Here is a 57,671-nt window from a genome sequence, read left to right as displayed (position 1 = left end):
GGTCATTGCCCAACGGACCGTTAAGCACGCGACGCAGCAGCGATTCCGACCCTGCCGACAAGGACCATATGAAGCCGATCGTTGGCATGACGCGATTGGCGGGAGGCAGTGTACTGCCGGTGCGTGCCGTCGGCTTGAGGTGCAGCATCACCAGCATCGCGGCCCATAGCGCTGGCGGTATGAGGCAGATGATGATGACAAGCCACAACGGATCCGCGTCCATGATGAGCGCGTATCCGAAGAAGGTAACAGCGGTCAGACCCACCGTCGCTGCAGTCAATGACGTCATCCATTCGAAGTCGGCGTAGCGCGAGGTGTGGGGGACCCGCACGAAGATGGCGAACAATAGTGCCGCAGCTGAGCCGATCTCCACGGTCAGCACCCATTCCACATTGTGGTTGTCGGTGGGCAGCGACGAGGCAATCGACATGAATGCGAGCGGAATCGCACACATGGCGTACAACGTAGTGGCCCGCAGTGGAATCGGACTCAGTGGAATCGGTTGCAGTGGGGCCGGTTGCAGTGGGGCCGGTCGTATGGCCGGCTGCGTCACGGATTGTTCCGCTGAGAATCCAGAAAGATTTGGCGGAGTCGATGAAGCGGCATTGGACGGGATGGTCTGCGTATTCGGTTGCGAGTCCGTGACCGTTGCTGTCTGATTGGATGGCAGATGCGACGCTATTGCACGCAGGGCGAACGCCAGCGCGGTCACCAGAAGAATCAGTACGCCGGTGCACACTCCATTGGGAATCGTGCGCGCTACCGGAGGGATGCCGCTGACCAGCGGGGCGTCAATGGACAGCGCGGCCAATCCCGCCCAAGTCAAACCTTCGGCAGTGACGCGAAGCCGATTGGTCAGCGCCATGCCGACGGCCAACGCAATGGCACCGACCACACCGATGGAGACCGCGCGGCCGATGTCGCCGAGCAGACCATAGGCGAACGAGGCGAACGCCAGCACCGCGATGGTCACCAATGCCACGCCGAGCACCAGCAGCAGCATCTGTACGTTGGAGTGCTGCGGCTCGGATTGGGTTGGCGCAGGCGGAATCGATGCGGGTGGGGTGGCCGCAGTGCCGCTTGGCCATACGGCCTGTTGCGCAGTGGGCTGTGGGAATGATGCTTGCGGGAATGGACCCTGCGGGGACGATGCTTGCGGGAACGGTGTTTGTGCAAACGGGCCCTGCTGCGGCGGTAGGCTCGCAGGCGTGAACTGCGATGGCTGCGGTGGGTAGGCCTGAGAGTACTGCGGAGCCATCGGCTGCGGCTGGGGGTACTGCGGCTGGGGGTACTGCGGATCATGGCTCGACTGTGCATTTGCGGCGGGATAACCGGGGAGCGCGGCAGTCGGCTGTGGCGTGGTCGGCTGTTGGGTCATGTGCTGCGGTTGGAATGGGGAGTATTGCGGCGTAGGCTGCATGGGCTGCGAATACGATCCGCCTTGCTGCGGTACCGGTTGCCGCTGCGGTATTTGCTGACTGTGCTGCGATCGCGATGGCTGCGATTGCTGAGGCTGCGATTGCGATAGTTGCGATTGCGATAGTTGCGATTGCGATGGCTGCCATTGCGGAGGCTGTTGGCTATGCTGCCATTGCGATGGTTGCTGCCATGGTTGTGTCGGCTGCTGGGCCACCTGTTGCCGCACAGGTTGTGCCGCCTGCTGGACTGGCTGCTGCGGCAGTACCGTCTGTTGTTGCGGCACCTGCTGCTGTGCCGGTTGCCGTACGCCTTGCTGCGGTTGCGGCACTTGTTGCTGAGGTGTCGGTTGCGGCTGCGTTATCGGCTGTTGAGCTGACTGCGCAGTTGGCTGCACTGGTACCGCCTGCTGTGGTTGTGATTGGTTGTTCCATTGTTTGGTCGGCTGCGTCATCGTGCCCTCCTGCCCCTTCAACATCATTCTCCCACGTGCGATCCGCAAAGCCAAGGTGTCGGATGATACACAATCCAAAGATGATTCCTGTGCAATCGCACAGTGAGACGGAGAGCTGCAGCGTTACGGCTTGTCGGTTCACGTGAATATCGTTGACCCCATGACTTCCAATACCCTTCGTATGTCTACTCTGTTCCTGCGCACACTGCGCGAAGACCCGGCCGACGCGGACGTCGATTCCGCCAAGCTCCTGCAGCGCGCCGGCTACATCCGCAAGGCCGCCCCCGGCATCTGGACCTGGCTGCCTCTGGGCCTGCGGGTCCTCAACAAGATCGAGGCCATCATCCGTGAGGAGATCAACGGCATCGGCGCCCAGGAGGTGCATTTCCCGGCTTTGCTGCCGCGCGAGCCTTATGAGGCGACCCATCGCTGGGAGGAATACGGCGACAACATCTTCCGTCTGAAGGACCGTCATCAGGCCGACTATCTGCTTGCCCCCACCCATGAGGAAATGTTCACCCTCCTGGTCAAGGACATGTACTCCTCATACAAGGACCTGCCGGTCACGCTGTACCAGATCCAGACCAAGTACCGCGACGAGTTCCGTCCGCGCGCCGGCCTCATCCGTGGCCGCGAGTTCATCATGAAGGACGCCTACTCCTTCACCATCGACGAGGAAGGCATGCGCAAGGCCTACTACGACGAGCGTGGTGCCTACGAGCGCATCTTCCAGCGCCTTGACCTCAAGTACGTGCCGGTGTTCGCCATGTCCGGCCCGATGGGCGGCTCCGCTTCCGAGGAGTTCCTCGCCCCGATGGCCATCGGCGAGGATACCTTCGCCCTGGCGCCTTCCGGCAAGGCGTGGAACGTCGAGGCGCTGCACACGCCGGAATTGCCTGAGATCGATGCGTCCGACACCCCGGCTGCCGAAAAGCGCCCCACTCCGGACGCCAAGACCATCGAGAAGATGATCGAACGCGCCAACGCCGATCATCCGCGCGCCGATGGCCGCGAATGGCAGGCATCCGACATCCTCAAGAACGTGGCGATCACCGTGAAGCACGCTGAGGACGAGGACCACGACGAGCCGTGGCGTGAGGTTGTGGTGGTCGGCGTGCCTGGTGATCGCACCGTGGACATGAAGCGTCTGGAGGCTCAGTTCGCTCCCTCTGAAATCGAGGAGGCCACCGAGGAGGATCTGAAGGCCCATCCGGAACTGGTGATCGGCTACATCGGACCTATGGTGCTCGGCCCGCAGGCCGAGGCCGCCGGTGTCAAGAACCCGGCCCGCTACTTCGTGGACGCCCACGTGGTCAAGGGCTCCGCATGGTTCACCGGTGCCGACGAGGATGAGGTCGATTACTACAACCTCGTCTACGGCCGTGATTTCGAGGCCGACGGCGTGGTCGAGGCCGTGGAGGTCCGTCACGGCGATATGAGCCCTGATGGTTCCGGCCCGTTGAGCTTCGAGCGTGGCGTGGAGATCGGCCAGGTGTTCCAGCTGGGACTCAAGTACTCCAAGGCTCTTGATCTGAAGGTCCTTGACCAGAACGGCAAGGCAGTGCCGGTGTGGATGGGATGCTACGGCATAGGTGTCTCCCGCGTGCTCGCCTGCATCGCCGAAACGCATCACGATGAGGCTGGCTTGGCATGGCCGTCCGTGATCGCCCCCGCCCAAGTGCATGTGGTGGCCACAGGCAAGGACGACAAGGCCTTCGAAGGCGCCGAGCGCCTGATCGAGGAGCTTGAGGCCAACGGCGTCGAGGTCATCTACGATGACCGCAAGAAGGTCTCCCCGGGCGTGAAGTTCAAGGACGCCGAGCTGATCGGCGTGCCGACCATCGCCGTGGTGGGCCGTGACTTCGTCAACGACGGCACCATCGAGATCCGTGACCGCGACGGCGGGAACAAGGTCGCCGTGCCTGCTGATGAGGCCGTGAAGACGCTGCTCGAGCGGCTGTAAGGCCGCAGGCCCGCGAGGCCGGGTAGAGCCCATGCTGATAGGCCCATACTGAACGGTGTAAAACGCCATCCTGCCGACGCAGGGTGGCGTTTTACATGCTCTGAGGGCGTCGACCAGCAACGATTCTGCCATTGGATTCGGCCGGCCGTTGGATTTCCGCCACAATGGGCGCGAACTTGGCAGAATCGTTGCTGGTCGGGTAGTCGAGTGCCGTCTCGGTGGCAGAATCATTGCTGGTCGGGTTGTCGAGTGTCGTCCCGGAGGCAGAATCGTTGCGGATATCCCCTCGGATGTGCATGACGGTGGATAGCCGAAAGTTATCCACAGCACCTCCAACCCGGTCATAGTATCCACATTTGCCGGCCGGGCTTGCACGGGTGGATCATGCTCCTTCACAGTGGAAACTACCGCCTGCTGCCTGCTCGCAATGATGCGAACGACGGTCAGGCGGTCCATGACAACAGCGTCAAGTGAAAGGACTAATCATGGCAAACCAGCAGGCATCTGTTACGATGACAGGATTTGTGGCCAGCGACCTGGTCAAAGGAGGGAATGACAATTTCGTGGTGCTGTCTTTCCGCATGGGAAGCACCCGTAGCCGGTTGAATCCCAATACCCGGCAGTGGGAGGATTTCGGCACGGCGTGGATCACTGTCAAGGCATTCCGTTCCCTGGCCCTCAATGGGTTGCAGTCGATTCGCCGCGGTGATCGGATCATTGTGGTCGGTGTGCTGAATACCGAACAATGGACCAACGAACAGGGTGAGGTACGCAGCCGGACGGTTCTTGAAGCCAGCAATATCGGGCATGATCTGACTTTCGGCACTACGAATCTTGCGAAATCGCAACGGGCGAACGGCAATGGCAATGGCACTGCCGGGGCAGCAGCAGGTTCCGGGGATGCTGCCAGCGGCAATGCGCCCGCTGATGGTGCCGAAGGCCGCGATGCCGGCAGCGGGGTGGCGCTGCCGCAACGTCCGGTGCCGCCGGTCGAATTCGATAATGTCGTTTCCCGGCAGGCGCCGTCCGATTCGGGAACGATGCCTTCCGGTGTGGCGGTCGAACAGCCTCAGACGGCAGTGCAAGAGTCGTATGGCGATGATTTTGCCGATGAGCCGGACATGTAGCCGCGCATGTGAGCGGATATGTGACTGTCGTGATATGCAAAAGGCCTACAGCCGTATGCGTATCACGACTGTAGGCCGAAGCAGGTGTGTTATGAGGTGAGGATTGTTCTGAGGATTATCTGGTGGGTTGCGTCACCAGATACGCACGCGGTCGGCGGGGTCAAACCACATGGCGTCGTCCTTGGTCACGCTGAATGCGTCGTAGAAGAAATCCACGTTGCGGGCGATGCCGTTGGTGCGGAACTCGGCCGGCGAGTGCGGGTCGATCTGCAGGTACTGTTCGGCCAGCTCGTCGCGGTTCTTGGTGCGCCAGATGGAGGCGTAGCTCAGGAAGAAGCGCTGCAGGCCGGTGAAGCCGTCCATGTCGGGCGCGGTATCCAGCAGCGCCTTGATGGCGGCGGGGGAGCCGTCCTCGGCCTTGCCCTCGGCTTTGCCCAGCGCGAATGCATAGGCCTTGAGCGCGATGTTCACACCGCCCAGGTCGCCGATGTTCTCGCCGATGGTCAGCGCGCCGTTGACATGCGGGGCCTTGTCGGGCTCGTCGGCGTACTTCTCCGCCAGCTGCAGCGGTACGAAGCTGTTGTACTGATCGATCAGAGCCTTGGTCCGGGCCTCGAAGTTCCTGCGGTCCTCGTCGGTCCACCAGTTGTTGAGCTTGCCGTCGCCGTCGTACTGCGAGCCCTGGTCGTCGAAGCCGTGTCCGATCTCATGGCCAATCACCGCGCCGATGCCGCCGTAGTTCGCGGCGTCCTCGGCGTCCGGGTCGAAGAACGGGGGCTGGAGGATGGCAGCCGGGAAGACGATCACATTCATCGTCGGCTCATAATAGGCGTTCACGGTCTGCGGATTCATCAGCCACTCGTCCTTGTCGACCGGCTTGCCGACCTTGGCCAGCTGGTATCCGGTCTCGTACAGGGCTGCGGCCTTCATGTTGTCGGCGAGCAGGGCGTCGACGTGCACGTCCAGCGCCGTGTAGTCGCGCCAGTGGTTCGTGTATCCGATCTTCGGCGTGAACTTGGTGAGCTTCTCCAACGCCTTCGCCTTGGTGTCATCGCCCAGCCAATCCGAGTTGGCAATCGAGACGCGGTAGGCGTCGATCAGGTTCGCAACCAGCTGCTCCATGCGGCGCTTCGCGCTTTCCGGGAAGTGGCGGCGTACATATTCGCGGCCCACGTCTTCGCCGCAGATGCCGTTGACAAGGCTCACGCCACGCTTCCAACGGTCGCGCTGCTTCTTCTGGCCGGAGAGCACCTTGCCGAAGAAGTCGAAGTTCGTAGCATCGAATGTGCGGGACAGGTATGCGGCGTTGCCGACGATCAGGTGCACTCGCGCCCACAGCTTGAGGTCGTCCAGGTCGGCGTCGTTCCAGAATGCGTCGAGTCCGGTGAGGAAGCTCGGCTCATGCACGATGACTCGCGCGAACACCGAACGGAAGTCGATGGGCTGTACGGCGGCGGCCGGCGTGGCGTCGTATCCCGCCTGCCAGGCGTCGATCCATGCGTCCATGTCGAAATGGCTCAGCGCTGCCTTGAGATCGGCGTAATCGGTGGGATTGTAGGTCTTCACCGAATCGCGCGTGGCCACGTTGTCCCAATGATTCGCCGCGATACGCGTCTCCACGTCAAGCAGACGTCGGGCCATGTCGAGGGCCGCCTTGCTTGGCGTGACGGCGGAAGTCTGCGTGCTGCCATCTTCGGAATCACTGTCGTCGATGCCGCGCGGCAGCTCGTCGTCCTGATTCGGGTTGTCTTCGGCGGCGGGCGCATAACCGGCGTTCACCAGCTGGATGGCGACCATCGTCACGTAAGCCTCACGCACCGGGGCGTAATGGTCCTCGCGATAGTACGCCTCATCCGGCAGCAGGATGCCGGCCTGTTCGATGTGCGCGATGTTGTATTCCGGCGCGCCGGGGTCGCCGTACACGGCGAGGCCGAACAGGTCCGGGCCGTCGACCGCGCTGAGACGGCCGAGCACGCGAGTCAGCTCGGCCTTGTCGGCGGCGTTGTCGATCGCATCAAGGTCGGCCTTGAGTGGCGTGATGCCGGCCGCCTCGATCGCCTTGGTGTTGAGGAACGAGTGGTACAGTGCGCGCGACTTGGTGGCGGGGCGCTCCGATGCGGACGTGGTGTCCGGATTGGTATTGTCGCCGTCATCCTCGAGGATTTCGCGTACCTGGTTCTCGGCGTCTTCGGCGAGCTTGTCGAAGGAGCCGTAGCGGGAGCGGTCGTCGGGCAGACGGTAGGTGTCGATCCATGGGCCGTTTACGTAGCGGAACAGGTCGTCGGTCGGCTTGATGACGGATGAGAACGATGCCGGGTCGATGCCCGACTTCAATGATGCTTGATTTTGTGCCATGCTCCCAGCCTAATCATCGTGGGGGAGAAGCGCCGGCAATGGACTTGGCCGAGAGCTGATTCGTGTGGTTGCGTGCTGTGGGCGTGGATGGCGGGACGAGGTTTCTTCGGATGTGGATTTGCTGTATGCGTCCGCATGGTTGTAAGGCGCGTAGCTGCTAGACACATAACCATGCAATGCGCAACGTTATGCCCATGGCATGAATTAGACAGTATGCCTAACATAGGTATCGGAATCTGAACTATGGGATGCGAAAGGAGCCATCATGAGCGATCCGAACACTCCGAACGGCGATAACCAGAATCCTCAGCAACCGCAGTATGGCGCATATGACAGCAATCACGGCGGCCAGTATCCGCCGCAGCAAGGTGCGCCGCAGGGGCAGCAGAACAACCAGCAGTATCCGCAGGGCGGCCCGTACCAGCAGCCGTATTACGGCCCGTACGCCACCAATCCGAATGGCAATCCCTACGCCTCCTCCCAGCCGTACGGACAGTACGGTCAGAATGGGCAAGGCCAATACAACCAATACAGTCAGGCAGGCCAGCCGGGTCAGGCCGGTCAGCCCGGTGCCGGTGCCAACGGCAATCCCTTCGGCGCGCAGCCCGGCTGGTACGCCGGCGACTTCAATCCCTTCCGGCTGTTCGAGGAATGGTTGCCGCAGAAGGCCAAGACCACTGTCCGCGTGATCTACGGCGTGGTGGGTGTAGCGGCCATCGCGCTGGGTGTGGCGTTGCTGTTGGTGCCGAACAAGACGCTGGCATTGGCTGCGCTGCTGCTCGGCGTCTATTTTGTGATCTCCGGCGTGGTGCGCATCGTCAGCGCCCTGGTCACCCCGATGCTGCCGGGTGGCTGGAGGGTGCTTGATGTGCTCATCGGCATACTGCTCACGTTCGGTGGCGTGGTCGTGGTGCGCAACTACGGCCTGACCGGTCAGACCCTGGCGCTGCTGATCACGCTGATGGTCGGTTTCGGCTGGATCATGGAAGGCGTGATGGCGCTTGTGGAATCCTGGCGCATCCCACGCTCCGGTTGGGCGGTCGCCTACGCCATCATCTCCATCATCGCCGGTTTCGTGGTGCTTATGAGCCCGCTGAGCTCCACCGTATTCATGGTGATCTTCGGCGGTTGCGCCATGGTGGTCATGGGCGTCACCGCCCTGATTCGCGCATTCACCTTCGGCAAGCCGCGGCAGTAGCGGTGTTTTCCTGACGCGCCGACGGGTCCGCGAAGCGTCCCTGGGGAGTCCATTCCCCGGGGACGCTTTGCGATGTGCGTCCGTATCGGACATGTCTACAGGGTTGTTCGGCAATCCGGGATTCCCGATTCCCGACTCCTGATTCCTGATGATTGGGAATTGCGAATGTGATTACCGGAAAAACGTGGATGGCGTGTGGGCGGACATCGGTAACTGTTGTAATCGCAACGGCTCCTGGCGATTGACGCCGGGGCGGGTTAGTATTGAGAACGACTTTCAGTAAGAAGCCTATAGGTAGAAAGAACCTCATGATCGAATTGAAGACCCCTCGTGAAATCGAGGAGATGAAGCCCGCAGGCCGTTTCGTCGGCGGCATTTTGAAGGAGCTGCAGGAGACCACCAAGGTGGGCACCAACCTGCTTGAGATCGACGAGTTCGTCCACAAGAAGATCGTGGACCGCAAGGGCGCCGAATCCTGCTATGTGGATTATGCGCCGGACTTCGGCACCGGCCCGTTCGCCCACTACATCTGCACGTCCGTCAATGACGCCGTACTGCACGGCATTCCGTACGACTACAGCCTGAAGGACGGCGACCTCGTCTCGCTCGACCTCGCCATCTCCGTGGACGGCTGGGTGGCTGACTCCGCCGTGAGCTTCGTGGTCGGCAACGACCCCGACCCCGAGGATCTGCGGCTCATCAAGTGCACGCAGGAGGCGCTCGCCGCCGCCATCGACGTGGCCAGGCCCGGCAACCGTCTGGGTGACATCTCCAACACCATCGGCGACATCGCACGTGAGTACGGGTACCCGATCAACCTCGAGTTCGGCGGCCACGGCGTGGGCCACATCATGCACGGCGATCCGCATGTGCCCAACGACGGCAAGGCCCACCACGGCTACAAGCTGCGCGACGGCCTGGTCATCGCCATCGAACCGTGGTTCCTCAAGACCACGGACGAGATCTTCCAGGACCCGAAGGACGGCTGGACCCTGCGCTCCGAGGATGGCTCCCGTGGTGCCCATTCCGAGCACACCATCGCCATCACCGAAAACGGCCCGATCATCCTGACCGACCGCACCAACCTGTGACCATTCGGCGGCACTTGGCTTTTGCCAGGTGCCGCCGCGTTGTGAGACAGCAACTTGCGCTGAAACATGCATGCCATATAGTGAGCCATACTTTTGAGCCGAATGGCGAGTTCCATCGGCATCGGCCCGTGCGTAAGGGGAGACAGGTATGGCAACAGCCCAGCTGAATGTGGATGACAGCAAGTACACGCTGCCAGTGGTCAAGGCGACCGCAGGCGCGGATGGCATCGTGGTGTCCAATCTGCGCAACGATGGCTGGGTGACGTTGGATCCCGGATTCCTCACCACTGCGCAATGCGAGTCGAAGATCACCTATATCGACGGGAAGCATTCGATTCTGCGCTATCGCGGATATCCCATCGAGCAATTGTGCAATCAGTCCGACTTCCTCGAGGTCGCATGGCTGCTGAGACATGGCGAGCTGCCCACCAAGGAGCAGTACGAGAAGTTCGTCTCCGCCATCAACCATCGCACGATGGTGGGCGAGGACTTCCGCACGTTCATGGGCTCCTTCCCGCGCACCGCGCACCCGATGAGTGTGCTCGCCTCCGCCATCAACGCGCTGGCCACGTTCTACCCGGACACCACCGACATCACCGACTCCGACCAGCTGGATGAGGCCGCGGTCATCATCATGGCCAAGGTGCGCACGATTGTGTCCTACATCTTCCGCCGCCGCCGCGATGAGCCGATGCTCTATCCGGATTACGCGCGCGGTTATGTGGACGATTTCCTGCGCATGTGCTTCGCCGTGCCGTACGAGCCGTTCGAATCCGATCCGCTGTATGTGCACGCGCTCGGCCGTTTGTTGATCATCCACGCCGACCATGAGCAGAACTGCTCGACGTCCGTGGTGCGCATCGCCGGTTCGGCGCACGCCAATCTATACTCTGCCGTGGCAGCAGGCGTCAACGCGCTGTCCGGGCCGCTGCACGGTGGCGCGAACGAGGCCGTGCTCCGCCAATTGAAGGCCATCCGCGACTCGGGCAAGTCCGTGGCCGAATTCGTCGCCGAAGCCAAGGCGAACGGGCAGAAGATCTCCGGACTGGGACATCGTGTCTATAAGTCCTATGATCCGCGTGCCGCAATCGCCAAGCAGTATCTGGAAAAGATCATGGAGCGCGAGGACACCTCCAAGCTGCCGGCTGACGAACGTGCGTTGTTCGATGTGGCCGTGGAGTTGGAGCGCATCGCGTTGAGCGATGAGTATTTCGTCTCGCGCAACCTGTATCCGAACGTGGACTTCTATACGGGTTTGATCTATCGTGCCATCGGCTTCGACCCGGCCATGTTCACCACGCTGTTCGCGCTTGGGCGCATTCCGGGATGGATCGCCCAATACCGTGAGATGCTCGCCGACCCGAACACCAAGATCGGTCGCCCGCGTCAGGTCTACACCGGTGCCGTGGAACGCGACTACGTGCCGATGGATGAGCGGTAGTGAATGCTTGTTGAAGCTCCCCGTAATGGGGAGTTTTTCGTTTTCAACCGTTGTACAGGCTGTATTTGATTTCTCGAATGCTGTTTATAAAGCAACATAATTAATATACTATGCTAAACATGTCTGTCAAACTTCAGTTTGCACGTCTGTAACGGTATTTATATATAGTGATATTTGAATCAAAGGAGATAAATATCAAATAGGAAAAGGGGTGGGTGATGATTAAAAAAAGAGTAATTGCTTCCGCAATTATTGCTGTATTTCTGGTATTGCCTGTATCTGGTAATGCTACCTCCGAAATAACATATGATTCAAAACAGTATACAGTTTCTGCTCCAATCCCGAATGAAATAAGAAAGAAGCTCGTTAGTCCATCTATAGATTCATACTCACCAATTCCGCAAGATACAAGAATTGTTGTTGATCGTATACGCTCTATTGATGATAATAGACAGATAAATGGAGTTGAATATCTTCCTGATGAAAAAAGCGTCAGGATTTACGCTGCTGGTGATGTGTCATATTATGAATCATTGATAAGAGGCAGCGATTCCAGTATACCGATAGTACTCATTAAATCAGCATATTATCCCAGTGAACTACATGATGCAATTCAGGATATCCTCTATAGGACATCGAATTTTAATGATCATTTAACATCAATTGCTCCGAAGACTGATGGCTCTGGAATCGTTGTTGCTGTCGATGTACCGGATTCTCAATCCGTAGCGTCTATTGATATGCAAGCACAAAGTATTACAAGCATACCAGTAGAGCTGAATTATGCCGAAAAGATGGAGTCTGCTATTCGTGTCGGTGACACGATTCCTTATTCTACTGGCACAATTGATGAGCAGTGATTTGGGAACTGCTTGTACTACCGCGTTCTGGGGTACAAATGCCCATGGTGAGCAGGTTATTACTGCTAATCACTGTGATACCATGCGATCGTGGAAGATGGGCTCATATGACAGTTCTGCTTTATTGGGTGCCGGCAAAGCAAGTAATTATACCGAGTCTGATGTTGACGGAATTAAAATGACAAGTTCTCTTCAAAGGAGTCCCACTATGTATTGGGGGGGGGAATTATTTGGAGAATAATGTGGTGGCTTTACATGGTATTGCAAGAGAGCCGATAGTTGGTGATTATGTTGTATACAATGGTAGTTTTTCTGGAACAGTCGCGAACAATATAGTTACTGCTGTTAATCTCACTATCAATTATGGCAACGGCAAGGTATATGGTGGTTTAGTGAAAACAAAGCAGCAGAATGAGATACCTGCAGCTGGCAATGGAGACAGTGGTGGGCCGGTGGCTATGGTTGATGCTTCTGGTAGGGTTTACGCAGAAGGAATTATTAGCGGAATATATCAAGGGTCGAATTCTTGTACAGGAATTCCGGCAGATGACTACCGTAAATGTAGCTCTATTGTTACGTATGCGCCTTTGCTCCCATACCTAGAGTCTGAGGGAACTGCTGTTTACGTGAGTCAATGACGGCTATTGCGGTTGAGTTGATGAGAGTGTTTCAGCGGGGCACAACCGCGGCCGAGTCGTAAATATGCTTCGTTGGGAATGATTCAGTGGGACAGTATCACTGGTGGACCGTGGTTTTGCTTCATTGGTGAATCGTAGTGGGGTGTTCTGTTGACTGGATCGAGGTTTTGCTCCACTGAGCGTGTTTCAGTGGAGCACAACCTCGAGTGGATCGTGGATACGCTGTGCTGATGAAGAGTAATAGGGGTGTTGTGTCGGCTGGATCGAGGTTTTGCCTCTCTGGATTGGGTTCAGCGGGATATTCTTTCGTCCGGGCCGAGGAACTGCCCCGTTAGGATGCTTTCAAGCGGGGCAGTTCCTCGGTCCAGACGACAGAACGCCTCACTGGAAGACCAGTGAGGCGTTATTGCATACATTGGATGGACGCGGCTGTGCCGCGACGGCTTCATAAGAACTGACGTACTCAGTTCTTATGAAGCTTGGCGTTGAGCTCAATCCCCACCTTCCGGTAGCGGGCCTCGATGCGGCCGCTCACGGAGTTGCGGATGAACAGGATGTTGTCCTTGCCGGACAGGTCGGCGCCCTTGACCACGTCGAGCGGCTCCCCGGCGGCTGCCTTGGCCTTGTCCCAGACGGTGATCTTGGTGCCGGCGGTCACGTAGAGTCCGGCTTCGACGACGCAGTTGTCGCCCAGTGAGATGCCGATGCCGGCGTTGGCGCCGAGCAGGGAATGCTCGCCGATGGAATTGCGCAGCTTGCCGCCGCCGGAGAGGGTGCCCATGATGGAGGCACCGCCGCCGATGTCGGAGCCGTTGCCGACCACGACACCCTGCGAGACGCGGCCTTCGACCATGGAGACGCCGAGCGTGCCGGCGTTGAAGTTCACGAAGCCGGCGTGCATCACCGTGGTGCCTTCGGACAGGTAGGCGCCCAGGCGAACGCGGTCGGCGTCGCCGATGCGCACGCCGGTGGGCACCACATAGTCGATCATGCGCGGGAACTTGTCCACGCCGAACACGTTGACCGTGGCGGCCGGGGCGGCAGCCGGCAATCCGGCCTGTGCGGCGAATGCGAGGGCCGCATCCGTGGCGGCGCGCTCCACGTCGGCCTTGCGCAGGGTGAAGTCCTCCACGGCGAACGGGCCGTAGTTGGTCCAGACGACATTGTTGAGCTGGGCGAAGATGCCGTCGAGGTTCAGCGTGTTCGGCTGCGCCATGCGCATGCTGAGCAGGTGCAGTTTCAGATAGGCGTCGGCAGCGGAGCTGATCGGCTCATCAAGCTCGCTGACCGTGAACACGGGGATGCGGCGGATGCCGCGTGCGTCGGCCGCATCATGGGCCAACGTGCCGAAATCGTGGTTCGGGCGGTCGGCTTCGGACGGCGCCTGACCGAGGGTCAGCTCCGGGTACCAGACATCAAGGGTGTTGCCGGCGGCGTCCACGCTGGCCAGACCCCAACCCCATGCGGTGCGCTCTTCGCTCATGTATGTGCTCCTTCGTGAATGTGTGCATGCAACTGGATTGCCATGCGATGGTTCCCACCTTAGTGCACATCCGGATGATATGCGGCCGCCATCCTACGACCGGCATCATAAAGCCGGTTGCGCAGCGAATCCGGCTCGATGATGGCCACGCGGCCATCCCAGGAATACTGCAGCGCCCACCAGAACACGGCCTTTTCGGGGGCGTTCACGATGACTTCGAACTGCTCGCCATCAGGCGAATGCTTGATCTGCGGATCGTCGAACCATTCGAAGACGTTGTTGAGCATCGGACGATCCCGTATGGCGATGCGGATGCGCACCGGTTCGTCGGCCACCGGATAGGGGCGGTGTCGCATGAAATCCACGGCATCGAACCCCTCGGACGCCGGACGCTCCATTCTCAGAGGAGCTTCGTTCGCCCCTTTGGTGGTGACGCCCGCGATGCGATTGACCACGAAGATGCGCAGTTTGTCCTCACCGTGACGATGGCAGATCAGGTAATAGCGGCCGTTCTTGTACACCATCTGATAGGGGTCCACTGTGTATAGACCGGTATGGGCGCCGGACTGCCCGTCGGCATGGGTATGGCTGGTATGCGGGACCATGGTGCCGTCAGGCCCGTAATCGCAGTATTGGAATGTGACGGCGTGGCCGTCTTCGATGGCTTGGTTGAGCTGGTCGATGGTGGAGAGGAACTCGCTGTTGATATGCGTGTATGCGGCGACGTGATTGAGATAGTCGATGGATTCCCCGGCCGCGCCGGCCAGTTCGCGGATCTTGCCCACCAGCTCGTCCAATGTGTCCAGACTGATGCGCGAGAGCGTCAGGCTGTCGGCCAGAAGCCGCATTTCGGCGGGGGAGAGGAACGCGTCCAGATACCATCCCGGTTGCGGGTCCTTGCATTCCACTGCGGCGACATCAGCCTCGGTGAGGTAGCCGACCCGGCGACCCAGAAACTCCGTGGATGCGAGCTTGTGCAACTGGTTGCGCACGGTTTTGGGCGTGGGCAGCTCATCGGGATCGTTCACATGGTGCATGGCGGCGAGATGGTCGAGGATCTGCCGTACGGAAAGCCCATGTCCGAAATAGCTGTGACGCCACAGCACCTCGAAGATCTCCAAGGAGGCATTGCCCGCATAGGTCTTGCGTTTGGAGGTCTCGCCTGCATGTTGCGCGTTCATAGCCCTAAGGCTACCGCGTATTCGTCTAGGATGGGATTGTTTGCATGTGCATTCGGTCGGTGCTTCCGACCGATGCGGCAAGTACGGAATGGATTCGGAAGGAGACGCACGCTCATGGTTGGAGGTTATGGCGTGTTCGGGCGTATCTCCGACAATGCGCATGACGCCGATGTCGATTTCTCATATGATGATGCGCTCGGCGACGAATTCGATGACTTTGCCCGGCGCTGGATCCAGCGTCGCCACAATCCGCATGGTGCCGCCGCTGGCACGGAATCAGACGACTTCGGTTTAAACGATAATGATGTCGATAACGCTGTCGGTAACGGCGACGGTATCTCCGGGGACGCCGTATTCGGCTCAGGCGATGCACTGACCGCCAAAGACATGCCCACGCCGTACGCGCACTCTCCCTACATCCCCCAGGCAGGCCGTGCCGCATGGTTCGATGACGGATACGGTGGCGATGCCGGCAACAGTGGTTCGTCGGCGGCATCCACGGCGCAGCCTGTTCCCATCGACGCGTTGCGCAGGGACGTGGAGACCACCGCCTCCCGGGCAGTGGTCTCACGGGCCCGAACCATCGCCAACAACGCCGACATCATGCTGATCGAACCGTATTACAGCGCGAATACACACATCGGTTACGCCACGTTGGACGCCACCCTGCGCGGCACCACCAGTCCTTCCAGCCGATATCGCACCGAATTGCAGTTCTCCCTCGACACTGGGGATATGTCCGGCGGCTCATGCACGTGCCCGGCGTATGGACGCGGTTATGGCATCTGCAAGCATATGGCCGCGCTCGCGCTCGCATTCTGTGACGACCCGCAACGGTTCGAAGGCTATCATGGCGGTGCGGTGCGGTCCTCCCGGGCGATGCTCGATTTCATGACACGCATGGATGAGCAGCGGGACCAGAACCGGCAGCGTCGCCGCAATGCCGTGATGCAACGCATCGGCGCCGCGGCGGATTCATCCGCGTCCTCCTCCCACGCCGGACAGCGCAAGCAGCCTGCCACACGCGGTTATCAGGGGCCGCGTCAGACCGTCTCCGCAGGCCAGGTCAGGCTCGCCCCGATACTGAGCTTCATCGATGGCGTATGGAGTGTGGAATTCAAGATCGGTGCGCCGGTGAACGGCGCCAGCTACGTGTTGAAGTCGATTCCGCAGTTCGTGTTCGCCATGCAGCATGCCGAACACGTGGATTACGGCAAGAAACTCGCCTTCACTCATACCCCGGGCATGCTCGATGCCGATTCCGGGCCATTGTTGGATTTCCTGCAATCGGCGTTGGACATCCGGCATGCCGCAGAACAGCAGGACCGGTATTACGGGCATATCGCCATCGACAGGCATATGACGCTTTCCGACCGGGAAGTGGCTTCGCTGCTCGCGTTGCGCGAGGGCATCGGCGTGCAATTGATCCTGGACACATGGTTCTCCGGCCAGGCTTCAGCCGTCGGCGTTGACGGAGGCGATCCCGGACTGCGGCTACACCTGACCCGACGTGACTTCCGGGCATACGGCCCCGATGCCGGCTATCTGCTCGCAGGCACACCCGCGGTGGAGGCCGTGGTGGACGCCGGAGCGGACTCATGGCTGCTGCTTGCGGCACTGAATCCGGTGAGCCATACCTCGGCCATGATGCTGCAGGCGCAACGCAGAAGCGCTGCCGGATGCCGTTTCGTGCGCTGCCCGAAGCAGCTCGCCCCGATACGTGGCCTCATCGGCGAACTGTTCGCTCCTGACGGTGGAGGCCAGGTCGTCACCGGTGACGATATGGCGCTGTTCGCCCGCACATTGCTGCCTGAATTGGTCTCCTCGGGCCTGCTGGAATCACAGGACATTCCGCGGGAGCTCGTCGAGCTCGCCCCGGCCGAAGGGGCCATCGAGGTGTATCTGGACCGCACCGAGCAAGGCGTCGAATGCGAGGTCAAGGCCCGATACGGTGAAGCGAGCGTGCCACTGCTGCCTGCCGGCCCGGTGACCGATGTGCATGACGGTGCTCCGGTCCGCACGGCGGTAGGCCGGGATTATGACGCCGAGCATCTGGCCCTGGATGTGGTGAAGGAATTCTTCGAGATGCCCGGCGCTGGCGCATCCGCGCATACGGGCGCCGCTGCTCGTAGACAGGGATTCCGCACCCGGACCGCTCGTGCCGCTGCTGCGCGGGAGGCGGGGCAGGCGCGGGCGAAACAGTCGGGTGCCGCCACCATCGACAGGAACGACACCACGCGCATCGTGCGTCTGTTCGATGAGGGCATCGCCGCCCTGCATGAGGTGGGCGACGTCTACACCACGCCCGCATTCGACAGGTTGTTGGCGCCCAAACCGCCGAGCGTCAAGGTGGGGTTGTCGGTCAAAGGCAATCTGGTGGAGATCTCGCCTATCGCCGATGAGGTGCCTCCGGATGAGGTCGGAGCGTTGCTCGCCTCGTATCGCCGTCGTCAGCGATTCCATCAGTTGAAGGACGGGTCGCTTGTCCGCCTCGACGGTGCGAATCTCGACACCCTCGACAGACTGGCCTCCGATCTGGAGCTCAGCGAACGGCAGCTTGACGGAGGCGTCATCGAATTGCCGGGCAATCAGGCGTTCCTGCTGGATGGCGAACTGCCCGATGACGGCTCGGACGTGGTCAAGGACGCCTCCTTCACCCAATACATCGACGACCTGGCGGTGATCGACCCGAATGCATACGAGGTGCCAGACAGTCTCAAACACGTGCTGCGACCATATCAGGCCGAAGGATTCCGATGGCTGAGCACCTTGTGCGACAAGGGATTCGGCGGCATCCTGGCCGATGAGATGGGTCTGGGCAAATCCGTGCAGCTCATCGCGTTGATAGTGTCCCGCTATCAGCGCGAAGACGCGCGGCATGACGGGCGATTGCATCCGTCTCTGATCGTCTGCCCGGCATCACTCGTCTACAACTGGGCTGCGGAATTCGCCAAATTCGCGCCAAGCTTCAACGCGGTGGTGGTGGCCGGCACGAAGACCGAACGCCGCAACGCCATCGCCCGTGCCTTCCACGCCGACGAACCCACGGTGCTGATCACGTCCTACGACCTGTTGCGCCGCGATGTGGACGACTACACCGCCGATAATGAGGACGGCCCTCGCCAATGCGAGATCATGGCGTTGGACGAGGCCCAGTACATCAAGAACCATGCCACGAAGATCGCCAAGGCCGTCAAATCGGTTGCCGCCGCCCATCGTTTCGCGTTGACCGGCACGCCGATCGAGAACCGGCTTTCCGAGCTTTGGAGCATCTTCGACTTCCTGATGCCGGGGTTATTGGGATCCTATAAACGATTCCGCGAACGCTACGAACTGCCAATCTCCAACGCCCGCGCGGCGGACGGCAGCACCGCCGAGGGACGCGCCGCCGCCGAAGTCAATCCCGAGTCCGCGCGCGTGGCACACAAGCTGCAGGCCTTGGTGGGCGTGTTCATCAAACGTCGTCTCAAGCGGCAGGTCCTCACCGATCTGCCGGACAAGCTGGAGACCACACTGACCGTGCAGTTGGAAGGCGAACAACGCAAACTGTATGCCGCACACGAGCAGCGGTTGAGGATGCAGCTTGAACACAGCGAGGAAGCGGATTTCAACACGTCCAAGATCCGCATCCTCGCCGAGCTGACCAGATTGCGGCAGATTTGCTGCGATCCTCGCTTGGTCTACGCCGACGCCAAGGACCAGTCGGCCAAACTCGCGGCCATCACCGAACTCGTGGAGACCTGTGTGAGCGAAGGCAAGAAGGCGCTGGTGTTCTCGCAGTTCACCAGCTTCCTCGACCTCATCGCCGCACGATTCGATGCGGCGGGACTGCGGTATTACACCATCACCGGATCCACGCCCAAGAAACAGCGTCTGGTGCTGGTCGACCGCTTCAATGCTGACGACACCCCTGCGTTCCTGATCTCACTCAAAGCCGGCAACACAGGCCTGAACCTGACCGGGGCGAGCGTGGTCATCCATGCCGACCCATGGTGGAACGCCGCCGCCCAGGATCAGGCCACCGACCGTGCGCATCGCATCGGCCAGACCGAGGACGTCAACGTCTATCAGGTGGTGGCCAAGGACACCATCGAGGAGCGCATCCTCGAGCTGCAGCACAGCAAAAGCGAGCTCGCACGGCAATTCACCGACGCCTCGCTCGCCGCAGACGAGACCACGTCCGGTGCATTCGGAGCCGCGGCCTCGCCGTCCATCGCGTCGCTCACCCGCGATGACCTGCTGGATTTGCTGGGCTGAACTCCCACTGGTGGCGCATAAGGCTCTTCTCGCAGCGAATCGGCATGCCTTGCGGATGAGAACCGGCACGCCGTGCAGATTACAGGATCTGCTCCATGCCGATCTTGTAAGGCGTGAGCCCCATGCGTTCGTAGAAGGCCTGGGCGCCGGGATTGCAGGACCAGACGTTGAGCGTCACGTTGTAGCAGCCGGACTCGCGCGCGAAATCCAGCACGAAACGATACAGCGCGGACCCCACATGACGGCCGCGCTCCTGCTCGTCCACGCACAGGTCGTCGATGTACAATGTCGTGATGTCGGTGAGCACATGATTGTCCGGATGCTGCTGGAATACGCAGAACGCGTACCCCAGCAGCAGGCCGTCCGCATCCACGGCCACGAACACGGGGGTGCGGTCATCGGCGAGGATGCGTGAAAGCTCGTCGTCTGTGTATTTCTTGGCGCCGCCCTTGAACAGATCGGGCCGCCCCTGATGGTGCACCTGCGCCACCTGGAACAACAAGTCATCGATGCGTGGCATGTCGGCGGCGACGGCTCTGCGAATCGTGAGTTTCTCCATATCGGCCAGTGTATCCTCCATGCCAAGCATCCGCGGCACCCGTGGTTTGGCGGTGGGTGGCCCTGCACCGCTTCGGCGATGCGACGGCAGTGCGATGGACGGAGGATACGCGGTTGCGTCCTACGCCTCGAACGGGAACTTCAGACCCCACACGTTGCGGATCTGGTCCATCAGCTCCATGATGCGAATCGTGTCCGCATGGGGCATGGCCTCGCATTCGGTCTTGCCGTCGAGCAAGGCGTTCGCCGCGTCAGCCACCTCGTACTCGTATCCGGTCAGTTGCGGCGGCACTGCGACGCTGCGCACGGGCCTGTGGTCATTGTCATAGATGTCGATGGTTTCCGGGTTGTTGATATTGGTCACCATAAGGTAGCCGTCAGTACCCCATATGTAGCCTCCGCGATCCGATGAGACCATCATCGAGCTCGTGGCCACGCCCATTGCGCCGTCATCGTAATACAGTGTCGTGGAGTTCTGCGCATCCACCCCCGTCTCATACGGAATCATCGAAGTGCTGATTCGTTCGATGGTGCGGCCATGGTCGGCGCCGAGGACCATATCGAGGAAGTTCAGCGGATACACGCCGACATCCAGCAGAGCGCCGCCCGCGCATGCCGGATCGGTCATACGCGGCACCTTCCATACCGGGTAGCACAGGTTGGCGCTGGCCGAACGGACCTCTCCGATTTCACCGGAGCCGATGATCTCGTTGATCAGAGCGCGGCTCGGCATATACCGTGTCCAGATCGCCTCCGTGCACAACATGCCGGTCTCCTGCGCCACGGCCAGCGTGTCACTGGCCTGCGCGGTGTTCGCGGTGAACGATTTCTCCACCAACACGTTCTTGCCGGCGCGCATGCAGGCAATCGCCTGTTCGGCATGCAGGCTGTGCGGGGTGGCGATGTAGACCAGGTCCACATTCGGGTCCTCCATCAGTTCCTCGTAGGAGCCGTAGGCCTTGTCCAGATGCCACTGGTCGGCGAATGCCTGTGCGCGGGCGTCATCGCGCGCGGCCACCGCATAAGGATGGATCAGATGCGCGTACTGCTCATTCGCTGCCATATTCGTCAATGTATCGGCCATGGTGCGGGCGATATTGCCGGCACCGAGAATGGCTACATTGACCTTGTCGTCGCTGGCTTCGAATTCGGCTCGCTTGCCGTTGAATCTGCTCATCATTCCTCCTTGAATATGGTCTGTCCGCAACAGCGTCTACGGCAATTATAGAAGTCAGGGTGCTGTGTTCCCGTCTTGTTGGTCAGCCCCTCGTAAGCGAGATTGTTGTCCCAGCGGGTGGATAAAACCGGATTATGGACAACAGCAATGCAAAGCGAGCGACCCTGGTCATGTCCCGCAGGGCGCGGGAGATCAATCCATTCCGTGCGATGGTGTTCGGTGAGAAAGCGGACTCGATGATCGCATCCGGAATCAGCGTCATCAAGCTTTCTCTGGGCGAGCCGGACTTCGGAGCCCCGCCAGCAGTGCGGGATGCCATGCGTGAGCAGTATGATGGCCGCGCGCTGCCCTATACGGCTGCCATGGGCCTGCCGGAACTGCGCCAAGCCATTGCGGACTTCTACCGTGAACGTCATGATCTGGACATCGACCCCAAGCGCATCTGCATCACCGCAGGAGGATCGGCTGCATTGCTTCTGGCCACGGCATTGACCATCGATCCCGGCGATGACGTGATCGTCGCCGACCCGTCCTATCCATGCAACCGTGAACTCGTACGTTCGTTTGAGGGCAATGTCATCGATGTGCCGACCTCGGCGTCGACCAGATTCCATCTCAACGCCGATTTGTGCGAACGGTATTGGACCGACCGCACCAAGGCCGTGATGATCACTTCGCCGTCGAATCCAACCGGCACCACCATCGATTTCGACGTGCTGACCGAAGTATGCCGTCTGGCCGCATCCCGAGGGGCATGGCGCATCGTGGACGAGACATACCTCGACTTGGCCGACCATGAGCCGGACGGCAGCGAGGTCAGATCCGTGCTGGCCTGCGACCCAGATGCCATCGTGTGCAACAGCTTCTCCAAGTTCTTCGGCATGACCGGCTGGCGGCTCGGCTGGGCCATCCTGCCTGATGATGCAGCGGTGTTGGAGGCCGTAGACGATTTGGCCACCAACTACTACCTGTGCGCCCATACACCCACCCAGCATGCGGCGCTGGCCTGCTTCACGCCCGAGAGCCTCGCCGAATGCGAGGCGCGGCGTCAGGAGCTGCTTGCACGCCGCCATATTGTGATCGACGGGCTCAAGCGCATAGGCCTGCCGGTCGAAGTGGAGCCGAATGGCGCGTTCTACGCCTACTTCAACATCGAACGCACGGGCCTTGATGCGTGGACGTTCTGCGAACGGGCGTTGGAGGAGGCCCATGTGGCGCTGACCCCTGGCCGGGACTTTGGCGCCGCCACCGCCGATACGCATGTGCGGCTGAGCTACGCCGCCTCGCGTGACGCGTTGAGTGAGGGGCTGAAGCGGCTCGGCCGGTTCGCGGAAACGCTGTGATGCAACGGCTGTGATGCAGGGGAATGTTGTAGAGTAGCTACGTTTGACGAATGCCGTCTCCCTGCATTGTCGGTGGTGTTGATGATGCACGGGGCGCGGCTGGATATGTCTGTTGTGGGCAACGGTCTGCCACGCCGGTGCGCCGCAATGCGAGTGAGAGAAGAATATGGTTAATCTTCGTGCGCATACCACGCGACTCGGTGTGCTTGATATCGGTTCCAATACCATCCATATGCTTATCGTGGACGCGGCGCCCGGCGCCCGCCCCGAGCCCGAGGCCAGCACCAAGTCCACTGTCCGACTGATGAAATACCTCAAGGAGGACGGCTCCATCAAGAAGGCCGGCATCGAGGCGATTCTTGATGCGGTCTCCCAATGCATGACGCTCGCCGAGGAATATCAGATCACCCAGCTGCTGGTCATGGCCACGTCGGCGTTGCGTGAGGCTCCCAACGGCAACAAGGTGATTCACAAGATCGAGGAGATGATCGGGCAGGGCGTGACCGTGCTGTCCGGCACTGATGAGGCGCGACTCACATTCCTCGCCGCCCGCCGCTGGTATGGCTGGGATGCCGGGCGACTGCTGGTGCTGGATATCGGCGGCGGTTCTCTGGAAGTGGCCATGGGGTCGGACGAGGAGCCGACTGTGGCACTGTCCGTGCCGGCAGGAGCGGGGCGTGTGACCGTCGACTTCCTGCCCACTGGCATGGCCACCCCCGCCGAGCTTGAGGACGTGCGCAGGAATGTGCGCAAGATTCTCGAGCCGATGGTGAATGCGTTCCCGCAGTCCAAGCATCCGAACCACGCAGTGGGCACGTCCAAGACCTTCCGCTCGCTGGCACGTCTGTGCGGCGCGGTGATTCGCCAGCCAGGACGCGAGGATACGGCGATCATGACGCGTGAGCAGTTGGAGGATTGGATTCCGCGTCTTGCGGCGATTGCTCCGGAGCAGCGTGTGGCGCTGCCGGGCATCACGCCGGAACGCACGATGCAGATTGTGGGCGGTGCTGTGGTGGCCGACGAGATCATGAAAGCGCTCAACATCCAGGAAGTGGAGATTTGCCCGTGGGCGCTGCGAGAAGGCGCCATCTTGCGCTGGCTCGACCAGTTCGGCCGCACCCGCCTCGGTTTCTAGCGCTACTGCATTACGTCGATGGTGACGAGCAGGGCCGCATGATCGGAGCCGGTGATTCTGACGGTCTTGCATTGCCCGGCCTGCATCCCCTGATCGAGCACCACATGGTCGATGCCGGCGAACATCGGCAGTCCCGGCCGGTTCGTCTGCCAGGAGAACGTGAAACCATGGCCTGAGATTCGCGTGGCGTCCAGGAATCGCGAGCCGAGGAATTCCCGGAATGGGGCGTGGTCATAGGTGGCGTTGAAATCGCCCATGAACACATATCGCGTATCGGTGTGGCCGCGCATCAGCCCAAGCTCGTCAATCGAGCGCTTCCACTGCCGCCAATAGCCGGGCACGGGTGCGGTGGTGTGCACTGAGACGAAACGGATCTGGTTGCCGCCCATGTCCACCGTGCCCGCGGGCATGAACGAGGCGCTGGAATTCACCTCGTCGTCCACCGGCTGGGAGAGCGGGGTGGCGGACCACAGGCCGTTGCCGTAGACGCCATCCGAGGAGGAGACATTCGAATACGGCAGATAACGTTCGATGCCGGCTTCCTTGAGACGCTGTACGAAGTCGTCGGTGGTCTCCTGAAGGGCGAGCACCTCGACCCGCTGGTCGCGGACCGTGTCCACGATGGTCTGGGCGTCCGCTTGCCCTTTGTACACGTTGAACGTCATCACGCGGGCGAAGGCGTCGGCGGTGTTGGCCTCGCTCGCTGCCACGGCATTGTATGCGGCCTGGGGGAGCGGGTCTGGCGAGTGGAAGAACGGATATTGCCAATAGCCATTGATTCCCACAGCGGCGACGGCGATCAGCGCGGCGAGCACCTTACGGGACATGATCGCCATGAGCAGCGCGATAAGGCCAAGCAGCGCGAACCAAGGGGTCGCCGCTATGGCGACTGGCACATATGGCAGCGCCTGCAGGTCGGCAGGCAGCGCGCGCGCCGCTGTGCAAATCAGCGCGGCGATGGCGAACAATGCTGCAAGAAAACCGAGGAATCGATGGCTATTGTGATGATGCAGCTGCTCCTTGGTGTACGGCTTGGTCCGTGGACGGGACTGTGAACGAGACCCTGCTTGCGATTGGGACTTGTTCGAGGAAGACCGAGTGCCTGCTGACCGGGAGCGGGAGGACGCGGACTTGTTCGTGGGAATGCTCCGTGTGCGTGACATGTCATCCTTCCTTACGTCCTGGGCGTCATTCCTGCGTATCCTGCGGTCGCTCTTGCGTAACCTTTACGCGAATGGACCCGGTTATTTCGGATGTGCGGCAGGCCGGTGGATTCGATCGGGAATCCCTCGGCGACGGTTGCATGCCTGAGTGCATGCGCGAGTTGCTACTGTATCGTGCCGCGCTGGGGCGCGGGCTGATTTTGCCGGGTGGCTGACGAGTTCGCACCAAACCGGCACGAATTGTACGAATTGCCCACTGGCTATGTCCCGTGTACAATGAAACGTCGTTGCCCGGGTAGCTCAGTGGATAGAGCACCGCTCTCCTAAAGCGGGTGTCGCGCGTTCGAATCGCGTCTCGGGCACTTGGCGCCGTCGTTCGGCATTCATCCGTCATATGGTACGCGGACGTACCGGTGCGTATGCGATTGCTACCATAATCGGCTATGGCTATCGAATACACGGAAGAGAAGCGTTTCACTCAGGATCAGGTGCAGGAGCTGTTCCGCTCGGTCGGTTGGGAATCGGCGAACTATCCTGAGCGACTGTTCAAGGCGCTTCAGCATTCGGATACCGTGATCAGCGCCTGGGATGGCGGTCATCTGGCTGGACTGGTACGTGTACTGGACGATACCGAAATGGTGGCATACATGCATTGGGTGCTGGTCGATCCCGCCTATCACGGCCAGGGCATCGGTGGCCATATGGTCGAGCTGGTCAAGGCGAAGTACCGCGAGTACCTGTTCCTCGAGGTGATGCCAGAGGAGAGCAAGAACGCGCCGTTCTACCAGAAGCACGGTTTCCATCTGATGGAGGACGGTCGCGCCATGCAAATCGTCAACCGGGGCTGATTGAAGCCTGCATTATCTCGTGAAGACTGCGATTTGTCATGCCATGTTCACTATATGAATGATTGTCCATAGACTGAGCTAAGGGTATGGAAATCATTCGTGCTGCGGTATGACTGGAAGCCATGAGCGAAAAGGAATATGACTATTACGTGGCCGGCCCGTTCTTCGATCCTGAGCAGACTTCGAGCATGGAACGTCTGGAAAAGGTGCTGGAGGAGCACGGTAAGAAGCTGTTCAAGCCGCGATTCGTCAGCCAGTTTGAGGAAGTCGGCCCGGAGGGATGCTTTGCGGACGATATCAAAGGCATCAATTCCTCCAAAGCGGTCATCGCCAACCTCATGGACGAGGATGCGGGCACGATGTTCGAGATTGGGTACGCGCATGCGCTGGGTATGCCGGTCTATGGCTATTTCGATGGATTGACGCCGATGGATCGCGTGAACCTCATGGTGGCGCAGGCCGTCGAGATGGTGTTCGCAGGTCCTGAAGACGTGGCGAAGTATCTGGAGACTGGCGAGCATACCGAGGTCGATTACATCCAGTTCTGATGGTGTGGTTTCATGTGCCGCACAGGATTGAAACAGCCGGGCATATAGCGTCCAGATGTGAGTCCAGATGTGAGAAGTAACGGACTGTTTTACTGTTTTGTATCAACGATGGAGTTACATAGAGGTATGACTGAAAACATCGCTGATGTGGCACACAATGAGACCACGATCGTCAAGCAGTTCACCAATCCGGTCAAGGAGCCGATCGACAGCGACATCAATCTGTTCGACTTGCTCGACCGTCGCGCCAAGCGCGATCCCAAAGGCGCCATGATCGAATACAAGGCCGAGGATGGTTCATGGCAGCCCTTCAGCGCCGAAGTGTTCCGCCGCATGGTCATCGATCTAGCGAAGGGTCTGATTGGACTGGGCGTCAACAAGGGTGATTCCGTGTCCATCGTGTCCCACACTCGTTGGGAGTGGACGGCGCTGGATCTAGCGATCATGTCCATCGGCGCGCTCACCGTGCCGGTGTATGAGACGAACTCCGCAAGCCAGGTCAGTTGGATTTTCAACGACTCCAAGGTCACGGTGGCGATCGCCGAGGATGACGGTCAGCGTGACAAGATCGAGTCGGTGCGTGATGAGGTGCCGACGCTGCGCAACGTGTTCGTGATCGATGCCGGCGGCCTTGACGCGATCAAGACCTATGGCGAATCGGTGACCGATGCCGAATTCTGGGAGTACAAGAACGCCTCCCATGGTGATGACCGCGCCACTATCGTGTACACGTCCGGGTCCACCGGCACACCGAAGGGTGTGGAGCTGACGCACCGCAACTTCGCGTTCCTGGTGCTTTCCGCCCTGCAGTACATGCCGCGTGCAGGCGCATGGCCGGATCGCCGGTTGTTGCTGTTCCTGCCGTTGAGCCACGTGTTCGCGCGATTCATGGAGTTCTTCAGCTTCGGCGGAACCATCACTCTGGCTCTGAGCTCCAATATGAAGACCATGGTCAGGGATTTCGAGACCTTCGGTCCCACGCTGCTGCTCGCCGTGCCTCGCGTGTATGAGAAGGTGTACAACGCCGCATCCCAGCGCGCGGGCACCGGATTCGCTGGCAAGATGTTCGCCCGGGCGGCGGAGAACGCGCGCGCCTGGTCCAAGGCGGAGCAGCGCGGGGAGAATTTGCCGTTGGCGGGGCGCATCGCGCACGCGTTCTATGAGCAGGTGGTGTACAAGAAGATCCGCACGATTTTCGGGCCGAACGCCGATTTCGCCATCACCGGCGGAGCTCCGATGGATTCCGAGCTGTCCCACTTCTTCAACGGCATCGGCATGCCGGTGCTAGAGGGGTATGGCATGACCGAAACCTGCGGGCCGGTGTGCGTGAGTCTTCCGGAGGACAACCGCATCGGCACCATCGGCATGCCGATGTGCGGCATTACGGCTGGCATCGCGGAGGATGGCGAACTGGTGGTCAAGGGGCCACTGGTGTGCAAGGGGTATCACAACAATCCCGAGGTCACCGCGCAGCAGATCACCGACGGCTGGCTGCATACCGGCGATCTGGGTGACATCGATGAGGACGGTTTCATCTCCATCACCGGACGTAAGAAGGACCTGATCATCACCGCCGGCGGCAAGAACGTGTCTCCGGGCCTGCTGGAGGCTTCGGTGATGACCTCGCCGGTGGTCAACCAGTGCTTGGTGATCGGCGACAAGAAGCCGTTCGTGGCCGCTTTGGTGACACTGGATCTGGCGGACGCCAACGCGTGGCTGGAGGCGCAGGGCGCCAAGCCGGAGCCGGATCTGGCCTCCTTGGCGGGCAATGCCATCGTGCACGCCGAAGTGGAGCGTGCGGTCAATGCCGCCAACGAGGGTGTCTCCCGCGCGGAATCCATCCGCAAGTTTGAGATTCTGCCCGACGAGTTCACCGAGGCCAACGGCATGCTCACCCCAAGCCTCAAGACCCGTCGTGCACAGATCGTCAAGCACTACCAGGAGCTCATCAACAACGTCATCTACGTACCGTTGAAGAAGTAATCCGGGCTTCCCGTAGGCGAGGTGAGGCCGTAGGCCGAAGGGGAACTCAGTCCAGATTGGACTGGGCCAAACCGTTAAGCGGGGAGCCCGGTGGGCTTCCCGTAGGTTTGGTGAGCGGCTGTGCCGCGAAGGGGAACTCAGTCCAGATTGGACTGAGTTCCCGCCGTAGCCTCGTTGGCGGCCTGCTGGGCCTGCGCCTGATCGAGCTTGGCGCGCACGTCGTTGAGCAATCCTTGCGCGCGCTGGGCCAGAGCCTCGCCGATTTCCCACTGGCGCATCGACTGATCGAGGCTCAGTCCGCCGGTCTCCAACGCCTGCACGGCTTGGATGAGCTTGTCACGTGCCTCCTCATATGGCATCTGGGCGATGAGCTTGCGCTCCTCATCGGTCAGCGAAGAAGCCGGTGCGGTGTTCTTGTCGGTCATGATTCCTCCCCTTTTCCCCTGAAGCTTGCCCTATAAGAGGTAAGCCGGCCGCGTAACGAGGCCGAGGGATGGTTGTCTATATACAAACTGTAATGGTTGTGGTGTTATTCGTTTGTCGAGGTGGTGGTGGCGGTGATGACGCCCTTCTTCAACGTCACGGTGATATTGTCTCCGACGTTGATGGCTCCGGCATTGTCGACCACATGCCCGTCTGCGGACTGCACCACTGCATAGCCTCGATTCAACGTGGATTGCGGACTCAACGCGGTCAGGGATGCATGCGTCTTCTCAATGGTGAGTTGTGCGTCATCCACGATGCGGCGAAGACCGATGTCAAGGCGCTGCAATGAGTCGTCGATAAACCGCTGATGCGGCTCCAGCATGGTATGCGGCTGGGTGAGACTTGGCCGATTGGCGTATCCTTCCACCAGACGAATCTCGTTCTCGACGCGGGAGCGCATGCGCAGACGCATGCGGTCGATCGCGCCTTCGATGAGCTGCGACTGCTCGAATACATCCGGCACCACGCGCTTGGCCGCGTCAGTAGGCGTGGATGCTCGCAGATCGGCCACCAGATCGAGCAGCATCCAATCGTCCTCATGGCCGATGGACGAGATCAACGGCGTTGTGCAGGCGTATGCGGCACGTACCACGCGTTCGTCCGAGAAGCCCATCAGATCCTCGAATGAACCGCCACCGCGAGCCACGATGATGACGTCCACCGCAGGATCGGCGTCGAGCTGCTGGATGGCCTGCACCACGTCCGTCGGGCACTGCTCGCCCTGCACGTGGACATGCACCACTTTGAACGATACCGCTGGCCATCTCAGGTTCACGTTGGTGATGACATCGCCTTCGGCACGTGCTTGCGGTGCGCAGATCAGTCCGATGGTCTTCGGGAATTCAGGCAGTGGGAGCTTATGGTCGGCGTCGAACAGTCCTTCGCCTTTGAGCCGCTTGCGCAGCTCATCGAACATCGCCTTGAGGCTGCCGCCCGCGCCGACGCGCAGAATGGTGTCGCCTCGAAGTGAGAGCGAGGTGCGCTTCATCCATAGGTTCGGCTTGCCGTGGATGACCACGCGGTCGCCCTGCACGAATTCGCTGGCGGCCTGGGCGAAGCGTCCGAATCCGTTGACCTCCATCGCGATGTCTTCGACATCGTCGCGCAAAGTGAGATACGCCGAACCGGCTCTGCGCGTATTGATCTGCGTGATCTGCCCGGTGACCCAAGCCGAAGGCCAGCGATCCACCGCACCGTAGAACTTCTGGCTCAGCACGCTCACCGGCCAAGGGTTCTGCGCGGTGGTTTCCGCGGCACGTGCGGGAAGCTGGTCTACCGGCCTTGGACCGTCAGGCAGATTGATGGTGCCATCAGCACCTTGGGGCTGGCCAGAGGTGAAACCGGTGCCGGCCAACGAGGCGGCGGTAGGTGCCGCGCCCGTATATGGAGTTCCCATTGCAGTAGTCATGCCTTCCACTATAAATGCGCGAATCGATGAGGGTAAAAATTTACCCGCATCGATTCGTGTGCTTCCTATTCTTCTCGCTCTTCTCGCTGTTCGCGAGTGTAGAACTCATCGAAAAGGAATTCCTGCACGTGGCGCAGAGCCTCCTGACTGCCGCTGAGTTTGCTGAAGAGATCCGTGTTCTCGGCTTGCGACTCGAACAACGCTTTGAGGAACGCGGAGTCGAACGGTGTGCGGAAATCGGCTCGGGAATTGTTCTTGGCCTGCGTGCGAAGTTTGGCGTCTTTCTGTAGTACCGTCATCAGTCCTTCGAAATACTTGCGCGCTGGGTCGCCGAAATCGGCGTCGAACAGGTCGTTGAGGTAGTCGATGATTTTGGACAGATAGTCCTCATCATCGATGGTGGGCCCCACACCGACGCTGCCGGCGTTGTTCTTGACCGGTTCGCCTCCGGTCAGTGTGATGTCGGCACGTCCCTTGTTCTCGATGCGCAGCTGTGTCACCGCGATCAGATCGTCGATGGGCTCCTCCGGTGCGTATTTGGGCGCGAGTTCCCGGTTGAGGAACGCCAGATACGTGTCGAGGTTGAAGAGCTCTTCGTCTTCCAGCCGGATCAGCTGCGTGATATACGAATAAGTACGCAGGAACTTGCCGACGCGCTTGCGGAACTCGTTCTGGCGCTCCTCGTCTAGATCGGCGTACCGTTCCTTGGCCGGGCCGAGCAGACGCAGCACTTCCGGCATGGTGGATTCGTCCGGCTTGCCCAGCCACACCTTGCATAATGCCGCTATTTCCGCATCATCGTAGATCTGGAATTCGCTAAGCGCGGTCTTCATGTCGTAGATGACATTCGGATCGGTGACTCGGTCGAGGTCGGTTTGCATGTAGTACGGCTCGAACGCTGCTTGAATCGTCTCAGGCTTGTTGGCGAAATCAAGCACGATGGGAGCCGGTTTGCCTGGACAGGTTCGGTTCAGGCGTGAGAGGGTCTGCACGGCAGCCACGCCGGTCAGTTTCTTGTCCACATACATGGCGCACAGTTTCGGCTGATCGAATCCGGTCTGGAACTTGTTCGCCGCGATCATGAGGTTGAACTCGGATGTGTCGAACCGCTTGGCGATCTCGCTGGAATTGAATCCGTTGAGCGTTCCTTCAGTCACCTCTTCGCCATCCAAATCGAGCTTGCCGGAGAATGCGACGACCGGCTTCACGCCCGCATATTCGTCACGTGCGGAGAGCCGCTTCATGTATCGGAAGTATTCGACGGCGGCCTTGCGGCTGGACGTCACGACCATGCCTTTGCCGTCACCGTGCAGCAGTGGCATGACATGATCGTGGAAATGATCGACGATGATTTCGGAGATTTTTGACACGTTGCTCGGGTCGAGCTTTACGAAGTCCATGATCTCTTTCTTCGTGCGTCCGGCCTTGCGCTTGGGGTCTTCTTCTGACTTCTTGACCAGATGGAAATACGTTTGGAACGTGGTGTAGTTGGTGAGCACATTGAGGATGAAGCCCTCTTCGATGGCCTGCTTCATCGAATACAGGTCAAACGCTTCCGGTCTGCCGGTAGAAGGGTTCACCGTGCCGAACGTTTCGAGCGTGCTCGGCTTTGGCGTAGCGGTGAACGCGTAGAACGACAGGTTCGATTGCGCGCCCTGTGCGTTCAGCTCGTCGCGCACGCGCATCGCCGCATCGTCCGCGTCTTCGTCCAGGCCGCTGTCATCCCAGTCGTATGCGTCGGAATCCAGATCGTCGGCATCATCGGTGTTGAGGCCGGTGTGGTCGCCGAGGGCCTGCTTGGTTTTGCGATGAGCTTCGCCGCTTTGGGATGAATGCGCCTCGTCGATGATGACGGCGAACGTACGGCCGGAGGTATCGGTCTGATTGTAGATGTACGGGAACTTCTGGATGGTGGAGATGATGATGCGGGAACCGGCATTGACGGCATCGCGAAGCCCTGCAGAATCCTTGGCTATGGCGACCATGCCCCTCGGATGCGGCATGTTCATGATGGTGCCTTGCAATTGTTCGTCAAGCACCACACGGTCCACCAGCACGATCACCGAATTGAAGAACGAACTGCCGTCGCTCTGCGTCAGGGATGCGAGATGATAGGCGAGCCAGCCGATCGAATACGACTTGCCGGAACCGGCAGAATGTTGGATGAGATAGTTATGCCCCGGTCCTTGCTCCTGTGTGGCCTTGAGCAGTCGGCGAACCGCGCGCAGCTGATGGTAGCGCGGGAAAATCACCGCCTTCATCGTGGAACGCGTCTTGCGCGTGTTTTTCTTGCCGTTCTTGTCTTTCTCGTGGTAGGTGATCTGCACAAACCGTTCGATGATGTCCAGCAGGGAATCCGGCGTGAGTACCTCCTCCCACAGGTAGGATGTACCGAACTTGCCAGGTTCCGCCGGAGGATTGCCTCCGCCGGCCTTACCGTTGCCTTGGTTGGAGGGTACGAACTTGGTTTCCTTGCCCTTGAGCCATGTGGTCATGAACACATCGTCCGCATCGACCGCAAAGTGCACGAGCGACCGCAAATCGGGCTGGAAGATCTGCTCCTTCGGATTGCGGTCGGTCATGTACTGTCGGATTGCATTGTTCACCGTCTGTCCGGTCTGATGGTTCTTCAATTCGATGGTGACCAGCGGGAAACCGTTGACGAGCAGCACCACGTCGATGCGATTGTTCAGATCATCCTTCATCGTGCCGTAATGGAACTCTTCGGTGACCTGGAAGCGATTCGCGTGATAATGTTCCGTCGAAGTCTGGTTCAGATCGTTCTTCGGCTTGAAATAGAGGAGCTTGAACTTGGCTCCCGGAGCCATCTCGATTGGATTGCGCAGCGCCCACAGCAGGCCCTTGTCCGCGATGACCTGCTGGATGCGCTTGAGGACAATCTGGCTCCAGTTCCCGCCGTGCTGCCGTTCGACCTTGGCGACTTCCTTTGGTTGGGTGTCGATCAGGAATTCCTTCAAGGTCTGCTCGTCGATTGCCGTTTCGCGATTGAAGTTCTGATCCATCTGCGACTGCGGCACATAGGTGTAGCCTTGCTGCTCGAATCCGTCGATGACGTGGTTCTGGAACGTGTGCTCGCTCATGCTGCGGGTCGGTTTGACTGCCATGATTAGTCTTCTTTCACTCCGGGTACTTTGACTTTGCCGGTCACGCACTCACTGATGAGCGATGACCTATATTCCTTCAACCGGACAATTAGGGATTGCTTCTGGGCGATGAGGGAGTTGATTTGTGATAAATGTTCGTCCAGCCAATCAACAATATGATTTTGATCTGTTGTGTCTGGCAAAGGAAGAGCCATATTCCAGTATGCTGTTTGCGTCATGCTGGGCAATGTGGTTTGCGACATGTACTGTTTGTAATCAAAACATGTAGCCAAGTAGTAGTAATAGCGCAGGCTAATGGTATCGTTCGACGCTTTTACGTCGAACGCGGTGTCAACATTCCAGTATTTGCCGGTAACATAATGCGGAATATGAAGAGTTGCTCCTTTACGACCGATTAGCACGGCTGGGCCCTCTTTGTATTCTCCGCATGTTTTGAAGCTGCCTTCGCCACTTCCATATACCGGAATGTTCCCATTGGTTTTGGGGTCAGAACCGTTAGTTATGCTGACTAAGAACTTTGCCTTTTCGATATGCCAGTATTCTGGAATTTGGCCGATCCAGTCGATGCCGGAGTCCTTCATGGGTGCGTTCGGGTCGAGGCCTTTGGTGACGGCTTCGGAGATGACGGACTGACGGTACTCGTTCAACAGCTCAATCGACCGTTCGATATCCGCCACCGCCGCATCAATCGCCCCCGTCTTCTCATCCAAATACGCAACAATTCGCTTTCTGCTATCAGCTGGAGGCTTCGGCAGATAGATTCCTTTCATATCTGACCATTTGGTGCTCCAAAGATCAGCTACTATGCCGTGGCCGTTCCTATAGAACTCATCTGAGAATCGTTCACACGAGAATAACCACGAATAATAGCGGACATCAATCTCGCTGATTCTTTGTGGATTGAGAACCAACGAAATCTGTGTAACTGAACCGTCCAGCTGGGAGAATCCGCAGGAGCCGCGTCGATCGGAACGACTATTGATAACGAAATCACCCTTGCGCACAAGCAGACGATTATCTCGGTTATCGGTCTTGGCGACATTCTCCAGTTGCGGTACGATGCCGCCTTTTGTCACTGATAGTGGCGCATAGTCTTGGTCGCTCACTGTTTCCCTGCGGGATGTGAACATTTGACCCACTTTGGTGACTGACCACCCCTCCGGAATCTCACCGATCCAATCGACGCCGGAGTCCTTGTATTTACTGTATCGTTCCATCACAACCCCACCTTCGCGAGGCTGTCGGCGATGGATGCCTCCAGCGAACGGATGTCATCGAGAATCACCGCAGACGGGCGCAGTGGGGTGTACTCGTAGAAGTAGCGGGTGAATGGAATCTCGTAGCCCACCTTGTCCTTCTTCCGATCCATCCACGCGTCGGGCGCGTACGGTTTCACCTCGCGCTCGAAATACTCGTCGATATCCTGCTTCAGCGGAATGTTCTCGGTGTCGCGCAGTGCGGCGTCGGGCTTCGGATTGCCCTTGCGGTCGGTCACGGCCTTGCCGTTCTCGTCGCGCAGCGGACGCTCCACGGTCACGGTCGTGTATCCGAAGTCATCCACGTCGAAGATCTTCGAGGTCTTCGTCTCCTCGAACGCGTTGTACTCCTGCACGATGGCGCGAATCTGCTCGCCGCTCAGCTCGTTGCGCTTCGAGCCAAGCGACTTGCGCATCTTGGTGAACACGCCGTTCGCGTTGATGAGCTGCACTTTGCGTCGCCGTTCCGCGGGCTTGTTGTTGTTCAGCACCCAGATGTATGTGGCGATGCCCGTGTTGTAGAAGAAATCGTTCGGCATCGCCACGATCGCCTCCACCAGGTCAAGATCATGCAGCAGCCATTTGCGGATATCGCTTTCGCCGGAACCGGCGGCACCGGTGAACAAGGGGGAGCCGTTCATGAATACCGCAATACGTGCGCCACCGTCTTTCACGGGGCGCATCTTCGAAACCATATGCTCGATGAACAGCAGCTGGCCGTCGCTCACACGCGGCAACCCCGCGCCGAACCGGCCCCTGAATCCCTCGTTCTTGTACTCGGCCTCCACCACGCTCTTCGACTTTTTCCAATCCACGCCATACGGCGGATTCGAAACCTGATAGCCGAAATTCTTGTCACCGAACGCTGGTTCGGTCAGCGTGTTTCCGAACGCGATATGCCCGGCGTCGCCGCCTCGCAGCAGCATATCCGCCTTGCAGGTGGCGAACGTGGCCGCGTTCAGCTCCTGCCCGAAGCAGTACACAGTGGCCTTCGGGTAGTACTCATTCACGCGATCCTTGAAAATCGACAACGCGCCGCCCGTACCGGCACATGGGTCGTACACGTTCACCACTTTGCCATCCTGAGACAGGTCGGCTGACGCTCCTGAAATCAGCAGGTCGACAGCCAGCTCCACGCCGTCGCGCGGACTGAAATGCTCGCCAGCCGTCTCGTTCGACATCTCGGAGAAGCGACGCAACAGGTTCTCATAGATGTTGCCCATTTCGACGTCGCTCACTGTTTCCGGACCGAGATCGACCGTGCAGAACTTGTCGACGATCTGGAACAGCAGATTGTTCGACTGCAACGAGTCGATGCGGGAGGAAAAATCGAACTTCTCGAACACATCTCGTGCGTCCGCAGAGAAGCCTTGCACGTAGTAGGTCAGATTCTCGGCGATGTTGCCCGGATCGGCGCGCAGCTTGTCCATCGTGTACTTGCTCGTGTTGTAGAACGGCAGTCCGGCGACCGACCTCAGCTGATAATCCGAGATGGCGTCCGCCATGTTCATGGCCTTGACCTGCTGATACGTCTCCAGCACCTGCTCCTTTGTGCCGGCCAGCACGCAATCAAGACGTCGCAGCACCGTGAACGGCAGGATGATGTCGCCGTACTCATGCTGTTTGTAGTCGCCGCGCAGCAGGTCCGCCACAGCCCAGATAAACGACACAATCGACTGATGATTCATTAGTGTTCTTCCTTCCCCATTGAGAGTTCCACATTACCAATCGTTGCACCGTATCGTGCGGCGTCCGCAACCGTGTCGAGCAGTCGGCCTAGTGCCTCGGCCTGTATATTGAATGTCTGTCGCGCGCTCACAAGTGCCGCAATCCGATGCTGCTGATCCAAAGGCAGAGCCGGCACTTCAAGGCGGGCGGGTCGCACATGGCGAACCCCGGAACCTTGCAGGAGCGCGGTGTTCCAACTGCCCTCAAGCATCAGCGCCACATATTCGGGATCCCACTGCGGCTTGTCCATGCGAACGATGTTGATTCTGCGATCCACGCGATGGCACCCGGTCGTGTCCACCATGGAGCGAATCTCGCCGATTGTGGTCAGGAGGATATCGCCCGGTTCGGTGATGCGGTCATTGCTTTTTTCGTCTTGTGACGCCGTAGCTTGCGGATCAGTGGATGGCAGGATGCCTTCGCGCACATGACGCAGGGTGATGATGTCCTCGGAAGTTTCCTCTTCTCGTTGAACAAGCATCGACCCGGTGCGTATCGTGGCGATATCGCCAAGTCGAAGCAGATTGGCACTGCGGGAGTCCAACGGCTGGGAGGTGAACTCCTTGACGGCGCGTACCGCTTCGATAATTGTTTCCGCAGACGATTCGATATCGTCGAGATTCTTCTGATACATGCGGATGATCTCCTCGGGGTCACGTTGCGCGCGGAGCAGCCAATCGGAGGGCAGCAGCGAGACCTGCTCCATACCCAGGATGTCAATGGAACGCACTGTGCGCGTGACGATATGGAGATCCCGAAGCGCATTGGCTGCGAACGGGGTCGCCGCATGGAACTGGGCGTCGCGGGCGAACCATTGCAGAGGGGCGTGCATCCATGAAGGAATCTCTCCTTCGCTCTCGTATATGCTGCTCTGATCGCCGATGCTGATCATGGTCACGGTGTCGCGGATCTTATCCGGTGCGGACAACACCCAGAGATAGGTGTGGATGGCCGTATCGATGTACAGGTGTGCAGGCAAGGCAACGATTGCCTCCACGCAGCCGGCTGCAATGAGGGCGCGTCTGATGGCGGATTCGCCGGAGCCGCATAACGTTTTGGCGGAAGTCACTACGAACGCGCGGCCGTTCTGGGCCAGATGGGCCAGCGCGTCTTCGACCCACAATATCGACGAATCGAATCTTGAAGGCAGCCCGTAGCGCCATCGAGTGTCCGCGTTGTCCGGATTGAAGCGCAAGCTGAAAGGCGGCTCCATCATCACGACATCAGAGCGGACGGACGGGTATGGGTCTGTGGCGAGCGAATCGCCGACAACGATTTCGGCAGTGGCGTTGCAGGCGTCGGCAAGTATGAATCGGCGGGCGGCAATCGCGGCGCCGTCGGCGTCATTATCCGCGCAATGGAAGATGACTGCCGGGTTGCCGCGGTTGCCCTCGGTGACGAATTCATGGAAGCGCAGGCAATCCTCGAGGATTCCGCATGCGGAATCGTAAACGGATACATTCTCCTTGCCGCCGGATATATGGGCTTCCAAGTGCGAGACGGCCATCTTTGCCAATAAGGCAGACGCGGGGGAGTTCGGACGTCCGAGCGCGCCACTCATGCGGCCCTGACGTACGATGCTCGTCTCTAGAATCAATGAGCACAGCCTATTCGTCGTCTCCTTGCCCCTGGTCACGAGGGTGTCGACGAACGTCAGCAGCTCGGCTAATTTCGCCGATTCCAGCAGCTTCAGTTCCTTGGGGTCAGCCAAGGCGAGTGAGAGAGTGCTGTTTCCGCCGTTGTCTTCTTGGATTTTGGCGTTATGCTCGACCAGTGAATGTGCGAGATTCCTGCACCGGGTGAGGATTTCGTCTGCAGACGCAGTGCCGGAGGCATCGAGCAGAGCACTCCAGTCACCTTTTGCGGTGTCGGAATCCTGTGCCCTGGATGCCAGGCAAGCGGCCCACAGCAGTATGGAGGCCATGGTCACAGGATCGGACTTGCCTCGCCATTGGTCGAAGAACGACCATGCGGCCTGCTCTAGACGAGTGTCTTTGAAAGCGATGTCATTAGCCTTCAACCATGTCGCTACATCGTCATAGGCGAAGAGAGGGCGTCCGTCCCTGGATTCCACGGGCTGTGGAAAATGCTTGTTGTCGCGGCTCCGCCAATTTGATACCGCCGAGGGGCGTACCTGAGCCATGCGGGCGATGTCCGCGGAGGTCAGCAGGTTGTCGGTCTCGAACGGTGTCTGTGTGGATGAGGTGTGTTCGTTTGCTGTCATTGTTGCACCTTCACAATCGTTGTTACTGTGTACTATGTTCACAAGTTAGTCTAAGAGGTTTCAAAAAGGACACGCCGCGAACTGTGAATATCATTCACGGACAGTATGTTTATGGATGTCGATAATTGCGACACGCCGACAAAAGCAAGTTATTGCAAGCATTTATGGCCTTTGGATATCTACTGTCCCGTTACAGGGGGTGACAGCGAAACCTGGAATTGGAGGGAATGATGAGAACTGTGAATACCATGCCGGCGGGTGTGCGTAAAGGTGCGAAGCGTGCTGCCGCCATATTGATTGCAGTGCTTTATCTTGGCGGTCTGTCTGCCTGCTCGTTGAATACGGTATCTTCAGGGGCGGAAGGTGAGGGCCGATGCGTTGACGAATGCTTCGCCGGATTATGCCGACTTGCCTACGGATGATTCTCTGGAGTCCCGTATCGCCCAGGCGAAAGCAGTAGTGAAAAGTACTGCTGACGGCAGTGTCTGCAGCCCGTATTCGCGCAAACGACTTGTGGATATATTGGCGGCATCACAGGAGATGCTGAACAGTGGCACGGCGGACGAGAAGCAAATGCAGATTCAATCCGACTCGTTGTATCGGATCACCGAAAGCGTGCGAAATGACAAATGCGTGACGCATTGGTGATGTTGTGATGTCGTCCTTGGGGGCGTGCGTTGTCTCATTATGAGGTCAAAGGCGGGGCAACGCATTGTGCGCCGTATGCATTGTTCCGCATGACGAAGCTCTACAATCAGGGAATGATCGTGAAAAGCAAGGAAGCTCTATGAAGATGAAGTATCTGGAGGATACATATAGGGATCCGGGGTCTGAGTATCCTATTTCCGCTGAAATCAGGAGGCGGCGTGGGCCTGGAGCATTGACTTTCGGCGTGCTTGTAAGAGTGGCTCATTCTCTATTGCAGACGCATCCCCGGTGGCAGAATCTCTGGGATGAGCCCGAGGACGCGGCCTTCGAGTTTTGCTATCTTTGTGATGGTGATGGCGCTCCGGTGGCCCTTAATCCGAAGTTCGTTACGTTGTATTGCGCGGCAGCCAGCGATAACAATTTCCGTGCCCTTGCTCGGCGGATGATGTATCAGTGGATGGTTGACGAGGACAATGCCCGTGATTTCGGCCGTCTGGTGGATCGCATCGAAAAACGTCTGGCAAGGTCTTCGGATGGGTATGTCAGAGAGAAGGCTGTCGAATGCGCCAATGTCCTTCACCTTGATGTGAACGGCAGGTGGTATAGGTTGCCGTTCTGTCCTAGGGCGTTGGTGCGCTGTCGGATCGCGAGAATTGAAAGACTTGCACGTCGCACGCCAGTGGATTGGCCGTCGGAGGACGCGCTGAGGGAAAAGCATCTGGAGCGGCAGCAACGTGGCTACATCAAGAACGATAAAGGGAACAATGTCAGGCAAGCAGTCCGCGATCCTGAAATCGGCAAGCGAGACGGTCAATTCGATAAGTGGCTCTATGTGATTTTCAATGAAGCGAATGGGGCTTTGGCGATACATGAGGTCACGCAGTTGGTCGTGGACGTCTGTCCTGGGTTGGTGCAGGACGGTTCCGATCGCGAAGAGGTGTTCCTCCTTTCGCCTACCAGCGAAGTGTTCTCTCGCGACTACGACGAATTCGATGATCCGACGTTCAATCAAGTGCTTCAGATGCAGGATTTGGAGGACGGTTCTTTGGACCAGTTGAGTGAGCAATCGTTGTTGGATGAATTCGGATTTGTGAATCCGGAAGATATCTATGAGTGAGTGTTGAAGGCGTGTGATGAATATGTTGAATACAGGCAATGAATGGTACCGGCGTATCGCACAAAGCAATAGGGAATTTCCGATTCCTGACCGAGTCGATGGCAGCCGGGGCCGGCAAAAAGCCATGCTGGAGAATGGGCCCGAACGCAATCAGGTCTGGATGCTGAGGGATCGTTCTCATCTCGTCGAATATGCAGTGGTTCTTGCGGTCGGTTCAGACTGCCGGACTCTCATGGTGACGGCTATGAGCAACGATACGCGTCTGCAGACCGATGATTCCATGGTGCTCGCAGATACGCCTCTGGGTATGCCGATGCTTATATGGCCGAAGCTGACAATCGAAGTCCCCGTAAGACTGCTCGATGTCCCGTTGGGTGAGCTTGGCGAGGTGTGTATCAGGAAATCATTGCGGTACGAGGCATCGGATATCGAAGGAGTTGCTGCAGGAAGATACAGCTCAGTCGATTATCACCGTGCGATTGCCGCTTTTCGTAACAGAGTGAAGGTATTCGCCCAGTGGCATAAGCTGTGCGCGCAGCTTCCAGAACTTCCGGCTGCTAAAAGTCCCGATCGTCTTGAGCGAGACGATTCCACGGGGAAACTACTGGACGCTCTCATTGATGTCCTTGGTATGGAACCATATGATGCGGTTCCATATGCCAAGCATGATAAGGAACTGTCCGATGGGCAGAAGAGACAACTGGCGCAAGCCGGTGTAGACGAGCGTGTGCTCAACTATGAGACTGAACTGCCTCGAGACCTTCTTATCGAAGTTGAACAGCCCCGGTGGCGTCATCGTGCCGAAAGAACGATTGCGGCGGGTGAGGACGACTGCCGTATGCGTCTGGCGAGGAAGGCCAAACGCAATGAGTTTGCCTTGGCGGCTCGTGCGAACAGACAGGGGCGGGAATACTGGCGCCTGGTACTTCAATCCTGCGTATCGGAAAAGGGGGAGTGAATATGAATATTCCGGTTGCATCCACGACGGACATTCTTCGTGAGCAGGTTTCCCAGATGCATTCTGCCATCAAGCGCCGTATACCGAATTTCGAATTGGTGCTGATGAGTCGTGACCCAATCAAGGCTATCGAGCTTCTTGCTGGTGATGTGCTGACCGTGCATATTGTCGAGAGCCATGATTCACGGTTTTTCAACGGTCTTTCCGTCGGTGAAAAACGAGAAGAGGCTCATGGGTTGTATGAAAAACATGTTGGAGGACCCGATTGCATTCGAATCGCGTATAACAAAGAAACCCGTCGAATGTGCTTCACGCTATTCCATGAAATTGGGCATTATCTTCAGAAGAACGACCGACTATTGGCGAAGAATATTGTCGAATACAGGCAATGGGAATCTTTTGAAGAGAAAGCCTGCGACGCTTTTGCGGCTCAATGTCTGATTCCGGATGATCTTCTCGAACGATGCTTCGGGACAGGCGTCTGGTCTTTGGATGCTGGGAAGCTGTCGTATCTTTACTACAATTCCATGGCTTCGCGTCGGGTGGTTGCCCGTCGTGTTCATGATTTGGGGATACTCGGTGAGCGGGATTATATCGGCTTTACGAATAACACATACTCCGAATATGCAGGCACCGTTCCATCCAGCGTAGTGCGATTCCCCCCTGACGCCGTGAAGGCCGGTGACCGTGATGTCGACCGTTTCGGAAAGGCGCGATGGGAGCGAATCGCCTTGGACAGAATTCAGGAGGATGCAAGCCAGTACCGTGAATGGGATGTTCTCTCGGACGAATTGCTCAGCCGCTATGAAGGGGCTGACAATCCTTCATATATCAGCATCTCGGAAGCATTTGATCATTCTTCGGTTGAGCAAGTACACGAAAGAAAAAGGAATTATTTCATCGTCGTATGCCGATGAAATAAGGGACGATTGCGATTCATTCCGCTGCGTAATCGTGCTCGTTGATTTCCTGTCAGGCAATGCATGAGTTTGAATAAGGGGATGAAATGGACGCTAATAATATGGAAGAGACTGCTGAACATGTAATGAACTCTGATGAATTGACGCCGCTGATTGCTCAGTATGTGGTGAACGTCAGAGAGAGAACCGGCTCATATTATGGGTGGCGAACGATATCGGAGGCTCTTGTGGGAGAATCGCCGGCATCGGTCAGCAATCCGCTGCCGGATATTGACGGTTACGGGTTCTTGGCTGGCTTATGCACCAGGGATGAGGTCTCAAACATGATCTTCGAACTTGAGGCGAAGGATGTGGTGCGCGTCGGTAAAGATACCCGGATTCGTCCGGGGGCCAATATCCGGGAATTGCTGCCGGATTATCGGGGGTGGTTTCCGAGGCCTCTCCGTGCTGCTGAACGATATGCCGAATCTCATGGCCACGGTGAAGACCGGAAGGAGTCCGGTTGCGCGGTATCGTGGTCAGGGCTGCGGGCCGTGCCTGCTACCGATCAGGAGATTGACGACATGCGTACGATCATCGAATTCGTCAATGAGGAGATGCGTGTCATCGGACATGGTTACGGGAAAGGCAACACCATCAAAGCTCTTCGCGGAGAAAGAAGGAAAGATGTGGTGGCTGCAGGTCTTATTGATCTGGACGGCTACGGCAGCCTTAAAGGGTGTGAGTATCGCTATATCCGAAGATTGTTGCAGACGCTGATCGAGGCAAAAGTGTTGAGATATGGGAAATACAGCACCATCATGCCGTCGAAAGAGCGGGATGTGGCGATTGTGCCCGATTGCCTCGATTGGGTTGTGGATGAGCGGGAATTCAATCAGCGCATGGACGAGAGAGCGGATGCGATTGCGAGGGGTGGGCGGTAGGCGCCGCGCTCGTGCGGCCTCGATGCGGCTTGCGGTGGATGCCAGTGGATAAGTCTGTGGATGACACGCGGACCGTGAATCGTTACGGTAATCACACAGTTGTAGTTTCGGCAGAATATCGCCAAAAACACTACAGTTAGTTCGACTCGCCTTCTTGGAGTACTAGATATAGGGGTGGGGTTGCCGTATTGTGTTATAGGTTCAAGAAAACGACATCCATGTAATTTTGATTGGCCCTGCGTAAGCTCGGCCAAAAACAGAGTCGAAAGGGGTTCGCGATGGGCGTGCAGATGATGGATGAGGCCGTCGCCAGGCACGGGGCTCAAGGTGCCGTCAGGGACGGTGTGGTGCTCGTGGAGAAGCGTGACGGTCGCGTGGTCGATTTCGACCCGATCAACATCATCTCCGCAGTCAAGTCCGCCTTCAAGGATTTGGACAAGGAAGTCGGCCCGGAAGAGGAGGCCATGATCCGCGGCTTCGCCAATCAGGTGGAGGGCGAGATCAAGGAACGTTACGCAGGGCCCGCCAAGATCGAGGACATCCAGAACCTCGTGGAGCACGCGCTGATCAGCGCCCATCTGTACGATGTGGCTCGCGCATACACCAACTACCGTCTGGACAAGGACATCCAGCGCGCCAAGGCCACCGATGTGAACGAGGCCGTGGCCCGTTTCATCAACCATGACCCGACGCTGATCCACGAGAACGCGAACAAGGATTCCAACGTCTACGCCACCCAGCGCGACCTGCTGGCGGGCGCCGTCTCCAAGGCGGCCGCGTTCAACATGCTGCCCCCGGCCGTCTCCAACGCCCACATGAAGGGCGACATCCACTTCCACGACGCCGATTACTCTCCGTTCACCGCCCAGTCGAACTGCTCCCTGCCCAACTTCTGGGACATGCTCGCCAACGGCTTCACCTTGGGCAACGCCCCGATGGCCTCACCGAAGTCCATCGCCATCGCAGCTACCCAGATCACCCAGATCATGAAGGACGTGGCCTCCAGCCAGTACGGCGGCCAGACCGCCAACCGCGCCGACGAGCACCTGGCCCAGTACGCCCGCAAGGACTACGAGAAGTTCCTCGAGGAGGCCCGCGAGACCATCCCTGACGGCATGCCGGTGGAATTCGCCCGTCGCCAGGTCGAGAACGCCAAGAAGAACGAGCCGGCCAAGCTGCACTTCGGCAACCGTGCCCCGCTGCCGATGGACACGCCGTTCCACACGGATGTCGACGAGCTCGAGCAGGAGCGCGAGATCCTCGCCAAGATCCGCACCCGCAAGGCCATCTACGACGCCATGCAGACCATGGAGTACCAGATCAACTCCAACCGTGTCTCTAACGGCCAGACCCCGTTCGTCACGGTCGGCTTCGGCCTCGGCACCGACTGGTTCTCCCGCGAGATCCAGCGCGCGATCCTGCTCAACCGCATTCGCGGTCTCGGCAAGGAGCACCACACCGCCATCTTCCCGAAGCTCGTGTTCACCATCAAGCACGGTGTGAACGCCGACCCCGACGACCCGAACTACGACCTCAAGCAGCTCGCGCTCGAATCCGCCACCAAGCGCATGTACCCGGACGTGGTCTTCTACGAGAACATCGTCAAGATCACCGGCTCCTTCAAGGCCCCGATGGGCTGCCGTTCCTTCCTGCAGGGCTGGATCAACCCGGAGACCGGCAAGGACGAAGAGGACGGCCGCATGAACCTCGGCGTGGTCACCGTCAACGTGCCGCGCATCGCCATCGAGTCCCACGGTGACAAGGCCCGCTTCTGGAAGCTGTTCAACGAGCGTATGGAAGTGGCCCACCAGGCATTGCAGTTCCGCATCATGCGCTGCAAGGAGGCCACCCCGGTCAACGCCCCCACGCTGTTCCGCTTCGGCGCCTTCGGCCGCCTTGGCGCCAACGACAACGTGGACCAGCTCTTCAAGAACGAGCGCGCCACTGTGTCGCTGGGCTACATCGGCCTCGCCGAGACCACCGCGGTCTTCTATGGCAAGAACTGGATTCGCGACCACGGTTGGGATCCGGAAGGCAAGGAGTTTGCGCTGTCCATCGTCAAGCGCATGAACGAGCTGTGCAAGCAGTGGAGCAAGGCCGAAGGCTATCATTACTCCGTCTACTCCACGCCGGCCGAGTCCCTGACCGACCGGTTCAACCGCATGGACCGTGAGAAGTTCGGTCGCATCGAGGGTGTGACCGACCACGACTTCTACACCAACTCGTTCCACTACCCGGTGTGGCTCCAGCCCACCCCGATGGAGAAGCTCAACTACGAGAAGGACTTCCCGTACTACGCCTCCGGCGGTTTCATCAACTACTGCGAGTACCCGTGCCTGCAGGACAACCCGAAGGCACTCGAGGCCGTGTGGGATTACGCCTACAACATCGGTATCGGCTACCTTGGCACCAACACCCCGATCGACCACTGCTTCGTGTGTGGCTTCCAAGGTGACTTCGAGCCCACCGAAGAGGGCTTCAAGTGCCCTGAGTGCGGCAACTCCGACCCGGATAAGTGCAACGTCACCAAGCGCACCTGCGGCTACCTCGGCAGCCCGGTCCAGCGCCCGATGGTGCACGGCCGTCATGAGGAGATCGCCCACCGCGTCAAGCACATGAGCGGCGAGACCGGTCGCGTGACGCTGAACGACGGCACCACCCGCGAGTGGTTCGAAGAGGCCAAGTGATCCGTCGTGATTTCGCGCCCGGGGAGACCGGGCGCGGCCCGTCCGTGCCGTCCCATGGGCTCGCCAACGATCCGAAGGCGGGCCAATGGGACGGCCGTCGCATGTCCAAGCGCATGATCGCCGACTACAAGACCTTCATCGTCACCGACGGCGAGGGCGTACGTAACTCGCTGTATGTTTCGGGCTGCCCGTTCCATTGTGTCGACTGCTTCAACGCCTCCATCTGGGATTTCCGCGCCGGCCACGAATACACGCCCAAGCTCGAGGACAAGATTATCGATGATCTCAAAGCGCCTTGGGTGCAGGGCATCACATTCCTCGGCGGCGAGCCCATGCTCAACACGCCTGTGCTGGTGCCGCTCGCGCAGCGCATCCGCCGTGAATTCGGCCACACCAAGGACATCTGGTGCTGGACCGGCTACACATGGGAGGAGCTGATGCGCCCGGGGGAGACCCCGGACAAGCTTGAGCTGCTCCACCTCATCGACATTCTGGTGGACGGCCGTTATCTCAAGGACCAGAAGAACTCGCTGCTGCAGTTCCGCGGCTCCGCGAACCAGCGCATCCTCGACGTACCCAAATCCTTTGAAGCCGGCAAGCCGGTCATCTGGGCCAAGCTCCACGATCAGGAGCGCGACATCCCGGAGATCTATCTGAAGGACCGCGAAGCCGGCGAGGGCGCCCAGGCCTCCTGACGATGGCGCGTCCATGGCGCATCATCAGCGTTAAGCCGCTTGGCAGATGATTAACGGGATTGGGTCTGCAGTGCCCACTTCCATGCGGGAATGACCTGTATGTCTCCGCTGCTGGTATGAATAACGTCGTTCTCACGTAGCGTGATGATGATGCCGTTCACGCCGGGCATGCGTTTCATGGTTTCCTCGAGTCCTCGAATTTCACGTACCTTGGTTTTGGGGGTGGTCATATCCGCTGTGACTTGGATGGCGGAATACGGCTCGATGCCGAGTGCATCGCCGATGAGGAAATCCACTTTCTCCTGTTTGGCCGTAGGCATGGTCAACGAGGTGATGGAATCAGTGCGCCTTCCCGCCTGACGTCGGCGCAGCTCCAGATAGACGGTGGTCTCCAGACGCTTGCCTACATCCTGTTGGTTCGCGCGTGAGACCGCGTATGCCAGACCGGGGTCTTCGGCGTAGATTTTCGGCACAGTGGTTGTATTGGGCTTGAGTGATGTAGTGTATTCGTTGAGTTCATAGCAGAGAAACGCTTGCTCCATCAGATCGAGGATGCGCCGGGCCTTGTTCCAGTAGAGTCTGTATCCGACTTGTTCCAGCTGTGCGGTGAGTTTGTTGACAGCGAGTTCGCATGCGGTGTTGCGTAACACGAACAGTGCGATTTGATTGGCCAGAGCGATTTCCCCACGGCCCAGCTGCTCGGCCACGTCTCTGGCCACAACGTCACGCATATAGCTTTGCAACATATCAATACGTCCGGCATTGGGCAGTGTCTGCACGCCTGGGAAGCCGCCTTCTGTGAGATAACGGTCGAATGCCGACTCCATGGCCGTGACGGTTTGTGCAGAGAAGGCGTTGTCGCTGTCGCTTGGTGCGTCGAGTCCGTGGAAATCGCAGTATTCGCGGAATGAGAGGGGCAGTACTTCATGCGAGTACGATCGTCCTCGGAATTGTGTGGCGATTTGTTCGCTGGACAGTTTGGATGACGAGCCGGTGATGACTAAGGTTACTCGTTCGTGCTCGGCGAGTCGCTGGCAACATCCCTGCCAGTGCTCGGTTTCCTGCACTTCGTCCAGGAACAGGAACGCGCCTTGTTCGCGTGCGGTTGGGCATTGCCTCCAATATTCCGTAACCACTTGATTGAGTGCATCGGGTGGCATGGGCTGGAGTCGTTCGTCGGCGAAGTTGAAATAGAGGATGCGTTCACGTGTTGTTCCTGCGTCCATTAGGTCATTGATGAGTTGGAAGAGGTGAAATGTTTTGCCGCTACGGCGCATTCCGGTGAGGATATGCACGAGATTGAACATCGCGGGCTCTGGTAATTCGTCGATAACCGGATGCCTTTTCACGGGGCGTGGAAACTGGTATTCCAGCGCTTCGCGCACGAGTGCAGGATAGTCGGGTGTGGAGTATTGTACGGTTGCTGCCATGATGCCGGACCTTTCCACCAGTGCACGGGCTTCATAAATGATTTATGAAGATGATATCATAATTTCATAAATGATTTATGAAGTTAGCTCTTCTTTGCTGTGTTGCGCGATTGGCGATTGCGACCGGCGGGTGTTAGCGGGCGGGCTTGGTCTCTCCAGGGTCTGACAAAACCGGTCAACGCTACGGTTTGTTCGTGGACGTATCGACAGCCATAGTTGTCTGAAAACAGGTAGATCGAGGCAACGTACTTTCATATGTTTGGCGGTGGGGATAAGGGGGTGATGACGGTCAGCGCCCAACGGCTCGCTGTTATGCGTCACATCGGCGCGAACTGTAGTGTTACCTGCTTTCCGTGAGCGAAATCACCCGGGCTGTGGGCCAGTTGGGCAGGTGGTCAGACTAAGCTGACCCGAAGAAGTAGCCGGGCGAAGCCGTCCGCAGTGCACCTGCCAGCCGTCCCGTGGCGGTTCCATGGTGCCCTGTGGGGAGGGTGATTCCGGAGGACCAACGTAAGAGGAAACATGGTTGATACCGTATCGAACGCGACCGCAGGCGCAGCATCGGCGCCTGCGACGAACGCATCGAAGGGCGCCAAGCCGCTGCGTGTAGGATTGGATATCGGCTCCACCACCGTCAAGGCCGTGGTGCTCGACCAATCCGATTCTCTGAGCGAGACCCTGTTCTCCGATTACCGGCGACATCATGCCAACGTGCGCGCCACCGTGGCGGGTCTTCTGGTGGACATCCACAAGAAACTCGAGGAGCTCGGCCGTGGCGACGAGCCGATCCGCCTCGCCATCACCGGCTCCGGCGGCCTCGCGCTCGCCGACAACATGCACGTGCCGTTCATTCAGGAGGTCATCGCCGAAACCGAGGCGATCGACAAGGAATACCCGCAGGCGGACGTCATCATCGAGCTCGGCGGCGAGGACGCCAAGATCACGTACCTGAAGCCCACGCCCGAACAGCGCATGAACGGCTCGTGCGCGGGCGGCACCGGCGCATTCATCGACCAGATGTCCACCCTGCTCGACACCGATGCTGCCGGCCTCAACGAGATGGCCAAGAGCTACGAGAACCTGTATCCGATCGCATCCCGTTGCGGTGTGTTCGCCAAAACCGACCTCCAGCCGCTCATCAACGACGGCGCCGCCAAGCCCGACCTCGCCGCATCCATCTTCACCGCCGTGGCCACGCAGACCATCGCCGGCCTCGCTTCCGGACGCCCGATTCACGGCACCGTGATCTTCCTCGGCGGCCCGCTGTTCTTCATGTCCGAGCTTCGCGCGGCATTCCAGCGTGCGCTCGAAGGCAAGGTGGACGAGTTCATCGTGCCCACCAACGCCCACCTGTATGTGGCATATGGCGCGGCACTCCAGGCCGATACCGACTCCGACGATGAAGGCCATCATTTCGAGGCACATTCCTGCGCGGATATCCTCGAACGTCTTGAAGACCTGAAGAACCTGCCGTCCAATACGCCCACGATGCCGCCGCTGTTCCCCACCGAGGCCGACCGTGAGGCGTTCAACCAGCGCCATCACCGCGAGCACATCCACATCGGCACGCTCGAAGGCGCGCACGGCCCCCACTTCCTCGGTATCGACGCCGGATCGACCACCATCAAGGCCACGCTCGTCAACGACGATCGCGAAATCGTATGGTCGAGCTACGCCAACAACGAGGGCAGCCCGCTGACGGCCGCCATCAACATCGTCAAGCAGATCCAGTCCGAACTGCCTAAGGAAGCTTGGATCGCACGCTCCTGCGCCACCGGCTACGGCGAGGGGCTGATCACCACAGGCCTTCATCTGGACGAGGGCGTGGTCGAGACCATGGCCCACTACCGCGGTGCCGAAATGGTGAGCCCCGGCGTCACCGCCGTCATCGACATCGGCGGCCAGGACATGAAATACCTGGCCATCACCGACGGCGTCATCGACTCGATCGCCGTCAACGAGGCCTGCTCGTCCGGCTGCGGTTCGTTCCTGCAGACCTTCGCCATGTCCATGGGCCTGACCATCCAGGAGTTCACGCAGAAGGCGCTCGCCTCCACGCATCCGGTGGACCTGGGCTCCCGTTGCACCGTGTTCATGAACTCCTCCGTCAAACAGGCGCAGAAGGAAGGCGCCTCCATCGAGGACATCGCCGCCGGCCTGTGCTACTCCGTGGTGCGCAACGCGCTGTACAAGGTCATCAAGCTGCGTGACTCCGGCGAGCTTGGAGATACCGTCGTGGTCCAGGGCGGTACGTTCCTCAACGACGCCGTGCTGCGCGCATTCGAGCTGCTCACCGAACGCGAGGTCACCCGTCCGAACATCGCAGGCCTCATGGGCGCATACGGTGCGGCACTGACCGCCCGCATGCACTACCAGGACGTAGCGGACGACAATCACGATCATGTTCTGGCCGACGGCACCTCCGCCGAAGCCTCAGAAGCCGCGGAAAGTACCGACATGGCCGGCGTGGACACGACCAATGCGGCCGCGGTCGCCGAAGGCCACGACAACGAGGTGGTCATCGACGGCGTGCACCATACAGTCAGCTCCATCCTGACCGGCGACGCGCTCGACAACATGTCCATGACCACCGAGCGTGACGTATGCAAGCTGTGCCAGAACCATTGCAAACTCACCATCACCACGTTCTCCGATGGTTCGCGCTTCGTGACGGGCAACCGATGCGAACGAGGCGGCGACGCCAAGAAGAAGCGCTCCGACCGTCCGAACCTCTACGACTACAAGTACAAGCGTTGCTTCGCCTACCGCAGGCTCACCGACAAGAAGGCCACCCGTGGCGAGATAGGCATCCCGCGCGCGCTCAACATGTACGAGAACTACCCGTTCTGGTTCACGCTGCTCACCTCACTCGGCTTCAAGGTGATGATCTCCGGCCGCAGCTCCCATGAACTGTTCGAGACGGGCATCGAATCCATCGCCTCCGAGAACATCTGCTACCCTGCCAAGCTCGTGCACGGCCACATCAAGTGGCTGCTCAACAAGGGCATCAAGACCATCTTCTACCCGTGCGTCTCGTACGAGGAGAATCTTGTACCCAACACGGACAACCACTACAATTGCCCGGTCGTGGCCAACTACCCGCTCGTGGTCGGCGCGAACATGCCCGAACTGCGCGACCCGGGCGTGCGCTACATGCACCCGTACTTCAACCTCGCCAACCACGAGCTCATGGTCGACCGCATCGTCGAGGAGTTCGCCTGGGCCAATGTGACCCGCGAGGAGGCCGAGACCGCCGTCAAGGCAGCCTACGCCGAGGACAAGGTCTTCAAGCATGACGTGCAGCAGGAGGGTCTCGCCGCGCTCGCCTACATGAAGGAGCACGGCTGCCGTGGCATCGTGCTCGCCGGCCGCCCGTACCACATCGACCCCGAAATCAACCATGGCATCCCCGAGACCATCTGCTCGCTCGGCATGGTGGTGCTGTCTGAGGATTCCATCTGCGAACTGCAGCCGGGGGAGAAGCTCAACCTCACCGAATTCCTGGCCGAGGGCGAGAAGGACCCACGCTCCAAGAACGCCGCCGGGTTCCGGCACGTCGGCGACCGCACAGTCACCAGGATGCCGTTGCGCGTGACCAACCAGTGGGCCTACCACTCCCGCCTGTACGCGGCGGCGCACTTCGTGGCCTCCTATCCGGGACTCGAGCTCGTGCAGCTCAACTCCTTCGGCTGCGGCCTCGACGCCATCACCACCGACCAGGTCGCCGAGATCCTCGCCGACAAGGCCGACGTGTACACGCTGCTCAAGATCGACGAGGTCTCCAACCTTGGCGCGGCGAAGATTCGTCTGCGTTCGCTCAAGGCCGCCGTCGAGGAGCGCGAGGCCAACAAGGCTCGCGAGGAGGCCAAGGCCAAGGCTCAGGCTCAGGCTCAGGTGGCGGGCGATAGCGAATCCGCTGAAGATCAGGCCGCGGCGCAGGCTCGTGAGGAGGCCAAGGCCAAGGCCGAAGCCGATTTGGCCGCGGCAAAGGCGGCGCTCGCCGAAGCGCAAGCCGCAGTGGAGGCCGCGGAAGCCAAAGTCAAAGCCGAACAGTCCCAGTCGACGAGTGCTGGACAGAACGGACAGAACGATGGACAGCCGATTGGACCCAAGCCGATGGGCTTCCGCAAGACCGGTTCCAAGGCACCCACTGCCGGTCGGCAGGTGCTGCTCGATACCACCATGGCCGCCAACCCGAAGCTCACCAAAGCTATGCGAGAGGCCTCCAAGAAGGCCGCCCAGCGCGATATCGCGGCTGCGGCGAACAATCGCAATGTGCTTGCCGGCTCGAACGGCACCGTTGACCAGCCGGCAGCCAAGAACGGCAAGTCCAAGAAGTCGGCGCACAACAACGCCACGATGAGCCGTTATGCCCACCGTCAGAAGTTCCTCAAGAACATGAAGAAGGACTACACCATCGTCGCTCCGCAGATGAGCCCGATTCACCTGTCGCTGGTGGAGGCGGTCATCCGTTCCGGCGGCTATAAGTTCGACGTGCTCAAGCACGCCAGCCGCAGCGACGTGGAGACCGGCTTGAAGTACGTCAACAACGACGCCTGCTACCCGGCTATCATGGTCATCGGCCAGCTCATCGACGCGATCCTCGAAGGCAAGTACGATCCGGACCATGTGGCGCTCGCCATCACCCAGACCGGCGGCATGTGCCGTGCCACTAACTATTTCGGCCTCATCCGCAAGGCCCTGATCGACGCGGGTTACCCGCAGATTCCGATCATCGCCATCTCCACGCAGGGCCTCGAGGACAATCCCGGCTTCAAGGCCACCGTGCCGATGCTGCATCGTGCCGTCAAGGCGCTGATTCTCGGCGACCTGCTCATGAAGTGCCTGTACCGTGTGCGCCCGTACGAGGTGGAGAAGGGGTCGGCCGACAAGCTCTACGAGCAGTGGGATGTGATCGTGCGCGAGACCCTCGAACATCACGGGTATTCCAAGACCGCGGCCAAGACCCCATGGCTCAAGAAGGGTTGGCTGCCGTACGGCACGCTCGCCAAGGAGATCGTGAAGTCCTTTGACGCCCTGCCGCTGAAGGACATCCCGCGCAAGGTGCGTGTCGGCGTGGTGGGCGAGATTCTGGTCAAGTATCAGCCGGACGCGAACAACCATGTGGTCGACGTCATCGAATCGCAGGACTGCGAGGCCGTGGTGCCCGGCATCATGGAGTTCATGACCACCAAGCCGTACATCACCGACTGGAACGAGCACAACCTCGGCATGGGCGGCAACCAGTTCGCCTACGCCGTCATGCGTTGGGGTCTCGATCGGTACTTCGCGCCGATCAACGCGGCTTTGGACCTTTCGCACGGCAAGTTCCGCCGCGACGAGCCGATGCCCGAGCTCGTCAAGAAGGCGGCCGAGGTCACGTCCATCGGCGTGCAGGCCGGCGAAGGCTGGCTGCTCACGGCCGAAATCCTCGAGCTCATCGAACAGGGATGCCCGAACGTGATCTGCGCGCAGCCGTTCGCCTGCCTGCCCAACCACGTGACCGGCCGCGGCATGTTCGGCAAGATTCGCCGCCTGCACCCGGAAGCCAACATCGTCTCCATCGACTACGATCCTGGCGCCTCCGAGGCCAACCAGCTCAACCGCATCAAGCTTATGATCGCGGCGGCCAAAAAGGCCCATAACGCCAAGTTCTCCGATGCCGGTGAACCGCAGGGGTTCACCGCGGCGGACTGATTCGCTTCATAACAGGTAATGCCGTAACGCCCGCTATCGGTTTTTCGTATAGCCGATGGCGGGCATTCGGGCGCGGCTCCAAGCATGCTCGCATACCATACCAATCATGGTTACTCCCAGAATTAGTTATGCGCATTTGCTCGCCAAGCCGAACCCCAAGCATGTCGACAGCCTGCTGAAGTTCTTCGAAAGCGGCCGTTCCCAGCGTGGCACTGGCGGCTTTGGCGTCGAGATAGAGCATCTTCCGGTGCATAACAGCGACGATACCGCCGTGACCTATTACGAGACGAATGGCATCGAGGCCCTGCTCAAACGCCTTGCCCCGTATTACGACGAGGAGAAGGAGTACTGGGAGAACGGCCACTTGGTAGGCCTGTCCCGTCCCGGAGTGGCTGTTTCTCTTGAACCGGGCGGTCAGGTTGAGACCTCCATCGGCATTCTGAAGAAGCCCAGCGACCTGAATGCCCTGTACTCGAAGTTCCGCCGCGAGGTCGATCCGATTCTTAAGGATTTGGATTTCCGTCTGGTCAACTATGGATATCAGCCGAAGTCCAGCTTCGCGGATGTGCCGGTGAACCCCAAGGATCGCTATGACGCGATGACCGACTATCTCGGCCGCGTCGGTCAGTTCGGCCCGTGCATGATGCGCTGCTCCGCCTCCACACAGGTCAGCATCGATTACGTGGACGAGCACGACGCCATCGAGAAGATGCGTCTGGGCACGGTGGTCGGTCCGATTCTGGCATACTTCTTCCGCAACACCCCGTATTTCGAAGGCGAGACGAATCCGTGGCCGCTGCTGCGCCAGCGCATGTGGGATTATCTCGACTTCCAGCGCACCAATGTGATTCCCGGTCTGTTCGACCCGAGGTTCGGTTGGGAGGATTACGCCGTGGATGTGCTCTCCACGCCGCTCATGTTCGCCGACCTGACCCACACCCCTGAGGCTGTGGCTTCCGGCGCGAGCCCCAAGGAACTGCATCGTCCGGCATTCCGTGAGAACGCGGGGGATGTGTACCCGGACCGCGAGCTCAATCCGTACGAGATCAACCACATCATCTCCACGCATTTCAACGATGTCCGTCTGAAGAACTTCGTGGAGCTGCGCCACTGGGATTCGCTGCCCATCGAGCGTGCGGAACGGCTGACCGAGATCGTGGCCTCCCTGTTCTATGTGCCCGAGAATCGTGAACGTCTGGAAAGCTACTTCGACGGCATCACCGAAGAGGAGGTCTTCGAGGCCAAGGCCAACATCCAGGCCCACGGCCGTCAGGCATCCCCGTACGGTCAGCCGCTGGAATTCTGGAAGGAGTTCCTAGGCCTCGAGGGTCTGCTCTCCGACATTCCCGGCGACCCGAAGCATCCCGACGTGTTCCAGGAGTAACCCGAGTCGTCTTGAAACCGTCAGATGGTGCGGCGGCCCTTGTGAGAGGGCGCCGCACCATCTTTTTTGCCTTCCGGCGTGTGGACCGGAAGATCGGAATGCCGGAGGGCTTGCGTGTGCTTCGCGCCATAGCGGTGGCGTGTGTAGCGCGCATGGATTGGACTGGCATGTTTGGCCTTGGCTTTGGGCTTGATGCAAAGACTGATATCGTCATTGTCCTTCACTTGCCGGTATATCGAGTGCATATTCGATATACTGGCTTTCATGAGCATGGTGAAGCAGAAACGAGTGCGTAAAAGCCCGGAGGAACGGCGCGCGGAGATTGCGCAGGCCGCAGTGCGTCTGGTGGGGGAGAAGGGCTACTATGGCACGTCCCTGAAGGATGTGGCCGACGCCGTGGGCATGAGCCAGCCCGGACTGCTCCATTACATCGGCAATAAGGAAGGCCTGCTGTCGATGCTCATCACCGATAACTACGACGTATTCGGTACGCCGGACGACTTCATGGCATCAGGCCTGCCCGGCAGCGACCCGGATCGTCTATTGTTCCCCGCTTATCTGCGTTATCTGGTGCGCTACAACGCGCAGCGGCGCGAGCTGGTGGCGCTATACATCGCTCTGGAGGCTGAGGCGTTGGGGCCTGACCATCCGTTGCATGAGTATTTCGACGGACGCCCGCAGGAAGTCTGGGAGCATTACTCACGCTATCAGTGGTGCATTCCGCCCCAGATGGGTTCGTGGGAGGATTCCATGAAATCGCTGGTGCGTCGGTGCATCGAGGCCATGGACGGCGTGCAGCTGCGCTGGATGCGCAATCCGCCGGTGGATCTGTACGACGAATGGCTGGCGTTCGAGGAGCTGCTTTTCCCCTCGCCGATGTGGGATAACTACCGGTAGGCAGAGTGTGGGCCGGCCTCGGGTCGCAGTCGATACGAGGCCGGTCTCGGGCCTTGACCGAAGCTGATTCAGGGGAATGCGGCTAACTCCGGTCTAACAAATCATAGATATCGTGATTGCGACACGCCGATGTGCCGTATGTAAGCGAAGAAACGTTGATTGTCCGCCGATTTGAATAACGAATAACCGTTAGATAATGATTTGACGGAAAGGTGCGGCCGGGAGTATTCTCAATGTTATCTAACGGACGTTAGGTATGTCAGGGAAGACAAATCAACAAGGTAAGGTTCAAAGATGAGTGATGCAATGACCGCCTCCGCCGAAGAGCGTTTTGCGGCATACAATGCGAACATCGCCGCGGCCGGCAAGGATCCGTCGCTGTCCCCCGAGACCGGCAGGCAGATGGACAAGGCCATGCTGTTCCGCTTTGGCGCGGGCTTCCTGGTCTTCGGTCTGCTGTGGATGAGCGGTCTGGCCATCGTGTCGGCCGTGTTGCTCACCAAGCATCTGCAGAACATCTTCGGTCCGGATGTCGAGGGCCTGACCGGTGTGATTAACGCCTGCACCGCCGTGGCCTCGCTGGTCTCCAACCTGCTGTTCGGTACCCTGTCCGACCGATCCCGCTCCAAGTGGGGACGCCGTACGCCGTTCATTGTGCTGGGCGCGGTGCTCGGCGGCGTCACCCTGTTCCTCACCGGCATGGTGTCGAACGCCGTGGCCATCACCATCATCTACTGCCTGTGCATGTTCGGCCTCAACGCCATGATCGCGCCGCTGGTGGCCATGATCTCCGACCGCATCCCGATGAACGTGCGCGGTACTATGTCCGCCTTCTTCGGCGCCGGCCAGACCTGCGGCGCCCCGATTGGCACCCTCATCGGCTCCGCCTTCATCCTGAATCCGTTCCCGGGCTTCATCCTCGCCGGCGTGCTCATGTTCCTCGGCGGCATCGTCGCCGTGCTCATCGTGCCGAAGGAATCCTCCGCCGACTTCCTGCCCAAGGACGAAGGCAAGGTCACCGATGTGCTCCGCAGCTTCATCCCGCCGAAGTTCTCCACCGCCCACGACTTCTACAAAGCGTTCGCCGGCCGTCTGTGCATGCTGCTGAGCTACCAAATGATCACTGTCTACCAGCTGCTCATCTTCCAGAAGTACATCGGTCTCGACGACACGGCCGCCGGTGCCGCCATGGCCACCATGTCCGTGATCACCATGGTCGTCTCGCTGGGCGGTTCCGTGGTCGCCGGCCCGATCTCCGACGTCATCGGCCGCCGCAAGCTGCCCGTCATCGCTGCCTCCGTGCTGTTCGCTATCGGCATGGCCATGCCGTGGATCATGCCGACCACCATGGGCATGTTCCTGTACGCCGGCATCGCCGGCCTTGGCTACGGCGTCTACTCCTCCGTGGACCAGGCCCTCAACGTGGACGTGCTGCCGAACAAGGAGGAGGCAGGCAAGGACCTCGGCGTGCTCAACCTCGCCACCACGCTCGGCCAGATGCTCGGCCCGGTGCTCATGTCCGTAATCACCGTGACCCTCGGCTACGCCGCCGCCTTCCCGATCTCCATCGTGTTCGCGCTGCTCGGCTGCGTATTCATCATGATGATCAAGGGCGTCAAGTAAGCGATTCCTACGCACGCCGATTACGCGCCGCCGGCCGGCCGCCAGCAGCTGTACGCCAGCCATAGCCGTACAGTTCGACGTCACAGGCGTGCGGGCCGTCTTCCTCCTCCTTGCGGCCCGTGCGGCACCTTCCTCCTCCCCCTATCAGTTACGATGTGCCGGGCCGGTCCGATTCAGGACAGTCCGGCATCATCGTTTCCGGAGCATTCGCTTCAGGCCGTCGCATGACTTATCGACGGCCTGACA

Annotated in this window: 40 protein-coding genes and 1 tRNA gene (1 of these 41 running past the window's edge); 25 read left to right on the top strand and 16 right to left on the bottom strand. The window is 59.4% G+C overall.

Annotation, left to right across the window (positions count from 1 at the left end):
* Positions 1-1,378: the 5' portion of an SCO7613 C-terminal domain-containing membrane protein gene (locus BW09_RS02030; protein WP_140464617.1), read on the bottom strand. The gene continues 920 nt to the left of window position 1, outside the view; only the first 1,378 of its 2,298 coding nucleotides appear in the window; the start codon lies at positions 1,376-1,378; the stop codon falls past the left edge of the window.
* 652 nt (positions 1,379-2,030) lie between these two features.
* On the opposite strand from BW09_RS02030, the gene BW09_RS02025 reads away from it, so the two are divergent.
* Complete coding sequence (locus tag BW09_RS02025; RefSeq protein ID WP_181161749.1) at positions 2,031-3,833, top strand: proline--tRNA ligase; 1,803 nt, start codon at positions 2,031-2,033, stop codon at positions 3,831-3,833.
* A 91-nt stretch (positions 3,834-3,924) separates the two neighbouring features.
* On the opposite strand, the gene BW09_RS02020 is transcribed toward BW09_RS02025, so the two are convergent.
* Positions 3,925-4,158 carry a hypothetical protein gene (locus tag BW09_RS02020; RefSeq protein WP_140462696.1) on the bottom strand — a complete coding sequence of 78 codons (234 nt, stop codon included), beginning with the start codon at positions 4,156-4,158 and terminating at the stop codon, positions 3,925-3,927.
* Between the two features lie 160 nt (positions 4,159-4,318).
* Here BW09_RS02020 and BW09_RS02015 point away from each other — a divergent pair, with 160 nt between their 5' ends.
* Complete coding sequence (locus tag BW09_RS02015; protein ID WP_140462697.1) at positions 4,319-4,960, top strand: single-stranded DNA-binding protein; 642 nt, start codon at positions 4,319-4,321, stop codon at positions 4,958-4,960.
* A gap of 132 nt (positions 4,961-5,092) precedes the next feature.
* Here the strand turns inward: BW09_RS02015 and BW09_RS02010 are convergent, their stop codons facing one another.
* Entirely contained in the window at positions 5,093-7,315 is a 2,223-nt protein-coding gene (locus tag BW09_RS02010) for a M13 family metallopeptidase (protein WP_044089706.1), read from the bottom strand.
* Positions 7,316-7,580: 265 nt separating this feature from the next.
* Here BW09_RS02010 and BW09_RS02005 point away from each other — a divergent pair, with 265 nt between their 5' ends.
* The 5 genes from BW09_RS02005 to BW09_RS01985 all read left to right on the top strand — a co-directional run bounded on the left by BW09_RS02005 (position 7,581) and on the right by BW09_RS01985 (position 12,543).
* Positions 7,581-8,513, top strand: a complete 933-nt coding sequence (locus tag BW09_RS02005; protein ID WP_044089707.1) for an HdeD family acid-resistance protein — start codon at positions 7,581-7,583, stop codon at positions 8,511-8,513.
* A gap of 308 nt (positions 8,514-8,821) precedes the next feature.
* On the top strand, positions 8,822-9,604 hold the full coding sequence (gene map / locus BW09_RS02000) for a type I methionyl aminopeptidase (RefSeq protein ID WP_044089708.1): 783 nt from the start codon (positions 8,822-8,824) through the stop codon (positions 9,602-9,604).
* A gap of 148 nt (positions 9,605-9,752) precedes the next feature.
* The gene (locus BW09_RS01995) at positions 9,753-11,045 is read left to right on the top strand and encodes a citrate synthase (protein ID WP_044089709.1); all 1,293 of its coding nucleotides are present in this window, start codon (positions 9,753-9,755) and stop codon (positions 11,043-11,045) included.
* Between the two features lie 218 nt (positions 11,046-11,263).
* Positions 11,264-11,905 (top strand): hypothetical protein, encoded by a 642-nt coding sequence (locus BW09_RS01990; protein WP_140462698.1) that lies wholly within the window; start codon positions 11,264-11,266, stop codon positions 11,903-11,905.
* Positions 11,906-12,135: 230 nt separating this feature from the next.
* Positions 12,136-12,543, top strand: a complete 408-nt coding sequence (locus BW09_RS01985) for a hypothetical protein (RefSeq protein WP_140462699.1) — start codon at positions 12,136-12,138, stop codon at positions 12,541-12,543.
* Positions 12,544-13,006: 463 nt separating this feature from the next.
* On the opposite strand, the gene dapD is transcribed toward BW09_RS01985, so the two are convergent.
* Positions 13,007-14,026 carry a 2,3,4,5-tetrahydropyridine-2,6-dicarboxylate N-succinyltransferase gene (dapD, locus tag BW09_RS01980; protein WP_044089710.1) on the bottom strand — a complete coding sequence of 340 codons (1,020 nt, stop codon included), beginning with the start codon at positions 14,024-14,026 and terminating at the stop codon, positions 13,007-13,009.
* 59 nt (positions 14,027-14,085) lie between these two features.
* Positions 14,086-15,207 carry a YafY family protein gene (locus BW09_RS01975; protein WP_044089711.1) on the bottom strand — a complete coding sequence of 374 codons (1,122 nt, stop codon included), beginning with the start codon at positions 15,205-15,207 and terminating at the stop codon, positions 14,086-14,088.
* Between the two features lie 114 nt (positions 15,208-15,321).
* Here BW09_RS01975 and BW09_RS01970 point away from each other — a divergent pair, with 114 nt between their 5' ends.
* Positions 15,322-19,464: a DEAD/DEAH box helicase gene (locus tag BW09_RS01970; RefSeq protein ID WP_044089713.1), complete on the top strand. Its 4,143-nt coding sequence runs from the start codon at positions 15,322-15,324 to the stop codon at positions 19,462-19,464.
* 79 nt (positions 19,465-19,543) lie between these two features.
* On the opposite strand, the gene BW09_RS01965 is transcribed toward BW09_RS01970, so the two are convergent.
* Positions 19,544-20,023, bottom strand: a complete 480-nt coding sequence (locus BW09_RS01965) for a GNAT family N-acetyltransferase (protein WP_044089716.1) — start codon at positions 20,021-20,023, stop codon at positions 19,544-19,546.
* Between the two features lie 120 nt (positions 20,024-20,143).
* Positions 20,144-21,199, bottom strand: coding sequence for a Gfo/Idh/MocA family protein (locus BW09_RS01960; RefSeq protein ID WP_140462700.1), 1,056 nt, complete (start codon positions 21,197-21,199; stop codon positions 20,144-20,146).
* A 170-nt stretch (positions 21,200-21,369) separates the two neighbouring features.
* Between BW09_RS01960 and BW09_RS01955 the strand changes: the two genes are divergently transcribed.
* The gene (locus BW09_RS01955; protein ID WP_375137540.1) at positions 21,370-22,542 is read left to right on the top strand and encodes an aminotransferase class I/II-fold pyridoxal phosphate-dependent enzyme; all 1,173 of its coding nucleotides are present in this window, start codon (positions 21,370-21,372) and stop codon (positions 22,540-22,542) included.
* 166 nt (positions 22,543-22,708) lie between these two features.
* Positions 22,709-23,677 (top strand): Ppx/GppA phosphatase family protein, encoded by a 969-nt coding sequence (locus BW09_RS01950; RefSeq protein ID WP_044089719.1) that lies wholly within the window; start codon positions 22,709-22,711, stop codon positions 23,675-23,677.
* Between the two features lie 2 nt (positions 23,678-23,679).
* Here BW09_RS01950 and BW09_RS01945 read toward each other — a convergent pair whose 3' ends face one another.
* Positions 23,680-24,840, bottom strand: coding sequence for an endonuclease/exonuclease/phosphatase family protein (locus BW09_RS01945; protein ID WP_140462702.1), 1,161 nt, complete (start codon positions 24,838-24,840; stop codon positions 23,680-23,682).
* A gap of 289 nt (positions 24,841-25,129) precedes the next feature.
* Between BW09_RS01945 and BW09_RS01940 the strand changes: the two genes are divergently transcribed.
* The 4 genes from BW09_RS01940 (at position 25,130) to BW09_RS01925 (ending at position 28,219) form a co-directional block, all read left to right on the top strand.
* Positions 25,130-25,202, top strand: a tRNA-Arg gene (locus tag BW09_RS01940).
* Positions 25,203-25,283: 81 nt separating this feature from the next.
* Positions 25,284-25,688, top strand: coding sequence for a GNAT family N-acetyltransferase (locus BW09_RS01935; RefSeq protein WP_044089721.1), 405 nt, complete (start codon positions 25,284-25,286; stop codon positions 25,686-25,688).
* A 122-nt stretch (positions 25,689-25,810) separates the two neighbouring features.
* Positions 25,811-26,236 carry a nucleoside 2-deoxyribosyltransferase gene (locus BW09_RS01930; protein WP_044089722.1) on the top strand — a complete coding sequence of 142 codons (426 nt, stop codon included), beginning with the start codon at positions 25,811-25,813 and terminating at the stop codon, positions 26,234-26,236.
* Between the two features lie 126 nt (positions 26,237-26,362).
* Positions 26,363-28,219 (top strand): long-chain fatty acid--CoA ligase, encoded by a 1,857-nt coding sequence (locus tag BW09_RS01925; protein WP_140462703.1) that lies wholly within the window; start codon positions 26,363-26,365, stop codon positions 28,217-28,219.
* 137 nt (positions 28,220-28,356) lie between these two features.
* Here BW09_RS01925 and BW09_RS01920 read toward each other — a convergent pair whose 3' ends face one another.
* The 6 genes from BW09_RS01920 to BW09_RS01895 form a co-directional block, all read right to left on the bottom strand.
* Entirely contained in the window at positions 28,357-28,644 is a 288-nt protein-coding gene (locus BW09_RS01920) for an exodeoxyribonuclease VII small subunit (protein ID WP_044089725.1), read from the bottom strand.
* Between the two features lie 104 nt (positions 28,645-28,748).
* Entirely contained in the window at positions 28,749-30,113 is a 1,365-nt protein-coding gene (gene xseA / locus BW09_RS01915) for an exodeoxyribonuclease VII large subunit (protein ID WP_140464613.1), read from the bottom strand.
* Between the two features lie 65 nt (positions 30,114-30,178).
* Positions 30,179-33,238: a type I restriction endonuclease subunit R gene (locus BW09_RS01910; RefSeq protein WP_140464611.1), complete on the bottom strand. Its 3,060-nt coding sequence runs from the start codon at positions 33,236-33,238 to the stop codon at positions 30,179-30,181.
* 2 nt (positions 33,239-33,240) lie between these two features.
* Complete coding sequence (locus BW09_RS01905; protein WP_258184954.1) at positions 33,241-34,455, bottom strand: restriction endonuclease subunit S; 1,215 nt, start codon at positions 34,453-34,455, stop codon at positions 33,241-33,243.
* Positions 34,455-36,182, bottom strand: coding sequence for a class I SAM-dependent DNA methyltransferase (locus tag BW09_RS01900; RefSeq protein WP_140464607.1), 1,728 nt, complete (start codon positions 36,180-36,182; stop codon positions 34,455-34,457). Before BW09_RS01900 ends, BW09_RS01905 begins: the two co-directional genes overlap by 1 nt.
* The gene (locus BW09_RS01895) at positions 36,182-38,446 is read right to left on the bottom strand and encodes a type I restriction-modification system subunit M/S (RefSeq protein WP_140464605.1); all 2,265 of its coding nucleotides are present in this window, start codon (positions 38,444-38,446) and stop codon (positions 36,182-36,184) included. The genes BW09_RS01900 and BW09_RS01895 overlap by 1 nt, the downstream gene beginning before the upstream one ends.
* 378 nt (positions 38,447-38,824) lie before the next feature.
* On the opposite strand from BW09_RS01895, the gene BW09_RS01890 reads away from it, so the two are divergent.
* The 7 genes from BW09_RS01890 to nrdG all read left to right on the top strand — a co-directional run bounded on the left by BW09_RS01890 (position 38,825) and on the right by nrdG (position 46,394).
* Positions 38,825-39,094, top strand: coding sequence for a hypothetical protein (locus BW09_RS01890; protein ID WP_140462709.1), 270 nt, complete (start codon positions 38,825-38,827; stop codon positions 39,092-39,094).
* Between the two features lie 139 nt (positions 39,095-39,233).
* Complete coding sequence (locus tag BW09_RS01885) at positions 39,234-40,211, top strand: hypothetical protein (protein WP_140464603.1); 978 nt, start codon at positions 39,234-39,236, stop codon at positions 40,209-40,211.
* A 16-nt stretch (positions 40,212-40,227) separates the two neighbouring features.
* Complete coding sequence (locus BW09_RS01880) at positions 40,228-41,169, top strand: hypothetical protein (protein WP_140462711.1); 942 nt, start codon at positions 40,228-40,230, stop codon at positions 41,167-41,169.
* A gap of 2 nt (positions 41,170-41,171) precedes the next feature.
* A complete protein-coding gene (locus BW09_RS01875; RefSeq protein WP_140462712.1) occupies positions 41,172-42,086 on the top strand; it encodes an ImmA/IrrE family metallo-endopeptidase in 915 nt (304 codons plus the stop codon).
* A 104-nt stretch (positions 42,087-42,190) separates the two neighbouring features.
* Positions 42,191-43,012 (top strand): RQC domain-containing protein, encoded by an 822-nt coding sequence (locus BW09_RS01870; RefSeq protein WP_219846511.1) that lies wholly within the window; start codon positions 42,191-42,193, stop codon positions 43,010-43,012.
* Positions 43,013-43,302: 290 nt separating this feature from the next.
* Entirely contained in the window at positions 43,303-45,699 is a 2,397-nt protein-coding gene (gene nrdD / locus BW09_RS01865; RefSeq protein ID WP_375137539.1) for an anaerobic ribonucleoside-triphosphate reductase, read from the top strand.
* The gene (nrdG, locus tag BW09_RS01860; RefSeq protein WP_258184933.1) at positions 45,696-46,394 is read left to right on the top strand and encodes an anaerobic ribonucleoside-triphosphate reductase activating protein; all 699 of its coding nucleotides are present in this window, start codon (positions 45,696-45,698) and stop codon (positions 46,392-46,394) included. Before nrdD ends, nrdG begins: the two co-directional genes overlap by 4 nt.
* A 50-nt stretch (positions 46,395-46,444) precedes the next feature.
* Here the strand turns inward: nrdG and BW09_RS01855 are convergent, their stop codons facing one another.
* Positions 46,445-47,824, bottom strand: a complete 1,380-nt coding sequence (locus tag BW09_RS01855) for an ATP-binding protein (RefSeq protein WP_140462716.1) — start codon at positions 47,822-47,824, stop codon at positions 46,445-46,447.
* A 522-nt stretch (positions 47,825-48,346) separates the two neighbouring features.
* Here BW09_RS01855 and BW09_RS01850 point away from each other — a divergent pair.
* Together BW09_RS01850 and BW09_RS01845 are read left to right on the top strand one after the other, a co-directional pair.
* Positions 48,347-53,521, top strand: coding sequence for an acyl-CoA dehydratase activase-related protein (locus BW09_RS01850; protein ID WP_258184932.1), 5,175 nt, complete (start codon positions 48,347-48,349; stop codon positions 53,519-53,521).
* A gap of 106 nt (positions 53,522-53,627) precedes the next feature.
* The gene (locus BW09_RS01845) at positions 53,628-54,905 is read left to right on the top strand and encodes a glutamate-cysteine ligase family protein (protein WP_044089739.1); all 1,278 of its coding nucleotides are present in this window, start codon (positions 53,628-53,630) and stop codon (positions 54,903-54,905) included.
* Between the two features lie 20 nt (positions 54,906-54,925).
* Here BW09_RS01845 and BW09_RS01840 read toward each other — a convergent pair whose 3' ends face one another.
* Entirely contained in the window at positions 54,926-55,150 is a 225-nt protein-coding gene (locus BW09_RS01840; protein ID WP_044089740.1) for a hypothetical protein, read from the bottom strand.
* A gap of 19 nt (positions 55,151-55,169) precedes the next feature.
* Between BW09_RS01840 and BW09_RS01835 the strand changes: the two genes are divergently transcribed.
* A complete protein-coding gene (locus tag BW09_RS01835) occupies positions 55,170-55,802 on the top strand; it encodes a TetR/AcrR family transcriptional regulator (RefSeq protein ID WP_081886683.1) in 633 nt (210 codons plus the stop codon).
* 294 nt (positions 55,803-56,096) lie between these two features.
* Complete coding sequence (locus tag BW09_RS01830) at positions 56,097-57,425, top strand: MFS transporter (RefSeq protein WP_044089742.1); 1,329 nt, start codon at positions 56,097-56,099, stop codon at positions 57,423-57,425.
* Positions 57,426-57,671: the final 246 nt, after the last annotated feature.

It is taken from the genome of Bifidobacterium sp. UTCIF-1 (genome assembly GCF_006408915.1).
GTDB classification, from domain to species: Bacteria; Actinomycetota; Actinomycetes; order Actinomycetales; family Bifidobacteriaceae; genus Bifidobacterium; species Bifidobacterium reuteri.
Note: the sequence above shows the minus strand (reverse complement) of the source record. Positions and strands in the feature narration are given on the sequence as shown.

Coding starts and splice junctions, on each gene's coding strand:
- BW09_RS02025 (WP_181161749.1), top strand. CDS start 2,031: ATGACTTCCAATACCCTTCGTATGTCTACTCTGTTCCTGCGCACACTG.
- BW09_RS02015 (WP_140462697.1), top strand. CDS start 4,319: ATGGCAAACCAGCAGGCATCTGTTACGATGACAGGATTTGTGGCCAGC.
- BW09_RS02010 (WP_044089706.1), bottom strand. CDS start 7,315: ATGGCACAAAATCAAGCATCATTGAAGTCGGGCATCGACCCGGCATCG.
- BW09_RS02005 (WP_044089707.1), top strand. CDS start 7,581: ATGAGCGATCCGAACACTCCGAACGGCGATAACCAGAATCCTCAGCAA.
- map (WP_044089708.1), top strand. CDS start 8,822: ATGATCGAATTGAAGACCCCTCGTGAAATCGAGGAGATGAAGCCCGCA.
- BW09_RS01995 (WP_044089709.1), top strand. CDS start 9,753: ATGGCAACAGCCCAGCTGAATGTGGATGACAGCAAGTACACGCTGCCA.
- BW09_RS01990 (WP_140462698.1), top strand. CDS start 11,264: ATGATTAAAAAAAGAGTAATTGCTTCCGCAATTATTGCTGTATTTCTG.
- dapD (WP_044089710.1), bottom strand. CDS start 14,026: ATGAGCGAAGAGCGCACCGCATGGGGTTGGGGTCTGGCCAGCGTGGAC.
- BW09_RS01975 (WP_044089711.1), bottom strand. CDS start 15,207: ATGAACGCGCAACATGCAGGCGAGACCTCCAAACGCAAGACCTATGCG.
- BW09_RS01970 (WP_044089713.1), top strand. CDS start 15,322: ATGGTTGGAGGTTATGGCGTGTTCGGGCGTATCTCCGACAATGCGCAT.
- BW09_RS01965 (WP_044089716.1), bottom strand. CDS start 20,023: ATGGAGAAACTCACGATTCGCAGAGCCGTCGCCGCCGACATGCCACGC.
- BW09_RS01960 (WP_140462700.1), bottom strand. CDS start 21,199: ATGAGCAGATTCAACGGCAAGCGAGCCGAATTCGAAGCCAGCGACGAC.
- BW09_RS01955 (WP_375137540.1), top strand. CDS start 21,370: ATGTCCCGCAGGGCGCGGGAGATCAATCCATTCCGTGCGATGGTGTTC.
- BW09_RS01950 (WP_044089719.1), top strand. CDS start 22,709: ATGGTTAATCTTCGTGCGCATACCACGCGACTCGGTGTGCTTGATATC.
- BW09_RS01945 (WP_140462702.1), bottom strand. CDS start 24,840: ATGTCACGCACACGGAGCATTCCCACGAACAAGTCCGCGTCCTCCCGC.
- BW09_RS01935 (WP_044089721.1), top strand. CDS start 25,284: ATGGCTATCGAATACACGGAAGAGAAGCGTTTCACTCAGGATCAGGTG.
- BW09_RS01930 (WP_044089722.1), top strand. CDS start 25,811: ATGAGCGAAAAGGAATATGACTATTACGTGGCCGGCCCGTTCTTCGAT.
- BW09_RS01925 (WP_140462703.1), top strand. CDS start 26,363: ATGACTGAAAACATCGCTGATGTGGCACACAATGAGACCACGATCGTC.
- BW09_RS01920 (WP_044089725.1), bottom strand. CDS start 28,644: ATGACCGACAAGAACACCGCACCGGCTTCTTCGCTGACCGATGAGGAG.
- xseA (WP_140464613.1), bottom strand. CDS start 30,113: ATGACTACTGCAATGGGAACTCCATATACGGGCGCGGCACCTACCGCC.
- BW09_RS01910 (WP_140464611.1), bottom strand. CDS start 33,238: ATGGCAGTCAAACCGACCCGCAGCATGAGCGAGCACACGTTCCAGAAC.
- BW09_RS01905 (WP_258184954.1), bottom strand. CDS start 34,455: ATGGAACGATACAGTAAATACAAGGACTCCGGCGTCGATTGGATCGGT.
- BW09_RS01900 (WP_140464607.1), bottom strand. CDS start 36,182: ATGAATCATCAGTCGATTGTGTCGTTTATCTGGGCTGTGGCGGACCTG.
- BW09_RS01895 (WP_140464605.1), bottom strand. CDS start 38,446: ATGACAGCAAACGAACACACCTCATCCACACAGACACCGTTCGAGACC.
- BW09_RS01885 (WP_140464603.1), top strand. CDS start 39,234: ATGAAGATGAAGTATCTGGAGGATACATATAGGGATCCGGGGTCTGAG.
- BW09_RS01880 (WP_140462711.1), top strand. CDS start 40,228: ATGAATATGTTGAATACAGGCAATGAATGGTACCGGCGTATCGCACAA.
- BW09_RS01875 (WP_140462712.1), top strand. CDS start 41,172: ATGAATATTCCGGTTGCATCCACGACGGACATTCTTCGTGAGCAGGTT.
- BW09_RS01870 (WP_219846511.1), top strand. CDS start 42,191: ATGGAAGAGACTGCTGAACATGTAATGAACTCTGATGAATTGACGCCG.
- nrdD (WP_375137539.1), top strand. CDS start 43,303: ATGATGGATGAGGCCGTCGCCAGGCACGGGGCTCAAGGTGCCGTCAGG.
- BW09_RS01855 (WP_140462716.1), bottom strand. CDS start 47,824: ATGGCAGCAACCGTACAATACTCCACACCCGACTATCCTGCACTCGTG.
- BW09_RS01850 (WP_258184932.1), top strand. CDS start 48,347: ATGGTTGATACCGTATCGAACGCGACCGCAGGCGCAGCATCGGCGCCT.
- BW09_RS01845 (WP_044089739.1), top strand. CDS start 53,628: ATGGTTACTCCCAGAATTAGTTATGCGCATTTGCTCGCCAAGCCGAAC.
- BW09_RS01840 (WP_044089740.1), bottom strand. CDS start 55,150: ATGCACTCGATATACCGGCAAGTGAAGGACAATGACGATATCAGTCTT.
- BW09_RS01835 (WP_081886683.1), top strand. CDS start 55,170: ATGAGCATGGTGAAGCAGAAACGAGTGCGTAAAAGCCCGGAGGAACGG.
- BW09_RS01830 (WP_044089742.1), top strand. CDS start 56,097: ATGAGTGATGCAATGACCGCCTCCGCCGAAGAGCGTTTTGCGGCATAC.